Below are 56135 nucleotides of genomic sequence, written 5' to 3' on the forward strand. Positions count from 1 at the left end.
CCCGTTGCGCGCGCCGGCCGCGGAGTTGCCGGTCCTGGTCCTCACCGACGGCCTGGCGAGCTTCTTCCCCGAGCCGGTGGCCCAGGGGCGCCGCGGGGTCGCGCAGGCCCTGCGCCGGCAGCTCGAGCAGGAGGCCATCCCACGCTTTCTGCCCGGCCAGCGGTGGTGCGCGGACCAGGACGCGCCCCCGGGGCCGGTGCGCATCGAGGACCTCGGCGCGTGGTCCACCCGCTCCGGCGAGTGGCTCCTCTGCGTGGTGTCCGTCGAGCGCGCCGGTCGTGCGACCCAGCGTTACATCTTGCCCCTGGCCCTCGCGTGGGACGGCGGCGACGAGGACCGCCTCGTCGCGCTCGGCCCGGTCACGCTGGCCCGAGTGCGCCAGCGGGCGCGCGTGGGGGTCCTCCACGACGCCTTCGCCAACGACGCCTTCTGCAGGGAATTGCTGCGCGCGATCGGCCGGGGCGAGCGCCTGGCGGTGGGCGAGAGTCGGATCGTGTTCACGCCCACCTCGGCCTACGCCACCCTCTCCGCGGGCCTGCCGGCCGAGCCTGCGCTGCGCCGGCTGGCCGAGGCGAGCAACAACGCGATCGTCTTCGGCGAGGGGCTCTTCCTGAAGGGGACGCGGCGCCTGCGCGCCGAGTTCAACCTGGAGCGCGAGATGGGCCAGTTCCTCACCGAGCGGGCGCCGGGGGTGCGCGTCGTGCCCACCGGCGGCTCGGTGGAGCTGCACCAGCCGGACGGGACGGTCACCACGCTCGCGGTGCTCCAGGGCTACGTGGAGAACCAGGGCGATGCCTGGTCCTACACCTCGGCGTACCTGGAGCGCTTCCTCCGGCAGGCGCTGGCGGCGCCGCCGGGGCAGGGCGCTGCGGGCGAGGATGCGCACGCGACCTACTGCCTGCTGATGAGCACCCTCGGGCGGCGCACCGCGGAGCTGCACGCGGCTCTCGCCGCGGCGGAGGGCGACCCTGCCTTCGCGCCCGAGCCCATCGCCCCCGGCGAGCCGGCCGCCTGGGCCGAGGCGGTGGCCGCCGACCTGGACGCGACGCTCCAGCTCCTGCGCCAGCACCTGGAGGGGCTCGCGGGGCCGCCGCTCGCGGCGGCCGGCGCCCTCCTGGGCCGGGTGGGGGACCTGCAGCGCCGGCTGTCCTCGCTCGGCCGCCCGGTCGAGGCGGTCAAGACGCGCCTGCACGGAGACTTCCACCTGGGGCAGGTGTTGATCGCGGGCAGTGACGTGATGCTGATGGGCTTCGGGCGGGGGGCGGGCCGCGAGACCGAGGCGGGAGGCGCCCGGCACTCGGCCCTGAGGGACGTGGCGGGCCTGCTGCGCTCCATCGACCGCGCCGCCGCCAGCGTCGCCCGGCTCACGGCGGAGCGCCCGGAGGATCTCACGGTCGTCGAGCCGCTCCTGGGCGCCTGGCGGGCGGCCGCGCGCGGCGCCTTCCTGGAAGGCTACCGCGAGGGGATCGCCGGGTGTCCGGTCTGGCCCGCCGGTCCCGGGGGCGGTGAGCGCCTCGTCACCCTGTTCTGCCTGGAGAAGGCGGCGCAGGAGCTGCGCGAAGAGCTCGCCAGCCGGCCGGCGCGGATCGGGGTCCCCATCGCGGGGCTCCTCCAGGCGCTGGCGGGCCCCGAGGGTCCTCCGGAGGCCGCCGGCCGCCGCTGACCGGGGCCCCCCGTGAGGGGGAGCCCCGGCCCCGGCGCGTGGACTTATAATTCACCCGCGTGACATCCCACGCGCGACACGCGACCGAGCGGAGAGCCCCGATGCAAGCCGTCTTCGCATTCATGCGCAACAACCTCACCTGGCTCGTCATCGTGGCGATGGGGCTCGGGCTGCTGAAGGGGCACTTCGCGCCGATGGAGTTCTCGCGCCTCATCTGCGCGACGGCGGCCTTCATCATGCTCTATCCGGTGATGGTGAATTTCCGCCTCGAAGAGGGCTTCAAGAACATCGGCGGCGTGGGCCGCATCCTCGCGCTGACGCTCGGCGTGAACTTCGTGATCTCGCCGCTCCTGGCCGCGCTCGTCGCGTGGGCCATGCTCGGCTCCCAGCCGCTCGCCGCCGCGGGGCTCCTCCTCATCGGGGCGGTGCCCTCGAGCGGGATGGCCATCGGTTGGCTGAACCAGTTCAAGGCGAACGTGCACCTGGGGGTCGTGCTCGTGGCGGCGAACATCCTCGCCACCTTCGTCATCGTGCCGCTCCTGATGCCCGTGGCCCTCGAGCACCTGTTCCGCGCGGACATCGAGGTCGGCTCGCTCGTCATCATCGAAAAGCTCGGGTTCGTCATCCTGATCCCGCTCACGCTCGGCTGGCTGACCCGCGTGGTGCTGCAGCGGATGGGCCGCGGCGACCTCCCCGCGAAGAACCGGGAGACCCTGAACGGCGTGGCGAACTTCGGCATCCTGCTCGTGATGTTCCTCATCATGAGCCTGACCGACAGCCAGTCGGTGCTCTCGCACCCCCACGTGGCCCTGCTCTCGGTGCCCGCGGTCGCGGCCTACTACGCGGTGATGTACTTCGTCGTGACTCGTGTCATCCGCCACGCGCTCGCGCCGGGCGAGGCGCTGCCGTTCTTCGTGACGACGTTCCTGCGCTTCCACATCATCAGCCTCGGCATCACGATCGCGGCCTTCGGCGAGATCGAGAACGGGATCTTCGCCTCCGTCCCGATCATCGTCGGTCTCCTGATGCAGCCGGCGCTCGCCTCAGCGCTCGGCCGCCGGCTCGCGCGCCAGGCAACCTAGCCGAGGCGGTTTCGGAAGTCGGCGTAGTCGAAGCGGCGCAGCACCCGCAGCTCGCCGCCGTCCCAGGTCGCGATGCTCGGGTGCCTCACGCCGTTGAACATCGTGGTCTTCACCATCGTGTAGTGGCTCATGTCGGCGAAGACCACGCGGTCGCCCGGGTGGAGCGGCGCGGGGAAGGACCAGTCGCCGAGCACGTCGCCCGCGAGGCAGGTGGGGCCTCCCAGGCGGTAGGTGTGGGGGGTGGTCCCCGGATCGCCGGCGCCGTGGATGGTGGGCCGGTAGGGCATCTCCAGCACGTCGGGCATGTGGCAGGTGGCGGAGACGTCGAGGAGCGCGAGCCGCACCCCCGCGTTCTCGTGGACGTCGAGCACGCTCGCCACCAGCACCCCGGTGTCCACCGCCGCCGCTTCCCCCGGCTCGAGGATGACCTCGAGGTGGGGATGGCGGGCCTTCAGTCCGCGCAGGGTCTGCACCAGGAGGTCCACGTCGTAGTCGGGCTTGGTGATCCAGTGCCCCCCGCCGCAGTTCAGCCACTTCACCTGCGGCAGCCAGTCGCCGAAGCGGGCCTCGAAGGCCTGGAGCACGCGCGCGAACACGTCCGCGCCCTGCTCGCAGAGGGCGTGGAAGTGCAGGCCGTCGACCCCCTCGGGCAGGGCCTCCCCCAGCACCGCGCGGGTGGAGCCCAGGCGCGAGCCGGGGGCGCAGGGGTCGTAGAGCGCGACCTCGATCTCGCTGTACTCGGGGTTGCAGCGCAGGCCCACCTGGACCTTCCGGCCGCAGGCGCGCACCGCGGGCAGGTGGCGCTCGAGCTGGGCGCGCGAGTTGAGCACCAGGTGGTCGGTGTAGCGCAGGGTCTCGGCCAGGTCCTCCGCCGAAAAGGCCGGCGCGTAGGTGTGCACCTCCCGGCCGAACTCCTCGCGCGCGAGACGGGCCTCGTAGGGTCCGCTCGCACAGCACCCGTCGAGGTGCGGGCGAAGGACGTCGAAGGCAGGCCAGAGGGCGAAGCCCTTCAGCGCGAGCAGCACCTTGCAGCCGGCCTCGGCGCGCACCCGCGCGAGGATGCGCCCGTTGCGCTCGAGCAGCCGGCGGTCTACCACGAAGCAGGGGCTCGGGACCCGCCTCCAGTCGAGGTCGGTGATGGGGGTCACGGCGGGCGCGGGGGTGGACATGGAGGGACCGTTTCCTCGCGCGGTCGCCGCTTCCCTGCGGCGGGACCGCGGAAATCTCAGACCGGGAGCGGCCCCTCGGGCGCGGTCTCCACCCAGGGCAGGCCCCACTTGCCCACCTCGTGCATGAACGGGTCGGGGTCGAACTGCTCCACGTTCCACACCCCCGGCTTGCGCCAGCGCCCCTCCACCAGCAGCTTCGCGCCGAGCATCGCCGGCACCCCGGTGGTGTAGGAGATCGCCTGGGAGCGCACCTCGCGGTAGGCCTCCGCGTGGTCGCTCACGTTGTAGACGTAGTAGCGCTTGAATTTCCCGTCCTTGACCCCTTCGATCCAGCAGCCGATGTTGGTCTTGCCGGTGTAGTTCTTGCCGAGCGTCTCGGGCTTCGGCAGCACCGCCTTCAGGAACTGCAGCGGGACGATCTCCTTGCCCTCGAACAGGATGGGCTCGATGGAGGTCATGCCCACGTTCTGCAGCACCTCGAGGTGGGTGAGGTACGGCTTGCCGAAGGTCATCCAGAAGCGGATCCGCTTCAGGCCCTTGAGGTGTTTCACGAGGGACTCGAGCTCCTCGTGGTACATCAGGTACATGTCCTTCTCGCCGCACTCGGGGAAGTCGAAGGGCGTGTGCACGGAGAGCGGGTCGGTGTAGACCCACTTCCCTTCCTCCCAGAACTTGCCGCGCTGGGTGATCTCGCGGATGTTGATCTCGGGGTTGAAGTTGGTCGCGAACGCCTTGCCGTGGCTGCCCGCGTTGCAGTCCATGATGTCGACGGTGTGGATCTCGTCGAAGTGGTGCTTCTGGGCCCAGGCGCAGTAGATGTTGGTCTGGCCCGGGTCGAAGCCGCAGCCGAGGATCGCGGTGATGCCGGCCTGCTCGAATCTCTTGCGGTACGCCCACTGCCACTTGTACTCGAACTTCGCCTTGTCCGGCGGCTCGTAGTTCGCGGTGTCGAGGTAGTGCACGCCGGTGGCGAGGCAGGCCTCCATGATCGCCAGGTCCTGGTAGGGCAGGGCCACGTTGATCACCACCTCCGGCTTGAACGACTCGATGAGCGCAATGGTGTTCTTCGGGTCGTCGGCGTCGAGGCTCGCGGTCCTGACGACGCGGCGCTGCAGCTTCTTCACGTCGCGTGCGATGGCCTCGCACTTGGACTCGGTGCGGCTGGCGAGCAGGATATCGCTGAAGGTGTCCCGGGCCTGGGCGCACTTGTGCGTCACCACGCCGCCCACCCCGCCGGCACCGATGATGAGGACTCGCGACATGTCGATTCTCCTTGCGCAGATGGCGCTTTATAGCACTGTGTCCGCCGCGGGGCGACGCCCGGTCCCCGGGTGTGGCCGGAATGGCTTATCCTTTCCACTCCACCCAGGCGGAAGCGCGAGATAGTCTGATGAATCCATATGAAATTCTGGGGTCCCTGATCCAGAACGGGATGGGCGCGTCGTCGGGACGCCTGAATCACTCCCTCGGTAACGAGGGCCTCGGCGGGGGGGGCGGGTTCCCCGGCGCCGGGTCGGGGGCAGGGTACGGTGGCGGCGGGATGCCGGGTGCGGGCGGTGGGTTGTTCGACATCCTCGGCAAGGTGCTCGGCGGCGCGAGCGCCGCACCCTCCGCGGCGCCCTCGCGCCCGAGCTTTCCTGGCGGTGGGTTCCCGGGCGGCTCCGGGGCATCCAGCGGGGGCGGTGCGGGCCCGACGGCGGAGGTCCTGAAACAGGTGGCCGGGGCCATCCTGGGCGGATCCGGGGGCTCGGGCGCGAACGCGACCGGCGCGGGAGCCATGGCGGTGCTGGCGGGCCTCGCGGCGAAGGCGCTGGCCGCCTCCCGCGCGAGCAGCGCCGCGGCGCCGCGGTCCCCGGCGCCCCAGGCACAGGCCCAGGCCGAGAGCGAGGACAGCCTCGCCGCGGTGCTGGCGGGCCTGCGCAAGGCGGCCAACCCCCAGGAGGAGACGCTGGTCCAGGACATCGCCGCGCTCACCGTGCGGGCGATGCTGAACGCCGCGAAGGCCGACGGGCGCATCGACGAGGGCGAGGCCCAGCGGCTGGTGGGCAAGCTCCAGGAGGACGGACTCACGGCGGAGGACGAGCGCTTCCTGCGGGAAGAGATCCGCAAGCCCATGGAGACCGACGCGATCGTGCGCGCGGCGCGCACCCCCCAGGTGGCCGCGCAGATCTACGCGGCGTCGGTTGTCGCCATCGAGGCCGACACGGACGTGGAGCGCCGTTACCTCCAGGACCTCGCGGCAAGGCTCGGCCTGAACCAGCAGGCCGTGGCGTACGTGCACCGCTCGCTCGGGATGGCCTGAGCGGAGCGCACACACCGCGGCGGCTCGGGCCCCGGGCCGCGCCGCCGCGGCGCCTCTCAGGGCGCCTCTCAGGGCGCCTCGATGGGTGCCTCTCAGGGCGCCTCGATGGGTGCCTCTCAGGGCGCCTCGATGGGTGCCTTAACGCCTCAACGCACGAAGTACCACGCCACCGCCAGGGCCAGCAGCAGCGCGACCCCCACAAAGTAGGCGATGGGGCGCGCGCTGCGGCGGGGTGCGTCGCGACCGGCCGGGTGGGGCGCACCGTCGCCGCCCCGGTCCCTGTCCCCAGCCTCTCCCCTGTCCGGGGCCTGCAGGGGTGCCGCCAGGGCCTCCCGCTGGTCGGCATCGGCCGCCTTCGCTCGGGCCTCCTCGTAGAGCCGGCTCGCCTCTGCGTACACCGGCGCCGACCGGTCTTCCCCCTCCCGTGACTGTCCGAGGAGCCGTTCCAGGAAGTCGCGCGCCGCGCGGGGCCTGCCGTCCTCGAGGGCGAGCTGGGCGAGGCCGAGATAGGTGTCCGGGTACTCGGGGGCGAGCGCGATCGCTTCTTCCCAGAGCCGGTACGCCTCGGCGGGCCGTCGGCGCTTCAACTGCAGCTGCGCGTAGGCGTGGAGGACGGGCCCCTCACGGGAGCCCGCGCGGTACGCCTGGGCGTAGCCCGCCGCCGCCCGCTCCAGATCGCCCTTGCGGGCGAGGACGTCGCCGAGCAGGACCAGCGTCGCAGGGTCGCGCGAGGCCAGCAGCAGCGCATCGCGCGCCTGGGCGTAGGCCGCGTCCACCCGGCCCGTCCCGAGGAAGACCCGCGCGAGCTCCCGGCGCGCCGGGATGTCCGTCGGGTCGAGCGCGAGGACGCGCGTGAGGATCGGGACGGCCTGCGTCGTATCGCCGGCGCGCAGGAGCTCCGCAGCGCGCTCCAGGAGCAGCTGCACAGCCTCGTCGACGGCGGAGGGCGGGGCCGGCGCGTGGACGCGCACCGCCCGTTCCGCGACCACGGCCCGCGCCTGGGGGTGCAGGAAGTGGTACTGCCTCGCGATGGCCGCCTCGAGCTTCTGGCGCGGCAGCTTCTCGAATCCGCCCCACTCGGGCAGCAACGCCGCGAGGTCCACCACCGACACGGTGGTCCGGAAATAGGTGACGGGAGGAGCTCGGGGTCGCATTCGGGGGGTGTTGCCTGGGGCGGTGCGCCGGGGCGCGCACCGCGCCTGCGGCGCCGCTCTTATACCCCAGGAGCGTGGGAAACGGAATCTTGAGGGTGGGGGAGGGGCAGGACCACCGGCAAGACGTCATGTCGACCGGTGGCAGAGCCGCAAGGAATCATCCCGGCAGCCCGTCCGCGAATCGCGGGAGAAGCCAAGTCCTCAGCTTGCCGAAAGTGGTTCATTGAACCACACTTGAGCCATGAATTTCGAGTGGGATGAGCACAAGAGCGATGCTTGTTTGTTGGAGCGTGGATTTGACTTCGCGTATGCGGCGTCAGCCTTCGCCGACCCGGACCGGATCATTCGGCAAGACACCCGATACAGCTATGGGGAAGATCGCTACCAGCTGATCGGTCGCATTGGCAACCGTCTGTTCGTGCTCGTTTATACGCCGCGTCAAGGTGTGGTCCGGGTCATCTCTGCTCGAAAAGCCAACGCTCGAGAGGTGAAGCGCTATGAAAACCGTTCGCATGAAGATTGATGTCCAGGATCCGAAGGCCAAGCCACTCGGCCGAATTGACCCCAAGCGGCTCGATGCAACGACTGAAGCAGACATCGCCAGACACAAAGCAGCCGATGACGCTGAAGCCATGCTGGATGTTGCAAAGTTCGCACGCCGTGTGCGTCGGCGCCTGGGATTCAGTCAGGCAGAGTTTGCTGAGCGCATTGACGTTTCACTGGACACCATCCGCAACTGGGAGCAGGGCAAGCGCAGCCCAACGGGTGCGGCGAAGGCGCTCTTGAAGGTGCTGGACAAGGCGCCGGAGGCGGCGTTGGCTGCTTTGCTCTGACGTCTTGGGCCTTTCGACGCTCGCACGCTGCAGGCGCAGCGTCAGCCGCTGGGCGTGGCGGCGCTCGATCTCCCGGGGCTCAGGTTCCGTGGCGCTTGCGGTAGCGCTGCAGGAAGCGCCCGAAGCGCTCCATGGCGTCGGTGAGGTCGTCCTCGTGGGGCAGGAACACGACCCGTACGTGGTCCGGGTCGGGCCAGTTGAACCCGCTGCCCTGCACCAGGAGCACCCGCTCCTCCGTCAACAGATCCAGCACGAACTGCTGGTCGTCCTTGATGGGGTACATCCGCGGATCGAGGCGCGGGAACATGTACAGCGTGGCCTTCGCCTTCACGCAGCTCACCCCCGGCAGCTCGCTCAGGAGCTCGTGGGCGAGGTCCCGCTGCTTGCCGAGGCGCCCGCTCGGCAGGACCAGGTCGTTGATGCTCTGGTAGCCGCCGAGCGCGGTCTGGATCGCGTGCTGCCCCGGCACGTTGGCGCACAGGCGCATGGAGGCCAGGATGGAGAGGCCCTCGATGTAGTCCTGGGCGTGCGACTTCTCGCCCGACACGATCACCCAGCCGGAGCGATAGCCGCAGGCGCGGTAGTTCTTCGACAGGCCGTTGAAGGTGAGGAACAGCAGGTCGTCGGCCAGCGAGGCGATGGAGGTGTGCCGGTTTCCGTCGTAGAGGATCTTGTCGTAGATCTCGTCGGCGTAGACGATGAGCTGGTGTTCCCGGGCGATGTCGACGATCGCCTGCAGCACCTCGACCGGGTAGAGCGCCCCCGTGGGGTTGTTCGGGTTGATGACGACGATGGCCCGCGTGGCGGGGGTGATCTTGGCGCGGATGTCGTCGAGGTCCGGCAGCCAGTCGGATCCCTCGTCGCAGCGGTAGTGCCGCGGGGTTCCGCCCGAGAGGCTCACCGCGGCAGTCCACAGCGGGTAGTCGGGGGAGGGGACCAGGACCTCGTCGCCGTTGTTCAGCAGGCCCTGCAGGACCATCACGATCAGCTCGGACACGCCGTTGCCGATGTAGATGTCCTCCACCTGCACCCCGCGGATCCCCTTCTGCTGGGTGTAGTGCATCACCGCCTTGCGCGCGGCGAACAGGCCCTTGGAGTCGCTGTAGCCGGAGGAGTCGGGCAGGTTGCGGATCACGTCCTGCACCATCTCGTCCGGGGCGAGGAAGCCGAACGCGGCCGGGTTGCCGATGTTCAGCTTCATGATCCTCTGGCCCTCGTCCTCCATCTGCCGGGCGCGTGCCAGGACCGGTCCGCGGATGTCGTAGCAGACGTTGGCCAGCTTCGCGGACTTCGTGACGGGTTTCATGCTCGCAGTCGCCTCAGTCGAAGACGTCGGTCAGGGGCTTGCCCCCGAGGGGCCGGCGGCGCGTCAAGGCCGGGCTTCTCTCACGGAGGCAGATGCTCAACTATAGCAACTCCTGGCCCGGGGTGGCTGTGCGCTCGCGCCCCGTTCCACGACCCCAAGGCCTGCGGGAAAGCGGGCGGAGAGACACCGCGATGACCCCCTTGATCGAGCCCCGACCCAAGACCGCGCTGGCCTGGCAGGACGAGGAGATCGCCTACCCCGACGTGATCCGCCGCGCCCGGGCCCGGGCGGCCTCCATGCCGGAGGCGGGCGAGCGCGTCGTGCTCTTCGCCGAGAACTGCCCCGACTGGGTCTACTCTGCGTACGGTGCCTGGGTGGCAGGGGCCGTGCTGGTGCCGGTCGACCACCTGTCGACCGCCCCGGAGCTCGCCTACGTCGTCGACGACTGCCGGCCGGTCCTGGTGGTGTGCTCCGAGCACACCCGGGCCACGGTGGAGGGCGCGCTCGCCATCGCCAGCACCCGGCCCCGGGTCGCGACGTTCCAGGAGCTGCAGGCAGAGGCCGCGGCGCGCGAGGGCGCGCCCCACGACGCCCAGGCCACCGCCCCCATCACGGTGGACGAGCCCTCCCTCGCGGCCATCGTCTACACCTCGGGCACCACGGGCTCGCCGAAGGGCGTCATGCTGTCCTTCGGCAACCTCCTCGCGAACATCCGCCCGGTGGCGGACGCGGGCTACTACACCCCCGCGGCGCGGGTGCTCCTGCTCCTGCCGCTGCACCACGTGCTGCCGCTCGCCGGCTGCCTGACCGCGCCCCTGTACGCCGGGTCCACCATCGTGTTCGCCACCTCGCTCGCGGGGCCCGACCTGGTGGGCCTCCTGCGCCGCCACCGCATCACCCTGATCGTCGGCGTGCCGCGCTTCTACGACCTCCTGAACCGCGCCCTGCGCGAGCGCATCGACGCCAACCCCGTCGCCCGGGGCCTGTTCGCGCTGGCGCGCCGGGTGCGCTCACCGAAGTTCTCGAAGCTCCTGTTCGGGTCGGTGCATCGCAAGTTCGGCGGGTCGCTGGAGTACCTGGTGAGCGGCGGCGCCGCGCTCAGCCCGGCCACGGGCGAGACCTTCGACGTGCTGGGGTTCAAGGTGTGCGAGGGGTACGGGATGACCGAGTGCGCCCCGATGATCACCTTTCCGCGGCCCGAGGCGATCAAGCTCGGCTCCTGCGGCCAGGCCCTGACGGGGTGCGAGGTGCGGGTCGACGAGAGCGGCGAGATCCTGGCCCGTGGCCCGAACGTGATGCTGGGCTACTACGGCCACCCGGAGGAGACCCGGGCGATCCTGCGCGACGGCTGGCTGCACACCGGCGACCTGGGGCGGCTCGACGAGGAGGGCTACCTCTACGTCACCGGCAGGCTGAAGGACATCCTGGTCCTGCCGAGCGGCAAGAAGGTCGACCCCGAGGGCGTGGAGACGGTCCTCAGGGCCTCGCCCGGGGTGCGCGAGGTGGGGGTGTTCCTGGACGGGGAGACGCTGCACGCCCTGGTGGTCCCCGACTGGGACAGGCTCGCCATCAGCGACCGGGCGACCGCCGAGGCGACGCTGCGCCGGGACGTGATCGACCCCTACAACGCGGGCGTGTCGCCCTACCGGCGGGTGGCGCGCCTGACCCTCGTCCACGCGGAGCTGCCGCGCACGCGCCTCGGGAAGTTGCGCCGGCACCTGCTGCCGGGCATCGCGGAGGAGGTGGCGCGGACCTCCGCCATCCCCGGGTACCTCGACGCCCCGGCGGACAGCGCGCTCGCCCGCCTCGCGGCCTTCCTCTCCGGTGAGGGCGGCAAGCCCGTGCGGGCCGACAGCCGGCTCGAGGCCGACCTCGGGGTCGACTCCCTGGGTCGGGTGGAGCTGTCGGTCTTCATGGAGCGGGCCTTCGGGGTCTCCATCCCCGAGAACCGCCTGGCCGAGGTGGAGACCGTCGGCGACCTGGCGCGCTTCGTCGCGGAGTACCGCAAGGAGGAAGGGGCGACGCCGCCGGAGGCGGTGTCCTGGGCCGAGATCCTGCACCCGAAGACGCCCCCTGCGCTGCCCGGCAGCGGCCTCGCCCACCGCGCGCTCACCCACCTGCTGCGCTGGGGGGCCCGCACGTTCTTCCGCATCGAGGCACGGGGCCTGGAGCGCCTCCCCGCCGCGCCCTTCGTGCTGGTGCCGAACCACCAGAGCTACCTGGACGGCCTCTTCGTCGCGGCCCACCTCCCGGCCCCCGTGGTGCTGAACACGGTCTTCTACGCCAAGGAGAAGCACGTGCGGTTGGGCTGGCTGCGCTGGCTCGCGGCGCACGCCAACACCATCGTGATGGACGAGAAGGCCGGCTTCCTGCCCTCGCTGCAGCAGCTGGCCGAGGCGCTGCGCCAGGGCAGGAACCTGATGATCTTTCCCGAGGGGACCCGCTCGCGCGACGGCACGCTCGGGGAGTTCAAGGAGAGCTACGCCATCCTCGCCCGGGAGCTGAAGGTCCCGGTGGTGCCCGTGGCCATCGACGGGGCCACCGGCGTGCTGCCCCCGGGGCGGCACTTCCCGCGCCTGTCCTGTCCCATCACCGTCACCTGCCTGGACCCCGTGCGCCCGGAGGAGACGGCCTCGCCCGCGGAGCTCAACGCGACCGTGCGCCAGCGCATCGCCGCCGAGGTCCGGGTGGCCGCGGGGAGCTGCGGGGGCTGAGACCGACCCGGCGGGGTCCCCTCCAGGGACCGCCGTTGCGCCCACTTCTGCGAAGCAGGTCCCGAATCTTCCTCTAAAGGCCCCCCTCGGGGGGCCGATACCCGGAGCACGTGAAGTACCCCGCGCGTCGAAGACACGCGCAGGGCGAGTGCTCGGGGTGCGTGATGAAGCAGAGGAAGTTGCAGGCACTGGCCGTCTCCCTGGGCCTGTGCGGCCTGTGTTCCGCGCTACCGGCCGGGGCGGCGACGGTCGGCCGCGTGGTCGCGGTGGGCGAAGACGGCAACAGCTACTACCAGGTCACCTGTGGCGACGGCGGCGTCGCGAGCGTGGTGGTATCGGGCTCGCGGCAGGAGGTCTGCATCTACGCGGACCACCTGGGCCGCAGTTGCCGGGCCGACTGGACCGTGGACAACGCCGCTGCGTACGCCTGCCGAACCGCGCCGCCGCGGAACCTCGCCCCATGACCTCTCGCACGGACCGGCAGTGTGGATTCACTCTGCTGGAGCTCGTCGTCGTCGTCGCGGTGGCCGGGATCCTGCTGGTCACCGGCGTCCCCGCCCTGCAGGACATGGTGCGCAACAACCGGCTCGTGACCGAGACCAACGACCTGGTGGCTCACTTGAACCTGGCGCGCAGTGAGGCGATCAAGCGCAGGACACGGGTGGCGATCTGCAGTTCGACCGCCGCTGGCGCGGCCGTCCCGGCCTGCGACGGGGGCACCGACTGGGACACCGGCTGGGTGGTCTTCGTGGACGCCGACTCCGACGGGGTGGTGGACAGCGCCGCGGACGTCATTCGCCGCAGCGCAGTCGTCGCGGGCGCGACCCACGTGCGCGCCAGCGGAGGGACTCTCTCCTTCGGCGCGGATGGGAGCGTTGCCGGAGGTGCCGCAACCACCCTGGCCGTGTGCGACGACCGGGGAGAGTCGCGCGGACGCCAGATCAGGGTGGCCGGTGTCGGCCGCCCGCAACGGGTCGGTCCGCAGATACCAGACGCGGGCTGTAACCCGGGAGGGTGAGTGCGGTGAGACAGGGTCGCGGGTGTGGGCGGTGGCCGAGCTCGGGAAGCCAGGGCTTCAGCCTGATGGAGGTCCTGGTCGCGCTCCTCGTCCTGGCCATCGGGCTCCTGGGGCTCGCGGCGCTGCAGGCGCGGGGCGTCAAGTTCAACCACGACGCGTACCTGCGCAGCCAGGCGACTTACCTGGCCTACGAGGTCATTGACCTGATGCGGGCCAACGTGACGAACGCCGGCGACTACGTGGTCGCCACCGACCCGGGTGGCACCTGCGACCCGGGGGCCTCCGGGCACACGAACGACCTGGCGTGCTGGTACGACGCCCTGCAGGCGGCGCTGCCCGCCGGTGACGCCATCATCGCCGCCAACGGGGACCAGTTCGACGTCACCATCCGCTGGCAGGCGCGTGGCGCACGCGAGGCGACCAACCAGGCCGCCTGCTTGGCGGCGCCCTCCCGTGTCTGGGTCGATCCCTTGTGCCTCGTGACGCAATCCTGGACTTTCCGCACATGACCTTGCACGCCACGCGCGCACGCCACACCCGCAGCCGTGGCCTGAGCCTGGTGGAGTTGATGGTGGCGCTCGTCGTCGGCCTCCTCCTGATGGCGGGCACGATCTCGATCTTCCTTTCGAACAAGCGGACCTATGAGATCACGGACGACCTCTCGCGGCTCCAGGAGAACGCGCGCTTCGCGCTGGAGACCATGCTGCGGGACCTGCGGATGGCGGGGAACCTGGGGTGTGGTCAACGGTCCGTCAACCTGACCACCGAGGTGGCGGTTCCCAGTGACGGCATCCTCTGGGACCTGACGACCAACCTCGAGGGTCTCGACGATGGCGCCACCGCATGGAGTCCCAGCGGTCGAGCCACCAGTGCGGACAACAATGTCAGCGGGCTGCGGGACGTGCCGGTCGCGCCGCTGGCAGGAACCGACGCCATCACCCTGCGTTACGGAGCGGGCCCGGGGCTGGTGATGACCGCCGGCCAAAGCGTGTCCGGCGCGACGATACCCGTCGACACCTCCGACGATGCCGGCGACCGCACGGACGACGACGCCGGCGCGGAGCACGCCGCGCTGCAGCAGGCACAGCTCGCCGTGCTGACCGATTGCGGCGGCATGAGCCTCTTCCAGTTGAGCGCCGTCCAGGCGGCTGCCGTCGTCAGCAGCGCGGGCTTCTCTCGCCCGTTCGAGCGGTCCGCCACCGGGCCGATGTACCCGCGGGTCATGCCGGTTCGGGCCGTCCGATACTTCGTGGGCGACGGGGCCATTGCGATTGCAGACGAGGCGACCCGCTGCAGGGACGACCGGGGCCAGCCCGTGCCCGCCCTCTACCGCACGACGTTGACGACGACGCACCCGGAACCCGTGGTCTGCGGCGTCGAGAACATGCAGATCCTGTATGGCGTCGACAACGACGGCGATGAGCAGCCGAACCTGTACGCCCGCGCATCCGCAGTGGGCAACACGGTCCAGTGGCGGAATGTCGTGAGCGTGCGACTCGGCCTGCTGCTCCGGACCCTGGACGAGTACGGTGCCGACCCCGACCCGCGCCCCGTGAAGAACATCCTGAAGGGCGGCGGGTTCGACACGCTCGAGGGTTGCGAGACGGACGCGGGCGGCGCCGATCGCGGTTGTGTGACCGTCGCCGACCCGAATCTTCGCGTCCGCCGCAGGGTCTTCTCCACCACGGTCTTCCTGCGAAACCGCATATGAGTCTCCTGCACCTGCACCATGGTCCTTCCGCGTCTCTGGCCAGGGGGCGCGCAGCGCACCAGCGCGGCGCCGTCCTGATCGTCGGGCTCATCCTGCTCGCCGTGCTCACCCTGCTCGGCCTCACGGGCATGAGTACCACCTCGCTCGAGGAGAAGATGGCGGCCAACGCGCAGGAGGGCACGCGCGCCTTTCAAATCGCGGAGACCGGCCTAGCCAGCGCCTTTGCCGAGGAGCTCGCCTGGGACCTGGATGGCTACGACTCCCCCCTTCAAGCAGTGAAGCTGGCGGACAACACTCAGGTGGGTCAGTTCCAGTACTGGACCCGCTTCAACGGCTGGTCGCCCCCTCGCCAGCCCTACAGCGCCGTGCACTTTCACGCCGCCCACTTCGACTTCCGCAGCGAGGGCACGACCTTCGCCGGCGGCGCCGCGAGTGATATCCAGGCGAGACACCACGGCGGTGTCTACCAGATTGCCCCGAAACAGTAGGGCGTGCCCCGGGCGCCCCGAGGAGACGCAGGCATGAAACGCTCCCGCTTCCTGTCCTTCCTCCTCGCCGTCGCGGCCGGGGGAACTGCCGGTTTGCCCGTTGCCTCCCTGTCGGACGACACCGATGTGTACGTCGGCTCCGAAGAGCTTGCCCAGGTCCAGGGGGTCCGGCCGAACGTACTGATCATTCTCGATACCTCCGGCAGCATGAGCACGACCGTTCCCGGGACGGGCAAGAGCCGGATGACCAACATGAAGGAGGCGCTGCAGTCCATCCTCGACGGGCTGAACAACGTCAACGTCGGCCTGATGCGCTTCAGCAACCCGGGCGGGCCAATCCTCTTCCCCGTCGCCTACATCGACGAAGACGCATCGGAAGCATTCAAGGCCGGCGGTGCGGACATCACGGCCCGGATCGCTGACGGCACCGACGACGTCGAGGAGCTCAAGTCGACCGGTGCGATGAAGTTCACGAGCACCCGCCTCGAGTTGCTCGACACGCCCGCGTTCGGGAGCGAGACCAGCCTCAATGCGGGCCTGGGGGTGGGTGTCAGCGCTGGCGTAGATGACGTCGAGGAGCTGGTGGGCGTTTCGTTGACCACCTCTGGCGGGGAGATGAGACTGGGGAGCGGGGGCGGAGGGACGCGGGTGAACGGCCTCGTCTTCCGCAATCTCGCGATACCGCAGGGTGCCTACGTGCTCGGGGCCGACCTGGTGTTCACGGCCGCTCAGAGCGACTCCGGCGACACCAGCTTGAGGTTCGCCGGTTGGGACATCGACAACGCGGGAACGTTCTCGAACACCCAGAAACCATCGAGCATCCTGGCATCGAGCGTCCTGTCGACGACCTCCACGCTGGTCATGTCCGGTCTCGCGCCCTGGACCAGCGGCCAGACGTATGCGACCGACGACCTGTCCCCGGTCGTGCAGGAGATCCTGGACCGCCCCGGCTGGGCCTCCGGCAATGGCCTGGGCATCCTCGTCTCCGGGACAGGCCAGCGCCGGGCGAAAACGTACGATAGTTGGCCTCGCCAGCCGGCGAAGCTGCGGGTGACCTACGGGACCGGCAGCCCGGGCGAGCAGCGCGTGGGCCTGCGCTTCCGCAACCTCGGCATCCCGCAAGGCGCGACCATCGACAGCGCGGTCCTGGAGCTCTCCCCTTCGCGCACCCTGAACGGCCCCGTGACCTTTCGCATCTACGGCGAGAAAGTGGCCGACGCCGCGCCCTTCGACACCGCCACGGAGTCCATGGCGAACAAGCTCGCCCGCAAGACATCGGCGCAGGTGGATTGGGCCGCAGCCACCGAGTGGGTCGCGCGGAGCGCTGAGGGACAGAGCCAGAGCTCCCCGGACCTCGCACCCATCCTGCAGGAGATCGTGAGCCAGGCCGGGTGGTGTGGCGGCAACGACCTGGCTCTCCTGATCGAGAAGGTCGACGGGGCGGGCTGGCGGGCCGTTCACAGCTACGAGGGGGATCCGGATTTCGCCCCCACGCTCAAGATCAATTACACCTATAACCCCGCCACGGCGCCGGCGGACACGGGCTGCATGGTGCAAACCCTGCAACGCCAGGTCATCGCAGGTACCGACGACGCGGAGCAAAGCTCGACGGGCACCATGCGCCTCGTCGATGCGAGCCTGGACATGCCCTACACCGGAGGGGCGGCACAGACCACCGGGATTCGTTTCCAGGACGTGCGGCTCGACCCTGGGGCCGAGATCCTGGACGCGCGCCTGGTCTTCACGGCCTACGCCACCAATACCGTCTCCGGGGCGTCGATGGTCTTCTTCGGTGAGGCGGCCGATAACTCGGCCGGCTTCAAGGCCACCGCCAACAATCTGTCCGCCTCCGCCCGGCCCACCACCACCGCGTCGGTGACCTGGGGCTCCGCCTCCAGCCCTGCGCTGACCGGATGGAACCGCGACGGCACCTACACTTCACCTGCCCTCACGTCGATCGTGCAGGAGGTCGTCAATCGCTCGGGGTGGCAGTCCGGAAACTCCCTCTCGTTCATCGTCAAGCCCGGCAGCGAACAGCGGCGCGCTCACAGCCACAACAGCAGCCCTGGCAAGGCCCCTGTCCTCAAGATCACCTACAAGGGCAGGCTCACAGCGAGCAGCAACTCGTCCGTCACGGTGCGCCAGCTCCTGAAGCAGACGGTCAACACCCTGGAGCCCGGGGGTTGGACCCCCATCGTGGACACGCTCTATGAGGCGGCCCGGTATTACCGGGGAGAGGGTGTCGTCCACGGAAAGACGCGCGGAACGGACGGTGACACGGTGGAGCGCAACACCAGGGTCAGTCACCCCGCGTCCTACACGGGCGGGACGGTCTATCGCCAATCCGGGTGCACGGACGCCAATCTGAGCGCCGCCGCCTGCGAGAGCGAGCGCATCGACGGCAGCCCGGTCTACGTTTCCCCCGTCGATGAGCTCTGCGGCTCGAACTACGTCATCCTTCTCACCGACGGCGAGGCCAACAACAACCACTCCGCGAGTCTCATCCGCAGTCTCGCCGGCATCGCAAGCTGCCAGGCGAAGCTCTCCAACAACGCCACCGTGCTCACGGGAGAGCAGTGCGGCATCGATCTCGGGCGGTTCCTGTACACCAAGGACCAGTTGAGCGCGCTCGCAGGCAGCCAGACGGTGGTGACCTACACCATCGGATTCAACCTGGACGCGAGCGACCCCGAGCAGGTGCACGCGGTCCAGTTCCTGAAGGACCTGGCCAAGGAGTCCGGGGGGCAATTCCGGCCCGCCACGACGGCGGCGGACCTGGCGGAGACCTTCCAGGCATTCTTCCTGGACATCCTGAACCGAAGCACCTCCTTCGCCGCACCCGCCCTTTCGGTGAACGCCTTCAACAAGCTCTATCACCGGGACGACGTGTACTTCTCGCTGTTTCAGCCGTCGGACCGCATTCGTTGGACCGGGAATGTCAAGAAGTACCGCCTGCGGAGCAAGCCGTCGGAATGCCCGGGCGGGGCGTTTACGGACGATTGCAGTCTCGGTGAGGTACTCAGTCAGGACGGCGAAGAGGCCATCGGTCCGGATGGCCGCATCAAGGATGGCATCAGCAGTTACTGGAGTTTCCAGGACGGCGACAAGATCCAGAAAGGTGGCGCCGGTAACGCGGGTCCCACACCTGCGAACCGCCGGGTGATCACCTTCACCGGGAGCGCCGACCCTGCGGGCGACAACCTGGCCGCTGCCGCTCACGAGGTCAAGGACACCAATTCCTTGCTGACCAACACGATGCTCGGGTTGGAGGGCACGGCGACCGCGGAGGCGCTGAGCGCGCTCATCTCCTGGGTGCGCGGGGTCGACGTCGACGAGGAGAACGACGATGGCGACACCCGCTACAGCTTCAGTGACCCGCTCCACTCCAGCCCGCAGGCGGTGACCTACGGGGGGAGCGATGCAGCCCCTGTCACGAAGCTGTTCGTGGGCACGAACGACGGCGGGCTGCGAATGATTGACGCGGAGACCGGCGAGGAAGAGTGGATCTTCTACCCGCCGGAGACGCTGTCGCTCCAGGCCCGCCTGCGAAGCAATCCCAAAGAGCTGCGGCACGTCTACGGGATGGACGGGACGCCCACGGTCTGGCTCAAAGACAGTGACGGCGATGGCACCATCGGCGACACCTCCGGCGACTTCGTGCGCGTCATCGTCGGGATGCGCCGGGGCGGGAACCACTATTACGCGCTGGACGTGACGCCCGCCACCCCCCTGACCGTGCCCGGGACGATTGCCCCGACCTACCCGAAATACCTCTGGCGGATCGACGGGGGCAGCGCGGATTATCCCCAGCTCGGCCAGAGCTGGTCCCGTCCGACGGTGGCTACGGTGCGCGTGGGGACCAGCACGGCGGGCCTGAGCGAGGTGCGTGACGTACTGATCTTCGCGGGTGGCTACGACGAGTCCCAGGACGGTGCCTTCGGGTCGAGCACCAGCGGCAACGCGATCTACATTGCCGACCCGCTGACGGGTGCGCGCAAGTACTGGATCAGCGGGACGGCCCACTCGGCGGGGGCCGGTGTCCAGGTTCCGGGCATGACCTATCCGATCCCGTCGGACGTCTCCGTCCTGGACGCCAACGGCGACGGTGCCATCGATCGAATCTACGTGGGTGACACGGGTGGCCAGCTCTGGCGCATCGACCTGGCGCCTGCGTCGGGTAGCCCCGGCGGCGTGAAGGCCGTGGTCGGCAAGCTGGCGACGGTCTCCAGCAGCGCGAGCGAGGCCGACAAGCGGAAGTTCTTCTACCCGCCCGACGTCGTCCAGATGTTCGACGGCAAGTACTCGGACGTCTCTCGGTATGACCTGGTCACGCTCGCGAGCGGCGACCGGGAGCACCCGCTCAGCGAGGCGGTGACCGATCGGCTCTACGCTTTTCGTGACATCGATTACGACCCGATGGCGGACGCGAATGGGGACGGGCTCGCCGACAGCTACCCGAGCTCCACCGCGGGGGTGGCGCTGCAAGGAGCTCTGGACGGACCGCCGGACGTTGCCGGTGACCTGTTCGACGCCACCAACGTCCCCCAGATCGACGTTGACGGGGCGAACCTCACGGCCCTGCGGCAGTCGAAAGGGTGGTACCTGCGCTTCGAGGGGACCGGCGAGAAGGGTCTCGCCTCGCCCATCGTCCTCGCCGGCAAGCTCTTCATCACGACGTTCGTGCCCCAGGCCCCGGAGATCGGTGACACCTGCCAGCTCATGGAGGGCGGGGGGCGCCTGTATGGCGTCGACGCGCTGAACGCGGAGCCCAGGTTCAACTGGGACGGTCTCGGCGAGATTGCGAGCAAGGCCGACCGACGCTATCAGTTGGCCGCGGGCATCCCGTCGGGGGCCGTGCCGATCTTCCAGCAGGAGGGCGTGACGCTGCTCGTCGGCGTTGGTGGCGGCGCGGAGACGGTCAATCCCGAGATCGCGTTGCCGCGGGCCCATACGTACTGGTTCCAGGGGCAATGAGCATGAGCACTTTCGCGTCCGTGCGCCGCAGCCATCCTCGGGGCAGGGCGAGGGGGAAGCCCGAGCCGGGTTTCACGCTGATCGAGCTGATGATCGTGGTGGCGATCGTCGGGATCCTCGCGGCCATCGCCTACCCGTCCTACACGGAGTACGTGCGCCGCGCGGCGCGCGCCGACGCCCAGGGGGCGCTCACCAGCCTCGCGGCGGTGATGGAGCGTTGGTTCTCGGACAACAACACCTACGTGGGAGACCCCTTCGCGGCAGGCCTGCACCTTGACTGGTCACCCGTGGACGAGCCGGAGGCGAACCGGCGTTACGACTTGACCATTCCAGCCTCCGGACAGACCGGTTACACCCTGCGCGCGACACCGGTCGCCGGTACCGTGGTGGCCGGCACCGGTATCCTCGAGCTCACCTCCACCGGTTGGCGGGGCTGGGACCGCAACAACGACGGAGACACCGCGGACGCCGGGGAAGACACCTGGGAGCGCTAGCCCGAGCCTCCCAGGCGTCCCCGTATCCACGCGGGGGCGTCCGCGCACCGGCCGCGGGCGCCCGCTCCTCGACCGTCTGTAAACACGCCGTCACTCCCTCGGAGCGCTCACCGCGTAGAAGGCCGCGAGGTGGGCGATCTCGTCGTCACTCCGGGGCGCCGCCAGCGCGCGCATCAGGCCGTGCGTCCGGGTGCCCTCGCGGTAGGCCTGCAAGGCGCTGGTGAGGTAGGTCCCCGACAGCGCGGCGAGCTTCGGGGTCCGCGGCGAGGAGCTCACGCCGCGGTTGCCGTGGCAGCCGGCGCAGGAGTGGGTCTCCGCCGCGTTCCGGTCGCCGGGGAGCTTCTCGGCGTAGCCGACCGGCTTCACCGGCTGCAGGCAGTAGAGTCCCGCCAGCTCCACCACGTCCTGCCCGCCGAGCCCGGACACGAGGGCCTGCATCGGGGCGTGGGTGCGGCGCCCGTCGCGGTAGCTCTCGATGGCGACGATCAGGTACTCGCGGTGCTGCCCGGCGAGCGTGGGGTTGTCCGGGGTGGGGCTGTTGCCGTCCGCCCCGTGGCACCCCGCGCACATCACGGCCTTCGGGTGATCGGCCGCCGCCGGTGCCGTGGCCGCCGCCGGCGCCGTGGCCGTCGCCGGACCTGCGCCCATTGCCGGCGCCGTGGCCGCGGCGTCCGTGGGCGCCGCCAGCGCGGGCGCGACGTGCTGGTAGGTGACGTAGGCGCCGAGCCCCACCACCACCCCGATCCACGCGACGAGCGAGGCGATGGCGAGGTTGCCAAAGGTGCGCATGCCCGTGCCGGAGAGGTCCACCTCGCCCTCCGCGCGTCCGGAGCGGTAGGCGACGGTGAGCAGGTAGCCGATGGCGATGAAGCCCCAGAGGAACGTCAGGAAGAAGAGCGCCGTGCTGCCCCAGTCCAGGTTCACGGGGTAGTCGAAGATGGAGTACCCGAACTGCCCCACGTAGTCCGAGCGCAGGGACTCCCGTGCGGCGGCCATGGCCAGCACGACCACGAGCCCCGCGACGCCCGCCGGGACGGCGTGGCGCAGCGGGTCCTTGCGCACCGCCCACAGATAGCCCACCAGGGCCACGCCGAGGACGATGGCCACCAGGTAGAACGGGTCGGCGTGGAAGCCGAGCTTCCCGGGGATCACGGCGGACCACCAGAGGCCGGTCCCCACGCTGATGACCCCGAATCCGAAGGCCAGGTGCAGGCCGAGCTTCGCGACCCAGGCAAGGTACTCGGGGTCGCGGTCCCCGCGGTTGCGGAAGTACCAGGCCGAGGCCACGAGCAGCAGGCCGGTGAGCACCGGGGAGGCGAGGATCACGTGCAGGTAGCGCGCCCACTGCCAGGCGTGGAGCGTGGTGCCGCGGGTGTCCGCGCCGCCCTCGGTACTGGCCCACCCGAGCCACGCGTCCGGCAGCAGGGCCTGGTAATTGAGCGCGTGGATGACGAAGCCCGCGAGCAGGAAGCCGGCCAGGGCGATGAGCCCCCAGAAGGCGGTGCGCGCCGCCCCGCGGTGGTGGCGCAGGTAGTAGCGGTAGGACGCGGAGTAGGCGGCGATCATCAGGAAGACGAAGCCGACCACCCAGGCTGCGGACAGCAGGTTGGAGGTGTACCAGAAGGGGTCGTAGATCACCTGCACGAAGAGCAGCGGGGCGACCCCGATCAGGACCGCGAAGCTGACGCTGACGGTGGCGATCCGCGCGGTGGTCGCCGACAGGCGTTGCCAGCGCTCCGCCCGCCGAAAGCGCCCCCACAGCGAGATCAAGAGCCCCCCGACCACGAAGTTCACGAACAGGATGTGGAGGGCGAAGGTCAGCACCATCAGGAGCTGGAACACGACGGGGTACAGGGGCACGCCCATGGGGTCGCGCAGGGCGGCGAGGACTTCGTTGACGTGGGATTCCATGTCTGTCTTCCCCCTTCAGTGCTTCGCGGCGAGGGCGGTGGCGCCCTTGCCGAGCTCGACCAGGTAGGCGGCCAGCGCGTGGCGCTCGGCGTCGTTGCCCACGAAGGACGGCATGAAGTCGTAGTGCCCGAGGCCCGTCAGGTAGCCGTCGGTGCGCTCGACGTCGGCGAGGCGCAGGCGCCGTACCATGCGCGCGAGCGGGCGCAGGCCCGTGTCCCCGAGCGCGTGGCAGGCCGAGCACTGCTGCTCGGCGAGGAAGCGCCCCACCGCCACCCGGTTCCCGTCGGAGATGGGCTGCAGCGCCGGCGGCACGAGGGCCACGTGCTTCAGGAACCCGTCCCGGCTCATCGCCTCGACCTCGGGCTCGACTCCGCGGCTGGCGACGCCGTGTGCGATCACCTGGTTGGAGTACATGTACCCGGCGATCACGTAGGGCTTGCGCAGCATCTCGCGGATGCGCTCGCCCCCGAGGATGCCGGTGAAGAGGATGAAGATGGCGAGGACCGCGGTGGCGGTGGTGATCGCCCCCGGCGTGCGCAGGGCCCAGACGAAGTAGACGAGCATCAGCACGGCGACTGCGACCGAGCCGTAGAGCACCGTGCCCGGCACCAGCCCCGCGAGACCGGCCTTGTAGGCGGTGGCCGCAGGGAGGGTCGCCGCCCACGGGACCAGCATCACGCTCCCCACGAGCAGGCCCGCGATGCCCCATTTCGCGGCGAGCCGCGTGATTTCCTCTCGGGTCTCCTCGTCCTTCAGCCGGCTCGCCACCGCCATTGCGAAGGTCGCCGAGATGGCGAACATGAACCCGGTGCGGGTGAAGAGCTGCGGGAAGTAGGTGGGGTTGAAGAACCCGTCGAAGAAGCTGCCCGTCTCGTTGAATTTCCCCGGGGTCAGCATGAAGGCGAGGATGCCGACGATGATGATCATCGTCACCCAGGAGGCGACGGCGAAGACGATGCCGATCCGCAGGTGCGTGCGCCGGTCCACCTTCCCGAAGGTGTAGTAGTAGACGAAGATCCCGATCACCTCGATGACGAAGAACACCCACTCCGTCGCCCAGGCCCAGACGTAGGTGTGGATGAGGCCCGAGATCCCGCGCGGGCTCGCGACGGTGGCCGAGAACCAGATCCCGACGCCGGTGAGGCTGCCGAGGACGTAGGAGAAGATGAGGAGGGTCCTGGTGTACTTCTTGATGTACTCGATGAGCTCCGGGCGGTTCTGGCGGTAGGCCCGGTTCTCCAGGAACACGTTGAACCACATCGCGCTCACGGAAAGGTGCGAAGGCAGGATGTGGAAGGCCGCGATGAGGCCGATGACTCCCCCGGCGGTGAGTGCGGGGACTTCCCAGGTCGGATACATGCCTCTCCCCCTCGGTGTCTCTGTCCGTGCGTGCCGTGCGGGCCGTGCGTGCGGTGCGGGCCGTGCGCGCCGTGTCTGGAGCCCGTGACGCCCCGAGGGCGGACGGGACCGAGGCCGAGGCTACCACCCCGGGAATTTCGTGCAACCCCGTACCTCGTGCAACCCCTTCCCTCGCGCGCCCCGGGGTCACGAGGCGGCACGCTCCCGCGATATACTGAAGGCCGGCATCGGACACAGGCCCCGGCTGCGCGGGAGCCGAAAGGGCGGGCGGACCGCCGGGGTTCTGCATCGTGGCGACCGAATTCCTGATGGGCAACGAGGCGATCGCGCTCGGCGCGATCGCGGCCGGCGTGGGCGTGGTGACGGGCTACCCCGGCACACCCTCGAGCGAGATCCTGCAGACCGTCGCCAAACGGAGCCCCGGCGGGATCCACGTCGAGTGGTCCGTCAACGAGAAGGTCGCCCTCGAGGTGGCGGCGGGCGCGGCCTTCGCCGGCGCGCGGGCCATGGTGACCATGAAGCAGGTCGGTCTGAACGTGGCCTCCGACCCGCTGATGAGCCTCGCCTACCTCGGGGTGAAGGGCGGGATGGTGGTGGTGGTCGCCGACGACCCGGGGCCGATCTCCTCCCAGACCGAGCAGGACACCCGCACCTTCGGGCTCTTCTCCAAGCTGCCGGTCTTCGACCCGGCCTCCCCCGAGGAGGCCTACGAGATGATCGGCGACGCGTTCGAGCTCTCCGAGCGCTACGGCACGCCGGTGCTGTTCCGGCCCACCACCCGCGTGTGTCACGGCAACGCGCCGGTCACGCTGCGCGAGGGGCGCACCGCCGTGGTCCCCGAAGGCTTCGTGAAGGACCCGCGCTGGGTCATCTTCCCGCGCCTGTCCTACGAGAGCCACCTGCGCATCGAGCAGACCCTGCCCGTCATCGGCGAGGCGTTCTCGGGCTACCGCTTCAACACCCTGCGGGGCGAGGGCACGCTCGGTATCGCCACCCAGGGGATCAGCACCGCCTACGTGGGCGAGGCGCTGGCCGCGCTCGGCGCCGGGGTCCCGGCGCACCGCCTGCTGCGCGTCGCGACCCCGCACCCGTTCCCGAAGGCGCTGGCGCTCGAGTTCCTCGCGGGGCTCGACCGCGTGCTGGTGGTCGAGGAGCTGGACCCGGTCATCGAGCGCGAGCTGCAGCGCCTCGCCGGCGAGCGCCACCTGCCGGTGACGGTGCTCGGCAAGGCGAGCGGCGCCGTCGCGTCCGCCGGGGAGAACAGCGTCGAGTCCGTGACCCGGGCGCTCGCCGGCTTCTTCGGGCTCCCGGACCCGGTGCTGGCCGCCGTCACCCCGCCCGGCGAGGCCCCGGCGCTGCCCCTGCGCCCGCCGGTGCTCTGCGCGGGGTGCCCACACCGCTTCTCCTACCTCGCCGTGAAGCACGTCATGCGCAAGCGCAAGGCGGTGTTCGGCGGCGACATCGGCTGCTACACGCTCGCCAACGCCGACCCGCTGAACATGGTGGACACCTGCCTGTGCATGGGCGCGGGCATCACCATGGCCCAGGGGCTGCACGTGGTCCAGCCCGACGTGGTGCACTTCGCCTTCATCGGGGACTCGACCTTCTTCCACACCGGGATCCCGGGCGTCATCAACGCCGTCTACAACCAGACGCCCATCGTGGTGGTCGTGCTCGACAACTCCACCACCGCGATGACCGGGCTGCAGCCGCACCCGGGGACGGGGGCGACCATGATGGGGTCGGTGGCCGAGAAGGTCGACATCGCCACGGTGCTGCGCGCGATCGGCGTGAAGCACGTGGAGCAGTGCGACCCGCGCCAGCTCGAGGAGGCCGAGGCCGCCGTCACGCGCGCCGTGGACGCGGCGGCCGCGGGCGTCTCGGCGGTCATCTTCGAGGCGCCCTGCATCCACCTGGAGCCCGCGGGTCCCATGTACCGGGTCGACCCGGACAAGTGCCAGTGCAACCTCTGCGTGACGCGCCTCGGGTGCCCGGCCATCCTGAGCGTCGCCGGCAAGGCGGTGATCGACGAGTCGCTCTGCTACGGCTGCGACCTCTGCGCCCAGGTCTGCCCCTTCGACGCGATCTCGCCCGTCACGGCGGGGGAGGCGGGGAAGTGAGCCGCACCACCAACATCATGATCGCAGGCGTCGGCGGGCAGGGCACCGTGCTCGCCGCGAAGCTCGTGGCCCGCGCGGCCATGGACGCGGGGCTCGCGGTGCGCAGCTCCGAGACCATCGGCATGGCCCAGCGCGGCGGGTCCGTGGTGAGCCACGTGCGGGTCTCCGACGGCCCCATCGACTCGCCGCTGATGGCCCGGGGCACGGCGGACGTGCTGCTCGGGCTCGAGCCCGGCGAGGCCGTGCGCTGCCTGCCCTACCTGCGCCCCGGCGCCACCGTGATCGCCAACGCCCACCCCGTGCCGCCGGTGTCCGCCGCGCTCAAGCGCGCCTCCTACAGCGGCGAGGCGATGCTGGAGTACCTCGGGCGCACCGGGGCGCGGCTGGTGGTGGTGGACGGCGACGCGGTGTGCACCGAGGTGGGCTCGCCCCGGGTGCTGAACGTGGCGCTCCTCGGCGCGGCGCTCGCCACCGGCGCGCTCGGCTTCACCACCGCGCAGCTCGAGGCCGCCATCCGCGAGTCGGTGCGCAAGAAGTTCGTCGACATGAACATCCAGGCGCTGCACGCGGGCGCCCGCGCGGCGGGCGCGGGACCGGGTGCGGGCGCGTGACCACGACCGCCCGGCAAGCGACGAGGGGGGAGACCCAGTGAGCGAGAACCAGTTCAAGAGGCCGGAGCTGCTCGAGTCCCTCCGGGGCCTCCTCGGGCGCATCACCACCCGGAGCCCCTTCTACCGCAAGAAGTTCGCGGGCATCGACCTCGCCGACGTGCGCACCTGGGAGGACTTCGAGCGGCTGCCCTTCACCGAGAAGGCCGACCTGCGCGAGGCCTACCCGCTCGGGCTCCAGGCCGTGCCCGACGAGGACATCGTGCGCATCCACTCCTCCTCGGGGACCACCGGCACGCCGGTCATCATCCCCTACACGCGCCAGGACGTGGAGGACTGGAGCGAGATGTTCGCCCGCTGCTACGCGATGGCGGGCGTCACCCGCACCGACCGCGTGCACGTGACCCCCGGCTACGGCCTGTGGACCGCGGGCATCGGCTTCCAGGCGGGGGCCGAGCGGCTCGGCGCGATGGTGATCCCCCTCGGCCCCGGCAACACCGACCGCCAGCTGCAGATGATGATGGACCTGAAGAGCACGGTGCTCTGCGCCACCTCCTCCTACGCGCTGCTGCTCGCCGAGGAGATCGAGCGGCGCGGCATCCGCAGCAAGATCCACCTGCGCAAGGGCATCATCGGCTCGGAGCGCTGGGGCGAGAAGATGCGCCGGCGCATCGCCCAGGAGCTGGGGGTGCAGCTCTACGACATCTACGGGCTCACCGAGATCTACGGGCCCGGGATCGGCATCTCGTGCGAGCACGAGTGCGGCATGCACTGCTGGGACGACTTCCTCTACTTCGAGGTCATCGACCACCACACCGGCCAACAGGTCCCGAACGGCGAGCTGGGCGAGCTGGTCATCACGACCCTGCGCAAGCAGGGCGCGCCGCTCATCCGCTACCGCACGCACGACCTGACCCGCCTCATCCCCGGCGAGTGCGCCTGCGGCTCGCCCTATCCGCGCATCGACACCATCATGGGCCGCACCGACGACATGGTGAAGGTGAAGGGTGTCATCATCTACCCCGCGCAGGTGGACGAGGTCCTGAAGGGCGTCGAGGGCGCGAGCAGCGAGTTCCAGGTGATGATCGACCACCTCGAGGGGCGGGACGTGATGACCGTCTTCTTCGAGACCACCGAGGGCGCGCACCGCGAGGGGGTGGAGGCGATGGTGCGCCAGCGCTGCAAGGAGCGCATGGGCATCTCCATCGTGCCCAAGGCGGTCGGCATCGGGGAGCTGCCCCGCAGCGAGAAGAAGACGCCCCGGATCTTCGACAACCGCTACTGACGGCGCCGCTCGCGGACCCAGCTCGCCAGGGCGACGAGCAGCATGGTGATCGTCGCCCCCTCGGCCGCGAGCAGCATGTCCTTGTGCGCGTCCCAGGGGTCGCCCTGGGCGCCGAGGAAGGCCATCCCGGCTCCAGGGTCCACGTGGGCGGCCACCCCCCACTCGACGAGCTCGTACATCGCGGAGAAGGCGAGGGTGAGCTCCACCGGCAGCCAGTAGCCCCAGAACCCTCCCGACTTCGCGACCCGCAGGAACATCTCGCGCATGGGGTAGGCGAGCAGCAGCCCGAAGGCGAAGTGCACGAGCCGGTCGTACATGTTGCGGTCGGCCCCGAACCAGCGCTGCAGCGTGTAGCCGAAGGGCGCCTCGGAATAGGTGTAGTGCGAGCCCACGAGGTGCAGCGCCATGAACAACACGATCAGCGTGTAGGAGGCGTTCGAGAGCCGGAAGTAGCGCCCCGCGAGGACGATGATCGGGACGAAGAGGAAGACCAGCAGGTTCTCGAGCAGCCAGTCCTTGGGGTACTTCGGCTCGACCGCCGCCCACACCCAGACCCCGAGGAACGCGAGGAAGAGGAAGAGGTGGTAGCGCGTGAAGTGGGGCTGTCTCATCCTCACCAGTCTGGACGAGCGTTTGGCCCCTACGCAACTCGCCGGGACGCCAGGCCCGCGGGCCGGGTTTGGCGCGGCGGCTTCCATGCTGCGAAGATATCCCCCGAGCGGGAAGTCATCGCCCGATGCGGGAAGTCCCCCCCGAGCCCGAGGCCGTCATCGCCCGAACCGGGCGGGCTCGGGCCCTCGCCCCACCCGAAGAGGTCCCCATGTCCACGGCAGACCAGACGGAAGTCCAGCGGGCTCCCCAGGCGGCCCCCGCGAGGCCGGGCGAGCCGGCCCCCGGCACCCCAGCCAACCCCCGCTCCCGGGTGATCCTCGCCACCCTCGGGGGCACGACGGTGGAGTTCTACGACTTCTACGTCTACTCCACCGCGGCCGTGCTGGTGTTCCCTCACCTCTTCTTCCCGACCGGCAACGAGACGACCTCGCTCCTGTCCTCTTTCGCGGTCTTCGGCGCCGCGATGATCGCCCGGCCCGTCGGTGCGGTCTTCTTCGGACACCTGGGCGACAAGCACGGGCGCAAGGCGACGCTGGTGGGGGCGCTCCTCACCATGGGCATCGCGACCTTCCTCATCGGGCTGCTGCCGACCTACGCCTCGGTGGGCTGGCTCGCCCCCCTGCTGCTCGTGGTCCTGCGCCTGACCCAGGGCTTCGCCCTCGGGGGTGAGTGGAGCGGGGCGGCGCTGGTGGCCACCGAGAACGCCCCCGTTGGCCAGCGCGCCTGGTTCGGCACCTTCCCCCAGCTCGGCGCCCCCATCGGCTTCGTCATCGCCAACGGACTCTTCCTCCTCATCGCCGCGCTGCTGCCCTCGACGGAGCCGGGAAAGCCCTCGGCGGCGTTCCTCGACTGGGGCTGGCGCGTGCCGTTCCTGTTCTCCTTCGTCATGGTGGCCGTGGGGCTCTGGGTGCGGGTGCACCTGGTGGAGAGCCCGGTGTTCTCGAGAACGGTCCACGCGGGGCGGATCCAGAAGCTCCCGGTCGCCGCGGTGTTCCGGGGGCACTGGCGCGAGCTCGTCCTCGGCACCTTCTTCATGCTGGCCACCTACGTCCTGTTCTACCTGATGACCGCGTTCTCCCTGAGCTACGGGCGCGCCCCCACCGACGCCGAGCTGCCGGGGCTCGGCTACGCCTACAACACCTTCGTGCTCATGATGATCGGCGGCGTGCTCTTCTTCGGACTCTTCACCATGCTCTCCGGGCCCTGGGCCGACCGCTTCGGGCGGCGCAAGACGCTCATCCTGGTGACCCTCGGCATCATCGCGTTCGGTCTCGCCTGGGTGCCCCTCCTGCGCGCGGGCTTCCCCGGGGTCATGGCCTGGCTCGTCATCGGATTCTCGCTGATGGGCATGACCTTCGGCCCCATGGGCGCGCTCCTCCCGGAGCTCTTCCCCACCAACGTGCGCTATACCGGCTCCGGGATCTCCTACAACGTGAGCTCGATCCTCGGCGCGGCGGTCGCCCCGATCATCGCCGTAGCCCTCTGGAAGATCGGCGGGGGCAGCCCGTTCTGGGTCGGCGTCTATCTCTCCTCCATGGCGACGCTGACCCTGATCGCCCTGGTGCTGAGCCGGGAGACCCGCGACGTGGATATCTGCGCGTGAGCCGCCGATGATCGAGCAACCGCTCGTGCAGTTGCTGCTCCTGCTCGGCGCCGCCGTCGGCGCCGTCACCGCGTTCCATCGCCTCAAGATCCCGCCCGTGCTGGGCTACCTGCTCGTCGGGGTGGTGCTCGGGCCCTACACCCCGGGACCGGTGCTCGAGGGGCACCAGCTCCGGCTGCTCGCCGAGTACGGGATCGTGTTCCTGCTCTTCACCATCGGCTTGAGCTACTCGCTGCCCCAGCTGCAGGCGCTGCGCCACACGGTGCTGGTGCTCGGCACGGCGCAGGTGATCCTGACGACCGCCGGCGTCGGACTGCTCGCCTGGCTGGCGGGCCTCTCGCCCGCCGCCTCCTTCGTCGTGGGCGCGGTGTTCGCGCAGTCCTCGACCACGGTCATCAGCCGCCAGCTCGACGACCAGAACGAGGAGCACACCGCGCACGGGCGGCTCGGGCTCGCCATGTCGGTGTTCCAGGACGTCACCACCGTGCCGCTCATCGTCATCATCCCGGTGCTGGGGCAGGCGGCCGACGCGCGGGCGCTGGCGGCGTCCCTCGGGGGGGCCGTCGGCAAGGCCGCGCTCGCGTTCTTCATCGTCTTCTTCGCCGGGCGTGCGCTGCTGCGGCCGTTCTTCCACGCCATCGCGGAGCGGCGCTCCTCGGAGCTCTTCACGCTCGCGGCGATCTTCGTCTCGCTCGCTGCGGCATCCATCACCAGCAACTTCGGGCTCTCGATGGCCTTCGGGGCCTTCCTGGCCGGGATGATGCTCGGCGAGACGGAGTTCCGGCACCAGATCGAATCGGCCATCCGGCCCTTCCGCGACGCCCTCCTCGGCCTCTTCTTCATCGGCATCGGCATGCTCTTCCAGCTCTCCGCGTTGCCGGACATCTGGCACCTGGCGCTCGCGGGGGCGGTCGTCCTGCTGGTGGTGAAGACGTTGATCGTGGCGCCGATCGTGCGCTGGTCGGGGGTCGACCCGGTGACCGCCTGGCGCAGCGCCCTGGTGCTCGCCGTCGGCGGGGAGTTCGGCTTCGCGCTGCTCGCGATCGCCCACACGGGCGGGGTCATCGGCGGGCGCGCCGAGCAGGCGGTGCTGACCGCGGTGCTGCTGTCCATGGTCCTCGCGCCCTTCCTCATCCGCTACAACCGCGCCATCGCGATGTGGGTCACCGGGCGCAAGGAGGAGGGGGACCAGCCGGTCCTCCCGGCGGTGGACCCCGCCGTGGTGACGGCGCTGAAGGACCACGTGATCATCTGTGGCTACGGGCGGGTGGGGCACGCGGTCGCGGCGCTCCTCGCAAACAAGGAGGTCCCGTTCGTCGCCTACGACGGGGACCTCACGCGGGTGGCGCAGGGCCGGGCCGTGGGTCACCTGGTGCTCTACGGGGACGTCTCCGACCCGGGGCTCTTCGCGGCCGCCCACGCCGAGCGGGCGGCGCTCGTGGTGGTCACCATCAACCACACGGCGACCGCGGAGCGCATCGTGTCGCTCCTGCGCAGAGAGTATCCGCACCTGCCCATCATCGCCCGTGCCTGGGACCTGGAAGGCAGCTCCCGGCTCCTGGACGCGGGCGCGACCGAGGCCTACCCGGAGGCGATCGAGGCGAGCCTGCGCCTGGGGGCCGCGGCCCTGCAGATGATCGGCGCCTCCCCGGAGCACGTGGACCGGCTGGTGCAGAGTGTCCGGGAGGTGGATTACGAGCCGGTGCGAGAGGGGAGCCCCGTCGAATGACACGTGCCCTTGCCGTTGCCCTCGCCGTCGCCCTGCCGTTGCTGGCCGCGTGGCCGCCCGGGTCGCCGGCTGCGGCGGCCGGTGAGCGCCCGGAGCCTCCGGAGCCGGTGCACGATCTCCCCACCATCTCCCGGGACTGGACGCCCTTCGGCTGGTTCGGGGACTGGGCCGTATACGACGCGCCGGCGGCCGAGAGCCCCGGGATGTCCCCCGGGCCCGACGAAGAAGACGCGCCGCTCTCCATCGCCTTCACGGGCAGGGCAGTGCCGGGGCTCGGCGCCTACGTGGAGTGCCGGTCGTGGATGTGCGGCACGAGCCTGCGCTTCGGTGTCCTGGTGGGGCACGACGTCCTCCGGGTGCGGGGGCGCGCGGACAGCCAGCCGTCCCGGGCGAGGGCCCGGTTGCTGCTCGAGCCGAACGCCGGCTTCTCCCACGAGACGGAAGCGCTGCTCAGCGTCGCCGACCAGGGCTACCCGCTGCAGCTATCCATGCTGGTCTCCGCGCTCCTTCCCGACGGGCGCCCGTTCCACCGCCTGATGCGGGAGTTCAGCCCGACGCTGCCCCACGACGCCCTGAGCGAGCTGAGGCGCTCGAGCGGCCTGCGGGCCCACGTCCTGCACGGCGACGGTACCAAGCGCGTGCACGAGATCTCCCTCTGGGGATTCTCCCAGGCGATGGACCTCATGGAGCTGAAGTGCCGGCACCTCGCGGAGTCGCGCGGGGCGCTGAGGAAGGATACCTGCCGCCGCCTGCTCGAGAGCGAGCGGCGGCAGTAGCGGGGGCGTCCGTCCCGGCGGGCAACCCTGGTGGCGGGTAGCCCCAGCGCCGGGTAGCCCCGGCGGCGGGGCGGCGGGGCGGCGGGGCGGCAGGGAGCGGGGGGGCTGCGCGGCGTCGAGGCCCCCCCGGGGGGCGCTCAGGGGGCCACGATGGGCTGCGCCTCGATGAAGGCCCGCAGGCTCTGCTCCTCGTCCTTGGTGAGCGAGGTCTGCAGGATCTTGCCCTTGCCCTTGAAGGAGGTCAGCTTCTCCATGAGCTTGTCCGGGGTCGCCTTCTTCACCAGGATGAAGATGGCGGCGCAGCCGGGCTTGAAGTTCTCGGCCAGCTCCTTCATGAACTTGTCGTCGATCCCCATGTCGGTGAGCGCACCGGAGATCGCGCCGGCGCCGGCGCCGAGGGCCGCGCCGAGCAGCGGGTTGAGGAACAGGAACCCGATCAGCATTCCCCAGAAGCTGCCGCCGACCGCACCCATGGCGGTCAGGTTCATGGCCTGGTGAAGCGAGACCTTGCCCTGGTCGTCCTTGGTGACGATGACCACGTCCTCCATCTCGATCAGGTACTCCTTCTGCAGCTTGGAGAGCGCCGCGCGCATCTCGAAGGCCAGTTGCTGCTCGGGGAAAGAGATCACGATCAGGCTGCTCATGGGCGACTCCTCTTCGGGTTGGGGGGCCCGGGCGCCGGAGGGCGGTGCGCCCGGACGGCGGTGCCCCAGGTCCCCGGGGACCCCTATGGTAGCCGACCCCGGGGACGGGGGGTCACGCGGGGGCCGGCACGAGGCTCGAGACGGCGCGGTGCACCCGCTCCATCTCGCCCTGGATGATCCCGAGGAGGGTTGCCAGGTCACCCCCGGTCACGGGTAGCCGCTCCCGGTCGCAGATCAGGGTCGCCAGACAGGCGATGGAGCGGGTGAGCTCGCGCAGCCTGTCGATGATGTCCAGCACGTCCATGGTGAGGCTCCTCTCTTCGCTCAGGGACTGGGAAGAGGATGGGCGAAGGTATCTGAATAGTAAACTGCGACCTTCCGGGTGGCCGTCTATAATGCGTCCAGTATCACCTGGAGATACGATAGGCCCCCGTGAGCCCCGTCCAGAGCCTGGTGGACGCCCTGAAGCGGGCCCTGCGCGCCGGTGGGGTCACCTATGCCGACGTGGCCCGCGACCTCGGCCTGAGCGAGGCGAGCGTCAAGCGGATGTTCTCGCGCGGGGCGTTCACCCTGGAGCGCTTCGAGGCGGTGTGCCGGATGGTCGACCTCGGCATCACGGACCTGGTGCGCCTGCAGGAAGAGGGTGAGCACCGCATCTCCCACCTCACCCGGGCCCAGGAGGAGGAGCTGGTCGCCGACACGCGCCTGCTCCTGGTGGCGCTCTGCGTGCGCAACCGCTGGGGGCTCGAGGACATCGTGCGCGAGTACGAGATCTCGGTGCCCGAGTGCGTGCGCCTGCTCGCTCGTCTCGACCGCCTGCGGCTCATCGCGCTGCAGCCGGACAACCGGGTGCGGGCGCTGGTGGCGCGCGACTTCCGCTGGCTCGCCGGCGGGCCGATCGAGCGTTTCTTCGAGCGCCACGTGCAGGACGAGTTCCTGGACGCGGCGTTCGCCCAACCGGAGGAGCGGCGTCTGTACCTGAGCGGGGCGATCTCCCCGGGCTCCGCCGAGGCCCTCGCGCGCAAGCTCGATCACCTGGCCGCGGAGTTCGCGGAGCTGCAGGCGGCGGACGCCCCGCTGCCGCTCGCCCAGAAGCGCAACGTCGGCCTCGTGCTCGCCACGCGGGCCTGGGAGCTGGCGGTCTTCGCCGCCCTGCGCCGCAGACGCGGGGACGGGGGAACGGTCCAGGACCGCTGAGCCCTGGGGCGGCCGCGGGCCGCGGGCCGCGTTGCCGCTGCGGCCCGCGTTGCCGCTGCGGGTGGCCTCCTCTATGCTCCTTCGCAGCTCCTTCGCGCTCCCCTGCCGGCAGGCCGCTCGCCCCGCAGGGGCCCCGCGGCCTCGCGTCCCGGGCCGCCCCGTCTCCACCCCGTCATCGAGCATCAGGGAGAGCAGCATGCCGGTAAGAATCGTTCCCTCGACGCCCTCCGCCTACCGGTTCCCGCTCCTCATCAAGCACCTGCTGCACACACCGCTCGCCACCGCCCCGGAGCGGGAGATCACCTACCAGGGCAAGGTCCGCTACGACTACCGCACGCTGGCCGAGCGCATCGCCCGGCTCGCGAACGCGCTGCAGTCGCTCGGGGTCGAGGCGGGGCACACGGTGGCGATGATGGACTGGGACAGCCACCGCTATCTCGAGTGCTTCTTCGCGGTGCCGATGATGGGCGCCATCCTGCAGACGGTGAACGTGCGCCTCAGCCCGGAGCAGATCCTCTACACGCTCAATCACGCCGGGGCCGACGTGCTGATCGTGAACAGCGATTTCTTCCCGCTCCTCGAGCAGCTCGCGCCGCGCCTGGAGACGGTGAAGACCTTCGTGCACTTCTCGGACGAGGGCCACGCGCCGCCCGCCTCGCTCCCGATGCACGCCGAGTACGAATCGATGCTGGCCGCCGCGGCGACGGCCTTCGAGTTCCCCGACTTCGACGAGAACGCCCAGGCGACGGCGTTCTACACGACGGGGACGACCGGTGAGCCGAAGGGTGTGTACTTCAGCCACCGCCAGCTCGTGCTGCACACGCTGTCCTGCGCCGCGGTGGTGGGCGGGTCGGACCGGGAGGGCCACGTCCACCGGGAAGACGTCTACATGCCCATCACGCCGATGTTCCACGTGCACGCCTGGGGCTTCCCGTACCTAGCGACGATGCTCGGGATGAAGCAGGTCTACCCGGGCCGCTACCAGCCCGACCTCATCTGCCGGCTCATCGCCGAGGAGGGCGTGACCTTCTCGCACTGCGTGCCGACGATCCTGCACATGATCATGAGCCACCCCCAGGCGAGTCGCACCGACTTCTCCGGCTGGAAGGTGGTGATCGGCGGCTCCGCACTGCCCGAGGCGATGGCCGTCGCGATGCAGAAGCGCGGCATCGACATCTTCACCGGGTACGGCCTGTCGGAGACCTGCCCGGTGCTCACGATCTCTCAGCTCGAGAACGCGGACCTGGCGCTGCCCCTCGAGGGGCAGGCGGTGATCCGGGCGAAGACCGGACGCCCGATGCCGCTGGTGGACCTGCGCATCGTCGACGCCAACCTGCGCGAGGTGGAGCACGACGGGAAGGCGACCGGCGAGGTCGTCGTACGCGCGCCCTGGCTCACGCAGGGCTACATCCGCGCGCCCGAGGCCTCCGAGGCGCTCTGGGTGGGCGGCTATCTGCATACCGGCGACATCGGCCACATCGACCCGGCCGGCTACCTGAAGATCACCGACCGCATCAAGGACGTGATCAAGACGGGCGGCGAGTGGGTCTCCTCCCTGCAGTTGGAGGACATCATTGCGCGCCACGAGGCGGTCAAGGAGGTCGCGGTCATCGGCGTCCCGGACGAGAAGTGGGGCGAGCGTCCCCTCGCGCTGGTGCTGCTCAAGCCCGGGCACGCGGGCGAGGTCACCGAGCACGCCCTGCGCGGCTTCGCCGCCCAGGTGGTCGAGGCGGAGGGCATCTCCCGCTACGGCGTCCTGCTGCAGGTCCGCTTCGTGAAGACCCTGGTCAAGACGAGCGTCGGCAAGATGAACAAGCGCCTGATGCGGGCGGACCCGGAAGCGCTCTGCATGTGACCCCGCTGGGCCCCGGGGCGCGTCCGGGACCCCCTGGCGCGAGCCAGGGCCCCGCGAGCCCGAGCAGGAGCCAGGGGCCTGCAAGCCCCAGGGCGGCCACCAGCCAGAACGCCGCGAGCCGCCGGCTGGCGGGCCGTCCCGCCGGGGCGGACGGCGTCAGGGGGGACAGGGTGCCTCCCCCCCGGCGCAACCGGCACCCGTCCACCGGCCGAGCGACTCCGGCAGCGCGGGCCGCCCGGCGGGCGGCAGGGCAACCTCCGGCACCGCCACCCCCGGGGCGTGGCGCACCTGGGCAACGAGGTCGACCTCGCGCAGAGGGGTCTCGCCGAGGGCTGCCACGCGGTCCGCGCCGGCATAGGCCAGGGTGACCCGGTCGCCGGAGACGGCGACGGTGGGCGGGTCGCCGCGGGCGCCGGGCGCGGTGAAGGTGCCGAGGAGGTACACCCGGCCCAGGGGCTCGAGGGGTGCGAGGGCCTGCACCAGCGCCCGGGCGCCGATGCGGGGGGTCTTCAGCGCGAGGGAGGTGGTCTCTTCCGCATCCCCCGGGACCAGGACGGCCCGCTCCGGGTGCCAGTCGGCGGAGGACGCGGGTCCCACCGAGCGCGGGCCGAGCGGGGTGGCGACCAGGAAGCCGCCCTCGGCGAACGGCCCCAGCACCGGGTAGCAGCCCGAGACGTCGGCGTGGGTGCGCCGGTCGCGCCCGCGCAGGGACAGGGTGAAGGCGCGCGACCCCATCCCCGCGTCGTAGGCGCGCCGGGCGGAGCCGATCTCCCCGAGCCCCGCGCGGATGAGCCCCTTCGCCCCGAGCCCGCTCGCGGCGAGCGGCATCGCGAGCGCGCCGAGGAGCGCCACGACCACGAGGAACGCGAGCTCGCCCCCGCCCCCGGACTCGATGCGGTAGCGGGGGTTCCCCGGGACCACGCAGCGCACGCGGCTCGGCCACAGCCAGGCGACCCCCGCGGGCGTCGTCATGTCGGCGAGGCTGTGGCTCGCCCAGCCGGCGAGGAGCGCGAGGGCGTGGCCCGGCGGCAGGAGGGCCCAGGCGGCGAGGCCGGCGCCTGCCTGCAGGAGCAGGGAGTGGGTCAGCGTGCGGTGGCCGAAGCGGTCCTCCAGCCAGCCGCTCGCGCCCGGCAGCAGCCTGCCGGCCCAGGACTGGCGCAGGTCGAGATCGGGGAGCACCGCGCCCAGCAGGGCGCTGGCCGCCTCGGCGAGCGCGGGCACCCGCCCGGAGACGACGCAGGCGAGGAGGTAGGCGCTCTGGCCGGTGACCAGGTGCGTGGGCGTCATCACCGGGGCCGCCTCCCGCCCGGGCCCCGCCTGCCACTCGGGCCCCGCGCGGGCCCCCTCACCGGAACCGCCCGAGGAGCATGCGCAGGCCCACCAGGAGCGAGGTCACCACGCCGGACAGCACGAACAGCTCCACGTCGTTCGCGCCCCGGGCGATGTAGCGCAGGGCGACGAAGGCGACGAGGGCCACGAGCAGCAGTGGGGTCATGTCGAAGTACCTCGCCCCCGCCTCGTGGCGGTAGGCGCGCACCCCGGCGAGGGTGACCAGAGCGTCGTGGGCGGCGGCGCCGACCATCCCCTCGATCGCCGCCGGCACCCCCCCGCTCTCGTGCTCCACCGCGCGCAGGAAAGCCTCGCGCACCCGCGGGCTGGCGAAGGCGACCGGCCTCTCGGCGAGCCAGCGCTCGGCCAGGGCCCGGGTCGCGGCCCGCGGCAGGGGGCCGAGGTCCACCACCCGGTGGAAGCGCCAGAGGAGCTCCTCCAGGTGGGGGCGGCGCCGGCCGGCGTCACTCGCCGCGGCGAGGGGCGCCACGCTGGCGAGGGCGAGGAGGAGCTCGGCGCGGGCGGGCGGGAGGTCGATGGACTCCACGAACACGACGGCGCCCCGGTCCCGGACGGACTCCACGACGAGTGCCACCACCTCCCGGGACGGGGCCCGGGCCAGGGCGCCGCGCACCCACTCCCAGCGCAGCTTCCCCGCCCGGTAGGCCGCCGCCCGGTGGCGCTGGGGGACCAGATGCTCCGGCACCTGCAGCCCCACGGCCCGGTGCGCCTGCTCGGCCAGCTCGCCGGCCATCGCCCGGGTGTCGGTGTCCCGGACCCAGAGGCAGGGCCGGTCGGCCGAGATCCGCCGGCGGGCCTCGGCGAGCAGCGCCGACTTGCCGATCCCGGGACGCCCCCGCACGAGGACCGAGTGCCCGGCCGCCAGGGCCGCGCACACTTCGGCTACCTCGTGATCGCGGCCAACAAGGCCTGCAGGCGGCTCCACTCGTTTCCCCCGTGCCGGCGCGCGGCGGCGAGCAGGGCGGTTTCGAGATCGGCCCGCGTACGCTGGGCGCGTTGCTCGTCCTCCTGCACCCGCTCGGCGTCCGCCCAGAGGGAGGCCGCCTCCGCCAGACCCTCTGCCACCTGCTGGCGGCGGTAGTCCAGGCGGTCCCGGTGGAAGCGGCGCAGGGTCTCGAGCTCACGGAGCTCCCCGGCGCGGGTGCAGAGGCGCTCGAGGTCGGCGAGGAACGCCTCGGTGGCGGCCCGCTCCTCGCGCCGCCACGCGGTGCGGGCCCGGGTCGCCTCGAGCTCCTGCCTGCGGTCGAAGAGCGGGATGCGCAGGCGCAGGGCGGCGTTGGCGCCCGCGGCGTCGAGGTCGGTCGTCTTCTGGGCGTAGCCGAGCACGAGGTCCGCCGACCAGCCGTGCTGGTGGGCCTGGGCGGCCTGCTCCTCGCGCCCGGCGACGAGCACCGGGTGGGCCGAGAGTACCAGCCGGACCGCCTCCTCGAGCGCGTCCGCGTCCCCGCAAGCCCTTGCAGCGGGAGCGGCAGCCAGAGCCAGGGCGAGCAGGGCCACGGCGGGCAGGACCAGGCCGCCCCTCGGTCGCCCGCTCACAGCGGCAGCGACCCCTGCTCGGGCGTGAAGTCCACGAACACCCGGCCCTGCATCACCGCAAGCAGGTCCCGCACCTTGGCCAGGTCCTCGCCCCGCACCGCCTCGCCGAGCAGCACCACCTGGAGCCGTCCGTCGCCGGTGATCTTCACGAAGTCCACCCGCACGGGGAGGGCGCGTACCTCCCCCGCCTCCTCCGTCCCGAGGGGACCCTCGCGCCCGGCCGCGCCCCCGGTCCGGAACACCCGCTCCGCGCTCTCCAACACGGCCAGCCTGCTGTTCATGCGGTCATCTCCTGTCACGGTTCGCATCGCACGGTTCGCATCGCACGGTTCGCATCGCACGGTTCGCATCGCAACCCCTCACGGCAAGCTTGAGGAGCACTCACCCAAGGCACGCCCGGGCGGCTGCGGCCCGCTCCGGGCCTGCCAGAGGGGAACCGCCGCCAATCGCGCGGCGCAGTCCGTCCACCCGGGCCCGCGCCTCCCCGGGCGCGAGCCGGGGCGGCGCCACCGCACGCAACCCCTGTCTCGCCCCCGGCTCGCGCAGACGCTCCATGGCCTCGAGCGCCCGGGCCCTCTGGCGGGCCTCGGCGACCCGCAGCCCCGGTGTCGGGTCGAAGGTCCCCGCCTGCCAGCGGCGCACCAGCGCCGCCAGCACCGCGAGCGGGGACTTGCGCACCTGACCGGCCTGGATGGCCGCAGCCACCACGTCCAGCAGCGCCTGGTCCTCGGCGCCGACCGGAGCCACGAGCTCGGTGGCCTGCCGGCGCTCACCGTCGCTGAGGGAGCGGTGAAAGGCGAGATCGGGACGACCACCACCACGCAGGGGGACCGGCAGGCGAACCACGTGCGCGCCCGATCCCCGTGGTGGTGGTATTTCTTGTCTTTCTCCTGATCCAGGGACTACCTCCTGGGATCCAGGAGGTACTCCTCCGCGCGCGTGGGGAGCCGTCCCGCAACAGGGACAGCGGGCGTCCCGATTCGGGGACGGGGGACGCCCCGTTTCGGGACGGGTGTCCCGTTGCGGTACGCCGCAGGGCTCGAGGTCGACCGCAAGCAGCTTGCCCCGGGCCCCGGGGCGCGAGCGCAGGACGCCGAGGTGCTCGAGCTCCAGCACCGTCTCGCGGCAGTGCGCGGGGGTGATGCCGGTGAGCCGGGAGAGCTCGGTGGAGGAGACCTCGACGGCGGCGAGGGCCGTGCCGGGGAGGCCGCCGGGGAGGGCGCCGCCGAGGGAGAGGGAGAGGACGGCGAGGAGGACCTTGTACTGGCGCTTGCCGAAGGGCTGGCGGGCGAGCGCGGCGAGGAGGGTGTCGAGGGCGGTCATGAGGCATCTCCATGAGCAAATGACATTACACAAATGAGAGTAGATGCCATATACGCATTGCGCAAGGCGTCCTCATGACGCCTTCACATGAGCTCGTGAGCATGATCTGTTGGCATAGGGCCTGCTATGCTTGATGCCATGGAGACATTTTCGGCCCAGCTCGGCGCCCGCATGCGGGCCGCACGCAAGGCGGCGCGGCTCAGTCAACACCAGTTGGGCGAGGAGGTGGGGCTCGACCAGGCCTTCATCAGCCGGCTCGAGACCGGCGTTGCGGAGGGCACCCCCGCGCAGATGATGGCGATCGCCCGGGCCCTCGGCGTCTCCGTCTCCGGGCTGATGGGGGTGGAGCCGGTCCTGGAGCCGGTCCGGCCCCGGGCCGTGCGCAGCCGGAAGGACGTCCTCGACGACCCCGGCGCCCCGGCCGGTCTGCGGGCACTCGCGGAGGACCGGGCGCTCACGACGAGCCTGCGCGTCGGGGAGCTGGAGTGGCGGGCGCTCGCGTCCATCGAGCTGCCCGCCCCGGCCACCAAGGAGGGGTACGTCGCGGTGCTGATGGCGGTGCGGGGGGCCTCGGGCGCGGCCGGCCCGGGCGCGGCCGATCCGGAGGAAAAAGGCTAGGGCCGGGAGCAGCCCGCCGCGACACGACATGGATCACTTGTTGGCCCACGCGCGCGTCCGGTATGTTGCGGGTGGGCGAGACCGTAGTCGCCCCCAGGAAAGGAGGCAGCATGGCAGAACAACCCCAGGGATGCGCCCGGGTGTCGGGGTCGGTCGAAGGGGCCCTGCCGGACACGCAACCCCCCCAGGAACTCATGAAGCCACAGGAGTCGAATCGAATGGTCGCACGCGTCGGGCAGAAAGCCCCTGACTTCACCGCTCCCGCGTATTACCGGGGCGGTTTCACCAGCGTCAAGCTGTCGGATTTCGCCGGCAAGTGGGTGCTGCTCTGTTTCTACCCAGGCGATTTCACGTTCGTTTGAGCGACGGAAGTGTCGGCGGTCGCCGCACAATACCGTAAGCTGCAGGAGCTCGGTGCCGAAGTCATTTCTTTCAGCGTGGACAGCCACTTCGTCCACAAGATGTGGAACGACCACGAGCTGAGCAAGATGGTGGACGGCGGCGTGCCGTTCCACATGGCCTCGGACCAGGCAGGAAACGTCGGCCGGGCGTACGGTGTCTACGACGAGAGTCAGGGCATCGAGCTGCGCGGCCGTTTCATCATCGACCCGGACGGCGTGATCCAGGCGATGGAGGTGCTCACGCCTCCCGTCGGCCGCAAGTTCGCCGAGTCGATCCGCCAGATCCAGGCCTTCCAGCTGGTGCGTGCCTCGGGCGGCAAAGAGGCGACCCCCGCGGGCTGGGAGCCCGGCAAGATCACCCTGAAGCCGGGTCCCGGCCTGGTGGGTAAGGTCTGGGAGGTCTGGAAGCCGTCGATGGAGTAGACGAACCGGGGATCTGCGGGTCCCCGGCCTTGCGAAGGGCCTCACCGGCTGGCGCGTCAGGGACCGACGCGCCAGCCTTCACCCGACCCCTGTCAGTCCAGAAGCTCCTGCGGGATGTTGCCGCCGTTTTCGGCGAGCCTGCGCAGGACCGTCTTGTGCAGCCACACGTTCATGCTGGCGGAATCGCCCATCAGGTTCGCGGGGCATCCGAGCTCCGTGGCGAGCTCCTTGCGGGCCGCGAGGCTGCTGTCGAGCTCCAGGAGCTTCAGCAGGTCCACGATGGAGGTCTTCCAGTTCAGTTTCTGCGGGTTGGCCTTGGCGAGACCTTCCAGCCTGGCGACCACGTCCACGGTGGAGATCGGGGCGGGCGAGGCCTTGGCCGGGGCCGCTGGCGCAGCCGCAGCCGCTGGAGCAGCCGCCGGGGCCACCGCCGCAGGTGCACTTGCGGGGGCCGCCGCGAGTCCGGCCTGACTCCCGGCCGGGGCGGCCTGGGTCACGGGTGCAGCGCCAGCCGGCGCCGCCGCCTCGCTCGCGGGCTCTGCCCGGGCGCCGGAGAGCCCGACCTTTTCCAGTAGCTTGCTGAAGAAGCCCATGTGCGTATCCTCCTCCTTTGATTTGGTGGTTTGGCCGGGAGATGGTAACACCGGGGGATCCGCGGGTGGGCCGGGCCCCGGCCGTGATGCCGCCAGCGGGTGACGGGGCCGGGAGGCCGTTCCGGCCCTCGGGGGCGGCGACGCAACGAGGGAGGGCACGCACCGTGAAGCGCTTTCGCCGGGTCTACTACGACCTGTTTTCCCGCTGGTACGACCGCGTCATCGCGATGCACTCGGGCGACGCGAGTGCGCGGGCGCGGGATTTCCTGGTGGAGCGTGCGGGGGTCAGCGCGGGCGGCCGCGTCCTCGACCTGTGCACCGGCACGGGCGCCGTGGCCCTGCGGGCGAGGCGCGCGACGGGGCCCGGCGGGCTCGTGGTGGGGCTCGACTTCTCCACCGGGATGATCGGCAGGGCGCGGGCGAAGGCGGGGGCTGGGCAGCCGCCGGCCTCACCGGAGGCGGAAGAGAATCGGGCGCCAGTCCCCCCGGGGCTCGGGTTCGTCGTGGGCGACGCCTCCCGGCTGCCCTTCGGCGACGGCAGTTTCGACGTGGTCACCTGCTCGCACGCGATGTACGAGCTCAGCCCCGAGGTGCGCGACGGCGCCCTCGCGGAGGCGCGCCGGGTGCTTCGCCCGGGCGGCCGTTTCGTGATGATGGAGCACACCGAGCCGAGCCACCCGGTGACGCGCTTCCTCTACGGCGTGCGCCTCGCGGCGATGGGCTCCGCGAAGAACCGGGACTTCGCACGGGACGAGAGGCCGTTCCTCGGCCGGCACTTCGCCGACGTCACGCTCGAGCTCTCGTCCACGGCCCGCTCGAAGCTCGTGCGCGGGGTGAAGAGGGTGTGAAGGCGGGCGAGAAGGCGGCGTGAACAGGGCGCGAAGGGGGTAGAGAGAGGGGAGGGCAGGGCAGGGCAGGGGGGATGGGAGCGGGTGCCCGCCGGATGGTCTCCGCCCCCCCCGGTCCGGTAAGCTCAGGGCTACAGTCTCGTTTCCTCACGTTCCCAAGGAGAACTGCCCATGCCTGTCTGGTCTCTGCTCGTCTGGATCCTGGTCGGCGCCGTCGCCGGCTTCGTGGCCCGCAAGCTCGTCGGCGGTACGCCGCCCTTCGGCACGATCGGCGACGTCATCCTGGGGATGGCCGGTGGCGTGGTCGGCGGCTTCCTGCTCGCGGTCGCGGGCATCCAGGGCACCGTCGGCGGCCTGCTCGGCACGGTCGTCACGTCCATCATCGGCGCGGTGGTGCTCGTCTGGCTGTCCAACCGCATCAAGATCAAGTCCAGCTAGACCGGTCTCCCCTCTGCCGCAGGCCCGGCGCAGGCCGGGCCGCCACCGCACGCCCCTTCGCAAACTGGAGCTACACCATGGCCGAAACCGACGACAAGGGACTCCTGGACCGCCTGGGCGAGATCCTGAACGCCCCCCTGCCGGGGACCCGCAAGCCCGGTGAGGGCAGCGCCCCCGCCGAACCGTCCGGGTCTCCGGAGGATGACGAGGGCCGCAGCCTGGTCGACCGTATCCGCGACATCCTGAGCGCCCCGCTGCCCGGAACCGAGACCGCCGAGGCGCCCGCGGGGTCGGCCCCCGCCGCGGCGCCCTCCGCTCCGGCGGGTGCGCCCGCTGCCGGCGCCGGGGCCCCTGCGGCTGCGGGCCCTGCCGGGACCCCGGCCCCGACACCCGCGGGCCTCGCCGAGGACACCCTGGCCGAGGACTGGTGGCGGCGCGACTGGCAGGCCTTCCGATCGCACCAGGACCAGGAGAACCGGGGGCTCGGGATGAAGCAAGAGCAGGACCGGGCGAAGCTCACGGCGGTGCAGGAGCAGGAGCGCCAGCGCTTCGCCGCTCACCAGCAGCTGGAGGCGGCCCAGTTCTACCAGTACCAGCAGTGGAAGCTCGACACCTGGCGGCAGTACCAGGCGGCCGTCCAGGCAGGGCGGCAGGTGCCCCCGCCGGCGTTCGCGCTGCCCCCGGGTGCGGGCATGCCTCCGGGGATGCCCACCGGGCCGGGGATGCCCCCCGGAATGATGCCGCCGGGTGGCCCGATGGGCGGTCCGCCCGGAATGATGCCACCCCCGTGGATGATGGGCCCCCGGGGCCGCGGGCCCAGGTGATCGGCCTCGCGTGACGGCGGAGGGCCCTGCGCGCCTCCGCCGCGCGCTCCGGGCCTAGAATCCCCCGCCCGTGCGGAAGCCCCCGCTGCGGCCCCCGCCTCCGAGGCCTCCGAGGCCGCCGAGACCGCCTCCGCCGCCCCAGGTCCATCCCCCTCCGCGTGTGGTGCCGCGCCCCCAGACCGAGCCCCGGCCGAAGGCCCCGGACCCGAACGTCGGGTCGGCGCGCTGGGGACGGTAGCGCTGCTGCTGCTCGAACACCCGCCAGAGACTGTCGCGGTCCAGGAGCCCGTTCAGGAAGCTGCTCAGCATGACACCGAGCAGCGACCCGTCGGAGAACACCGAGTCCCCCCGGTCGTACTGGCGGCGTTTGAAGTCCACTCGCAGCGACTCGATCTGCTGGAGCCGCGCCAGGTGCTGCTGGGTCGCCTGCTTCAGCTCGGCGAGCGTCGCCCGCAGCGCCTCTTCCTGGCGCTCGCGGTCGAGCAGGCGGGCGATGACCACGTCGTCCTCGGGGAAGGGCGTTGCCTGGGCGTCCCGCCGGAGCTCCTGGAGGTCCTCGCGCTGGAGCTCCGAGGCGAGGTACTCCACTGCCTTGCGGTAGGCCGGGTCCTCGCCGGCGGCGAACGCCGCCTGCTCGTCCAGCAGCCGCCGGTGGTCGGCGGCCGCCTGCTCGATGCGGGAGTCGAGGGTCTCGAGCACGGCCCGCTCCTGCTCCCGTACCCGCACCAGCGCGGGGATGCCGTCGGCCTTGCGGCCCGCCTCGTCGAGCCCCCGGAGGGCCTCGATCTCCACGTCCGCACGCTGGCGAGTGGCGTTGGCGTGCTCGCGCAGGCGCACCGGGATCTCCTGGAGGCGCGCGAAGTTGGCGCGCGCCCCGGCGTACCCGATGAGACTTGCCACCTTGCCGTCGAGCCAGCGTACGAGCGGTGAGGCCTGGTAGGCCGCCAGCCCGTAGCCACGCTCCCAGAGATAGGAGAAGAGGGGGTCGTCCCGGTAGGACCGGCCCTTCTGGTCGAGCTCCTGCTCGCTGTACCTCGCCTTGTCTTCCGCGTGCTGCGCGATCCGCTCGGCGTCGCGCGTGCGGTTCTGCTGCGCCTGGTAGTCGGGCTGCGCCGCCAGGCGGGCCTGGGTCCTCGCCTCGGCGGCGTCCACCGCGTCCGAGGCGGCCTCCAGCGCGTCGGCCTGGGTCCGACGCTCGGCCTCGAGCGCAGACTGCTGGTGCTGGTTGGCGCGGATGCGCTCCGCGAGCGCCGCCTGGGCGGCGGGCCGCGAGGCGAGCAGGGCCGCGACCTGCCGGTCGGCCTCGTCGAGCCCCGAGACCAGGCCCCCCGCGGCGATCAGCCCCACGCGCAGCCGGGCCAGGTCCCGGAGGTCCTCCACCCGCGCCCTGCCGAGCTGCAGCAGCTGGCCGCTCACCTCCTCGATGCGCCGGTGGACCTCCTCCATCCGGTGCTGCTCTTCGCCGAGGGCGTCGTCGATCCGGGTCAGCGCGTCCCTACCGGTCAGCATGGGCATGAGGTCACCACTCGGTCAGGGCGCCGCCGGCGGTCGGGACCTCGTACTCCGGGTCGAGGAAGCCGCGACGCTTCACGCCGAAACGGTTGTTCTGGATGATCCCGTCGTCCTGCTTGTCGGCGGCCACCCGGCGGAAGTCCGCCTCGGAGACCCGCAAGCCCCATTGGGACACCCGCTTGCGCTTGCCGGTTTCCTCGCTCGTGACCTCCACGGGGACGGCGTTCCCGCGGGCGTCCACGGCCTCGACGATGAGGTAGTAGTTCTTCGCGTCGGGATTGTCGTCGGGCACTCGCCACACGCCCGAGTGCTCGCCCGGGCGCGAGACGATGCGCAGGGTATATTCCTGTTCCAGGGTCTCGCGCAGGGCCTTCATGGCCACGAGCATCTCCCGGGCGGCCTTCTCGTTGCCCCCCTTCAGGGCGCTCTCGGCCGCGGCGCGGTAGCTGCCGGCGAGCCCGCGCGCGGGATCGGACTCGGCCAGCGCCAGGACCTGACCGTGCAGCGCGTTGACCTCGTTGGGAAGGGCGGAGCGCGGGGCGACGACGGTCGCGTAGTAGGCGCTAACGGCGAGGACGAGTGCGGCGACGCCGCCGACCAGCCAGCGGCCCCAGACGCGCCGGCGGACGTAGAGGTGGGCGAGCCGGGTCGCGAGGCTCGGCTCCGGCGGCCGGTAGACGAAGCGGTCCTCGCGCAGCGCGGCCACTCCCTCCTCGAGGACGTGGTCCGGGACCGCGATGCCCTGGGCCGCGTAGATCTTGCGCAGCCGCTCCTTCAGGTCGAGCGCCCGCCCTTCCTCGTCGAGCTCGCGCTCCACGAGCTGCTGGCGCCGGCGCAGCGTGTCGACGACGTCCATGGCCAGCATGACGTCGTCGAGCGGCGGCCGCTCGGCCGCCGCTGCCTGGGGCATCCCCGCGCTCACGAGGCCGGAGCCGCCAGGGCCTTACCCTCCTGGGCGAGGTGGGCCATGCGCCGCTTGGCGTCCTCGACGGCGTTGCGGATCTCCTGGGCGTTGGCGGTGCTCTGCCGGCGCATCTCCTCGATGATCTCGCGCGAGCGCGTCTGCCAGGTCACCACCGACTCCACCAGCTTCTTCACCGCGTCGGCGCGGATGGTCGGGCCGTAGCCGGCCTTGACCGCTGCCTCCTGGACCTTGCCGCCGATCTCGGCCAGGTCCTCGAGGGAGCGGCTCACGCCCTCCTTCATGGCCTCGACCGTCTGGGTGCTCTCGTGCAGGCCGAACATCCCGGTGTAGGAGGCGGAGAGCGCGGTCAGCACCACCTCGTTGGTGCCGAAGAAGCTCACCGCCTGGGAGTACACGCGCTCCTTGGCGTTGGTGGTCTGGAGCAGGCGCGCCATGACCACCTCGGAGGTGTTGTAGCTCACGGTCAGGTTGTCGGAGAGGTCTTTCGCCACCTGGTAGCGCTTCTCCGTGTCCTGCAGCGAGCGCACCTTCTCGTCGCGCGCGAGCTCGAGGCGGGCCCGCTCGGCCCCGGCCTCCCCCTGGAACGCGGCGAGGGCCTGCATCGCGGACTGCACCTCGGCGCGGGCCGCCTCCACCTTGCCCTCGGCCTTCTTCAGCACTTCGAGGGCCAGCACCTCGGACTGCTTCAGCGCGCCGCGGAAGTCCTGGTAGGCGTCGAGGATGGTCTGCTCGCGCCCGATCTGGTCCCGGGTCGCGCGGGTGACGTCGAGGTAGGTGTCCTTGATCTTGTCGAAGCGCTGGGCGATGTCGCCGCGGGTGACCTTCATCCAGACGTTGCTCAGCCGCTCGAAGGTGTCCAGGCGCCCGTCCTCGATCTGCTTCACCATCGACTTGGCGTCGTCGCGGATGCTGTTGAAGGCCTCGACGATGGTCTCGTAGCGCTCCCCGACCTCCATGGCCTGGACCTGCTCGCGCACCACCTCGTTGAAGAGGGAGGCCTGACTCAGCGTCCGGGCGATGGCGACGACCCGCTCCTCGTCGAGGCCCGTGATCTGGTTGAGGAGGGCGACGACCGGCGCCTCCTCCGGCTTGCCTTCCGGGACGAGGCCGAGGCTGTGCAGTCCGCTCATGGCCTTTTCGAGGTATTTCATGGGAGAGGCGGTGACGTTCATCGGAGGTCCTCCATGCGGGGCTTGTGGGCGACGGTCTCGCCTCGGGCCCGAGGGCCGGTCGGCGCGTCGCGCGATTTGTTCTGTGGATCCTGAAAGCAAAATTGACCCGTGCGCGCCCGGATGTCAACGCGGTGGGGCACGGCGGGCCAGGCCGGGGTGGCCGAGGAGCAGCGAGCCGAGGGCGCCGAGGAGCGCGACGCCGGTGGCCAGCAGCATCGCGGGGGCGAGCGAGCCGGCCGCGTCCGCGATGAGGCCGGCGGCGCTGGGGGCGAGCGCCTGGCCGACGCCGAAGAACAGGGTGATGAAGCCGAGGCCCGCGGGGGCGAGGCGCGGGCCGAGGAGGTCGCCGCAGACCGCAGCCATGATGGCCGGGATGCTCCACGCCGAGAGTCCGAAGAGGACGGCGGACAGCAGGAGGCCCGGGGGCGCCGGCCAGAGCGCGAAGAGTCCGAAGGCGAGGGTGTGGATGAGGTAGACGATGACCAGGGCCGGCTTGCGGCCGATGTGGTCCGAGACCCACCCCCAGAGCAGGCCGCACGCGAGGCTCAGCCAGCCCAGGGTCATGAAGAGCCCGCCCGCCTCGGCCTGGGTGTAGCCGCCCTCGGCGATCAGGTACTTGGTGAAGAAGGTCACGTAGATGATGTAGGAGAAGCCGAAGGCGACGTAGATGAGGCCCACGTGCCAGACGACGGGCGAGCGGTAGACGCTCGACCAGTGGGGCAGGGTGCCGCCCTCGGGTGCGGGGCCCTGCGGGGCTGAGGTCGGCGCCTCCTCGGGCCCGGCCGCCAGGGGGGCCAGGCCGAGCTCGGCCGGCCGGTCCCGGAGCAGGGCGAGGGCCAGGACCGCGAGGAGGAGCGTCACGCCCCCGAACCCGAGCCAGCAGGCCCGCCACCCGTCGGCGCCGTACGCCTCCAGCAGGCGCGGCACCAGGGGCCCCAGCAGGATGACCGCGAACGAGGACCCGGTGACCGCGACGCCGGCGGCGAGCCCCCGGCGCCGGCGCCCGAACCAGGCCGAGAGGAGCGCCATGACCGGGACGTTGCTCGCGCCGCTGCCGAGGCCCGTGAGTGCGCGCCAGCCCATGGCCGCGGTGAAGCCCCCGGCGAGCCCGGTGAGCAGCATCCCGAGGGCCGCCAGGGCCAGCCCGGCGGCGATCACGACACGGGGCCCGAAGTGCGAGGCGAGTGCCCCGCCGAGCACCGCCAGGGCGAGGTAGCCCGCGAGATTCGCTGTCGCGAGGGCCCCGGCCTGGGCGTTGTCGAGCCCCAGGTCCGCCTGCATCGAGGGCAGCAGCATCGTGTAGCCGAAGCGGGCGAGCCCGAGGGAGGCGAAGACCACCAGCGTGGCCACCGCGAGCACCACCCACGCGTAGTGCACGCGGGAGGGTGCAGCGCCCTGGGCGGAGGCGGTGAGTGGGGGCACGGGCTCGAATGATACGCGCCTGCGCCCGGCGGGGGCGGCCACCGCTCGAGGGGTGGGACGGCGGGGCCGGCCCTGGGGCGGCCCCGCCGAGTCGACCGAGGCCGGCTTACTTCGCGAAGATCTTCTTGACCAGGCCGATGATGGCCATCAGCACGCCGCCGCCCACACCGCCGCTGGCGATGCTGCCGATGATGCCCGCGAGGTCCATCCCGCCGCCCGTGGCGAGCCCAGCCATGCTCTGCAGCTGTCCACCGAGACCGCCGCCCAGGATGCCGGCGATGGAATTCCCGACGCTGCCGAGAGACAGGTTCTTGAACAGCGAGCCGGTGATGTTGCCGCCGACGGCGCCACTGATGAGCTGAATGATCAACGGAATCAAGCTTTCCATGGGATCCTCTCCTCCTGATGGTGAATGACGCGCGGCCTTCGGCCGCGTGACCCGGCGGCGACCTGGTCATGCGGCCCAGCCGCCGCCCTGCGGGTAGCGCTACTTCTGGATCACGACGTCCACGCGGCGGTTCTCCGCGCGGCCCTGGGGGGTGTCGTTCGATGCGGCGGGCTTCGCCTCGCCGACGCTCGCCGCGGTGAGCCGGTCCGCAGCGATGCCGCGGCCCACGAGGTAGTCCCGCACCGCGGCCGCACGCCGCTGGCCGAGGGCCTGGTTGTAGGCGTCACCGCCCCGCGCGTCGGTGCTGCCCACCAGCGAGAACTTGTAGCTCGGGTTGTCCTTCAGCACCTTCGCCGCCTGCTCCAGGGTGGCCTGGGCCTTCGGGCCGAGCGTCGCCTGGGCGGTGTCGAAGTAGACCGGATGGACGCCCACCGACGAGCCCGCGCACTTCTCGGCGGCTGCCGCCGTATCGCGCGCCTCGCTCGCCAGCTTCTCGGCCTCACCGTCGCGGCAGGACCAGTAGACCTCGACCGCCTTCTTGCCCAGGTCCTTCGCCTTCGCGACCTTATCCGGGCAGGCGCGGGCGCCCGCCGAGGCCTCGGCCCTGGCGACGGCGGCCTCGGTGTCCAGGACCCACTGGGGCACGCGCTCCGCCTTGTTCGGGACGTTGAAGTGAGTGCCCGCGGCGCAGCCGGCCAGCACCTACGGAGAGACCAGCAACAACCCCCACAGCTTCTTCATGAGCTTCCACCTCCCACCAATCGCTGCGGGGACGTCCGCCCGGGATTGGGACCGGCCGCCTGCGCAGCAGAAAACCAGGGCTACCTCCGCGTCCTCGACCGGCTCTCCGTGGCCCGCAGGATCCCCCTCAGCAGGGCCTCGGGGGTCGGGGGGCAGCCGGGCACGGTGACGTCGACGGGGATGACGTTCGCGACGGCACCGCAACTCGCGTACGACACCCCGAACTCCCCCCCGTCGCAGGCGCAGGTACCGGCCGCGATCACGAGACGGGGGGCGGGCGTGGCCTCATAGGTGCGGCGCAGGGCGGCCTCCATGTGCCGGGACACCGGACCGGTGACGAGCAGGGCGTCCGCGTGCCGGGGCGAGGCCACGAAGTGGACCCCGAAGCGCTCCACGTCGTAGAAGGCGTTGTTGAGCGCGTGGATCTCGAGCTCGCAGGCGTTGCAGGAGCCGGCGTCCACCTGGCGGATCGCCAGGGCGCCGGCGAAGCGCTCGGTGAGCACCCGCCGCACCCGGATGCCGAGGGCCTCGACGACGGTGTCGTCGCAGCGAGGCGGGGCCTCGGTGACGAGGCCGACGCGCAGGGAGCGGGTGAGGATGCGGAGCATGGCGGCGGGCTACAGGTCCTGTCCGGAGTATGAGCCGTTGACGGATTTGTTGCACACCGGGAAGTCCGGGACGATGTTGCCGAGGATGAGCTGCTCCAGGGCCGGCCAGGTGAGCCAGGAGGGGTCGCGCGGGAAGAAGCGCGCGACCCGCCCCGTCGCGTCGAGGCGCACGTAGGTCAGGACCTCGCCGCGCCAGCCCTCGACGACGCCGAGGCCTTCCCCGCCCGCGCCGACCGGCCAGGGCGCCCGGGTGGCGCCCGGGGGCAGGGTCTCGAGGAGCTCGTCCATCAGGTCGAGGGAGACCCGGACCTCCTCCATGCGCACCCGCATCCGCGCCGCCACGTCGCCCTCGGAGAAGACGGGCACGCGGACCTGGAGCCCGTCGTAGGGCGGGTAGGGGCTGTCCCGGCGCGCGTCGAAGGCCTGACCCGAGGCCCGGCCGACGTACCCCACCGCCCCCATCCGGCCCGCCGTCTCCGGGTCGAGCCGCCCGGTGGTCACCAGGCGGTCCATGAGGGAGGGGTTGTCCTCCAGCAGGTCGAAGAGGACCTCGACCTCCTCGCGCAGGCTCCGGTGGTCGGCCCGCAGGTTCCCCTGGCCGCCGACGCCGATGTCGCCCCTTACGCCGCCGGGGACGACCACGTCCATCAACATCCGGTGGCCGAAGCACTGATGGTTGCGCCGCTGCCAGACCTCGCGCAGGCGCCCGAGTTGGGCGAGCGCGAAGGCGAAGGCGACGTCGTTGCAGATGGCGCCGATGTCCCCGAGGTGGTTCGCGACTCGCTCGCGCTCGGCGAGGAGCGCGCGCAGGTGCAGCGCCCGGGGCGGGACCGCGCAGCCCACCGCCCGCTCGAGCGCCTGGCAGGCCGCCCAGGTGTGGGCGACGGTGGAATCCCCGGAGACGCGGCCGGCGAGCCGGGCGAGTCCCTCGGCGTCGCGGCCGACCGCCAGCTTCTCGATGCCCTTGTGGACGTAGCCGAGGCGCTCCTCGAGCCGCAGGACCTCCTCGCCGACCGCGTGGAAGCGGAAGTGCCCGGGCTCGATGATGCCGGCGTGCACCGGCCCCACGGGGATCTCGAAGACCCCGCTGCCGTCCACCCGCGCGAAGGGGTAGTCGGGGTCGGGGGGCGTGGCGCCAGGGGGCTTCTCGCTCGGCGGGAAGTCGTCGGGGCGCAGGGGATAGCGGGTCTCGGGCCAGGCCTGGTGGCGCGTCCAGCGGTGGGGCTGGGGGTGGTCCACGAGCTCGAGACCGAGCAGGTCGTGGGCGTGGCGCTCGGGGCGGTCCGCGGCCGGGAACTGCGGGGTGAGGGAGGCCAGGCGAGGGCTGGTGAGGGGCACCCGGGTCTCGAGCACCAGGTGGCAGCCGCCCTTCTCGAGGGCGCTGCGCACGAGCAGCGTGTCCCCCTGGAGGTCGGCCCAGAAGGCGGCCCACCGGCAGCCGAAGGCCGCGGCGACGGCCCCCGCCCGCGCCCAGTCCTCCGGGTCGACCGCGAGCACCTGGGCGGGGGCGAGCACGCTCGCCGAGCGCCGCCGGACCCCCACCAGCTCCTCGCGTAGCCGCGCCGAATACTCCTCGACCCACGCGAGGCGCCGGTCCGCGGCCGGTGCGGCGGCTGCTGCGGCGGTGGACGCGGACTCGCTCACAGCAGCCGGCTGCCCGTGATGAGGTGCGTCGCCTGGTCGAGCCAGCCCGCCAGGAAGCTCGGGATCGCGAGGCCGAGCCAGAGCACGAGAAGGAGGTGCAGGGCCACCGGGGCCATGTTCGCGGGCACCGGCTGCTGGCCCTCGGGCGCGACCCCGAAGACCATGGGGTGCAGGTGCCGGAAGAGCCCCGCGAAGGCGATGACGAGGCCGGTGAGCAGCGTCAAGGTGAGCCAGGGCCAGCTCTCCATGGTCGCGGTGAGGAGCAGGAACTCGCTCGTGAACACCCCGAAGGGCGGGAACCCCGCGATGGCGAGCACGCCCACGGTGAGGCCCCAGCCGACCACGGGCTGGGTGCGGATGAGCCCGCGGATATGGTCGATGGTCTGGGTCCCGGCGATGTGCGCCGCGTGGCCCACGGTGACGAAGATCGCCGACTTGGTCAGGGAGTGCACCAGCATGTGCAGCAGCCCGCCGAAGGTCGCGAGCGGTCCGCCGATGCCGAAGGCGAAGGTCATCAGGCCCATGTGCTCGATGGACGAGTAGCTGAACATGCGCTTCACGTCGCGCTGGCGGTGCAGGAAGAGTCCGGCCACCAGGAACGAGACGAGCCCGAAGGCCATCAGCAGGTGGCCTGCGGTGTGGGGCTCGGCGGTCCCCGCGAGGGCGCCGTCGGTCAGCATCTTCAGGCGGACGAGGGCGTACAGGGCCACGTTGAGGAGGAGCCCCGAGAGCACCGCCGACATGGGCGTCGGGCCCTCCGAGTGGGCGTCGGGCAGCCAGCTGTGCAGGGGGACCAGCCCCACCTTCGTGCCGTAGCCGACCAGCAGGAACACGAAGGCGATGCTCATCACCGTCGGGTCGAGCTGGTCGGAGATCGCGTAGAGCACGGTCCAGCTCAGGCCGCGGGTGGGGTCGGTGAGCGCGAGTTGGGCGGCGAAGTACACGAGGATGGTGCCGAACAGGGCCTGGGCGAGGCCGACGCCGCAGAGGATGAAGTACTTCCAGGCCGCCTCCACCGCCTCGGGGGTGCGGTACAGCGAGACCAGCAGCACCGTCGCGAGGGTGGCCCCCTCCACCGAGACCCACAGGATACCCAGGTTGTCGGTGGTGAGCGCGAGCAGCATGGTGAACATGAAGCCCTGGAACATGGCGTGGTAGAGGCGCATGTGCCGACGGGGCAGGTGGCGGGAGTCGCAGACGTAGCGCATGTAGGGGCGCGAGAAGATGCTCGTCGTGAAGCCGACGAAGGCGGTGAGCACCACCAGGTAGACGTTGAAGGCGTCCACGTGGAAGCCGCTGCCGTTGAGGGGCCCGTCCGCGAGGACCTGCCAGGCGAGGGTGACGGCCCCGGCGAGGCTCACCGACGAGAGCCCCACGTTCAGCCAGCCCGCGAGGGCGAGGCTGGGCACGAGCCCCAGGAGGAGCAGGCCGACGGCCGGCGTGAACACCGCGACGAGGAGGGCGTTCATTCCTGCTCCATGCCCTCGGCCAGCCGGTTCAACCGGTCCACGTCGAGCGAGTCGATGGCGTCGCGGATCTGCAGGAAGAACACGCCGAAGAGCACCGCGGCCACCAGCACGTCGAAGGCGACGCCGAGCTCCACCACCAGGGGCATCCCGCTGGTGGCGGTCACGGCGGCGAGGAACAGGCCGTTCTCCATCGCCATGAAGCCCACCACCTGGCTCACCGCCTGGCGCCGGGTCACCATCATCAGCAGGCCGAGCACCACCACCGCCAGACTTACCGCGATGACGTTGCGGGTGGCCGCGAGCTCCATGCGCTCGATGGGCAGCACGACCCAGTAGCAGAAGATCACCAGGCCGACGCCGGCGAGCGTGACCGCGGGCGGCGAGGCGAGGCTCTCCACGTGGCGGTCGAGGCCGAGGCGCCGGACCCAGCGGTGCAGCATCCAGGGGATCACGCCCGCCTTCAGGACGAGGGTCAGCGCGGCCGTGACGTAGAGGTGCGGCTCGCGGTGCGCCGCGGCCATCAGCGCGGTCACCGCGGCCACCAGCCCGCCCTGCCAGGCGAAGGTGCGCAGGGTGGCGACCAGCCGGGCCTGGGTGAGCAGCGCGAAGCAGGTGAAGAGCACCACCGCCGCGAGGACGAAGACCGCCTGGTCGAGGAGCGTGAGATGGGTCACGGGCTAGGCCCCCACCTCGAGGATCACGTGGCTGAACATGCCGAGCAGGGCCAGCAGGAAGGCGAGGTTGAGGAACAGCGGGGCGCGGAAGAGCCGCATCTTGGCGAGCGTGGTCTCGGCGAGGGCGAGCAGGGCCCCGAGGACGGCGAGCTTGCCGGCGAGGGCCAGCGCCGCGAAGGCGAGCGTGGAGGGCTTCAGCGCGGTGGCGACGCCCCAGGGGAAGAAGACGTTCGCGATCAGGGTGCCGTAGAGCAGGAGCTTCAGCTGGGCGGCCCACTCCATGAGCGCCAGGTGGCGCCCGCTGTACTCGAGGATCATGGCCTCGTGGACCATCGTGAGCTCGAGGTGGGTCGCGGGGTTGTCGATGGGGATGCGGCCGGTCTCCGCGATGGCCACCAGCGCGAGCGCCCCGAGGGCGAAGAGGATCGAGGGCCGCAGGGCGAGCGGCGCGCCGAGCAGCTGCTCCATGACCCCCGAGAGGTTGGTCGTGTGCGCCGTCATGGTGATGGTGAAGACGGCGGTCAGCATGGCGGGCTCGGCGAGCGCCGCGATCATCATCTCCCGCGAGGAGCCCATGCCGCCGAAGGCGGTGCCCACGTCGAGCCCCGCGAGCGCCAGG

At 71.2% G+C, this 56135-nt stretch carries 51 protein-coding genes and 1 pseudogene (2 of these 52 running past the window's edge); 27 read left to right on the plus strand and 25 right to left on the minus strand.

From position 1 onward, the window contains the following. Together treS and KA217_04535 are read left to right on the plus strand one after the other, a co-directional pair. Positions 1–1663: the end of a maltose alpha-D-glucosyltransferase gene (gene treS / locus KA217_04530; protein ID MBP7711715.1), read on the plus strand. 1682 nt of this gene lie to the left of the window's left edge; the window shows 1663 of its 3345 coding nt (coding positions 1683–3345); its start codon lies off the left edge, out of view; it ends in the stop codon at positions 1661–1663. A 101-nt stretch (positions 1664–1764) separates the two neighbouring features. Continuing rightward, on the plus strand, positions 1765–2745 hold the full coding sequence (locus tag KA217_04535; GenBank protein ID MBP7711716.1) for an arsenic resistance protein: 981 nt from the start codon (positions 1765–1767) through the stop codon (positions 2743–2745). Here the strand turns inward: KA217_04535 and nspC are convergent. Continuing rightward, positions 2742–3914 (minus strand): carboxynorspermidine decarboxylase, encoded by a 1173-nt coding sequence (gene nspC / locus KA217_04540; protein ID MBP7711717.1) that lies wholly within the window; start codon positions 3912–3914, stop codon positions 2742–2744. The two genes, KA217_04535 and nspC, sit on opposite strands and share 4 nt — an antisense overlap. A 56-nt stretch (positions 3915–3970) precedes the next feature. Beyond that, entirely contained in the window at positions 3971–5176 is a 1206-nt protein-coding gene (locus tag KA217_04545; GenBank protein MBP7711718.1) for a saccharopine dehydrogenase family protein, read from the minus strand. 128 nt (positions 5177–5304) lie between these two features. Here KA217_04545 and KA217_04550 point away from each other — a divergent pair, with 128 nt between their 5' ends. Continuing rightward, positions 5305–6216 carry a tellurite resistance TerB family protein gene (locus KA217_04550; GenBank protein ID MBP7711719.1) on the plus strand — a complete coding sequence of 304 codons (912 nt, stop codon included), beginning with the start codon at positions 5305–5307 and terminating at the stop codon, positions 6214–6216. 146 nt (positions 6217–6362) lie between these two features. On the opposite strand, the gene KA217_04555 is transcribed toward KA217_04550, so the two are convergent. Beyond that, entirely contained in the window at positions 6363–7370 is a 1008-nt protein-coding gene (locus KA217_04555; protein MBP7711720.1) for a tetratricopeptide repeat protein, read from the minus strand. 241 nt (positions 7371–7611) lie between these two features. Here KA217_04555 and KA217_04560 point away from each other — a divergent pair, with 241 nt between their 5' ends. Next, a complete protein-coding gene (locus KA217_04560) occupies positions 7612–7893 on the plus strand; it encodes a BrnT family toxin (GenBank protein MBP7711721.1) in 282 nt (93 codons plus the stop codon). After that, complete coding sequence (locus KA217_04565; protein MBP7711722.1) at positions 7868–8203, plus strand: helix-turn-helix domain-containing protein; 336 nt, start codon at positions 7868–7870, stop codon at positions 8201–8203. Before KA217_04560 ends, KA217_04565 begins: the two co-directional genes overlap by 26 nt. A gap of 79 nt (positions 8204–8282) precedes the next feature. Here the strand turns inward: KA217_04565 and KA217_04570 are convergent, their stop codons facing one another. Then, positions 8283–9509: a pyridoxal phosphate-dependent aminotransferase gene (locus tag KA217_04570; protein ID MBP7711723.1), complete on the minus strand. Its 1227-nt coding sequence runs from the start codon at positions 9507–9509 to the stop codon at positions 8283–8285. 191 nt (positions 9510–9700) lie between these two features. Between KA217_04570 and KA217_04575 the strand changes: the two genes are divergently transcribed. The 8 genes from KA217_04575 (at position 9701) to KA217_04610 (ending at position 20908) form a co-directional block, all read left to right on the plus strand. Beyond that, complete coding sequence (locus tag KA217_04575; GenBank protein MBP7711724.1) at positions 9701–12223, plus strand: AMP-binding protein; 2523 nt, start codon at positions 9701–9703, stop codon at positions 12221–12223. A 164-nt stretch (positions 12224–12387) separates the two neighbouring features. Next, complete coding sequence (locus tag KA217_04580; protein ID MBP7711725.1) at positions 12388–12687, plus strand: hypothetical protein; 300 nt, start codon at positions 12388–12390, stop codon at positions 12685–12687. Continuing rightward, positions 12684–13241: a GspH/FimT family pseudopilin gene (locus KA217_04585; protein ID MBP7711726.1), complete on the plus strand. Its 558-nt coding sequence runs from the start codon at positions 12684–12686 to the stop codon at positions 13239–13241. The genes KA217_04580 and KA217_04585 overlap by 4 nt, the downstream gene beginning before the upstream one ends. 5 nt (positions 13242–13246) lie before the next feature. After that, complete coding sequence (gene pilV, locus KA217_04590; protein ID MBP7711727.1) at positions 13247–13750, plus strand: type IV pilus modification protein PilV; 504 nt, start codon at positions 13247–13249, stop codon at positions 13748–13750. Continuing rightward, a complete protein-coding gene (locus KA217_04595) occupies positions 13747–14952 on the plus strand; it encodes a PilW family protein (protein MBP7711728.1) in 1206 nt (401 codons plus the stop codon). Before pilV ends, KA217_04595 begins: the two co-directional genes overlap by 4 nt. Further along, on the plus strand, positions 14949–15440 hold the full coding sequence (locus KA217_04600; GenBank protein ID MBP7711729.1) for a hypothetical protein: 492 nt from the start codon (positions 14949–14951) through the stop codon (positions 15438–15440). Before KA217_04595 ends, KA217_04600 begins: the two co-directional genes overlap by 4 nt. A 33-nt stretch (positions 15441–15473) precedes the next feature. After that, a complete protein-coding gene (locus tag KA217_04605; GenBank protein ID MBP7711730.1) occupies positions 15474–20414 on the plus strand; it encodes a VWA domain-containing protein in 4941 nt (1646 codons plus the stop codon). Next, the gene (locus KA217_04610) at positions 20411–20908 is read left to right on the plus strand and encodes a type IV pilin protein (protein MBP7711731.1); all 498 of its coding nucleotides are present in this window, start codon (positions 20411–20413) and stop codon (positions 20906–20908) included. Before KA217_04605 ends, KA217_04610 begins: the two co-directional genes overlap by 4 nt. 90 nt (positions 20909–20998) lie before the next feature. Here KA217_04610 and KA217_04615 read toward each other — a convergent pair whose 3' ends face one another. Together KA217_04615 and KA217_04620 are read right to left on the minus strand one after the other, a co-directional pair. Further along, on the minus strand, positions 20999–22819 hold the full coding sequence (locus tag KA217_04615) for a hypothetical protein (protein ID MBP7711732.1): 1821 nt from the start codon (positions 22817–22819) through the stop codon (positions 20999–21001). 15 nt (positions 22820–22834) lie between these two features. Beyond that, positions 22835–24178: a cytochrome ubiquinol oxidase subunit I gene (locus KA217_04620; GenBank protein ID MBP7711733.1), complete on the minus strand. Its 1344-nt coding sequence runs from the start codon at positions 24176–24178 to the stop codon at positions 22835–22837. Positions 24179–24468: 290 nt separating this feature from the next. Here KA217_04620 and iorA point away from each other — a divergent pair, with 290 nt between their 5' ends. Genes iorA through KA217_04635 form a run of 3 tightly spaced genes read left to right on the plus strand, consistent with a single transcriptional unit; the run spans position 24469 to position 28191 of the window. Next, positions 24469–26298 (plus strand): indolepyruvate ferredoxin oxidoreductase subunit alpha, encoded by a 1830-nt coding sequence (iorA, locus tag KA217_04625; protein MBP7711734.1) that lies wholly within the window; start codon positions 24469–24471, stop codon positions 26296–26298. Positions 26299–26315: 17 nt separating this feature from the next. After that, a complete protein-coding gene (locus KA217_04630; protein ID MBP7711735.1) occupies positions 26316–26909 on the plus strand; it encodes an indolepyruvate oxidoreductase subunit beta in 594 nt (197 codons plus the stop codon). Positions 26910–26946: 37 nt separating this feature from the next. Then, on the plus strand, positions 26947–28191 hold the full coding sequence (locus KA217_04635; protein ID MBP7711736.1) for a phenylacetate--CoA ligase: 1245 nt from the start codon (positions 26947–26949) through the stop codon (positions 28189–28191). Here the strand turns inward: KA217_04635 and KA217_04640 are convergent. Then, positions 28185–28802, minus strand: a complete 618-nt coding sequence (locus KA217_04640) for a DUF2238 domain-containing protein (protein ID MBP7711737.1) — start codon at positions 28800–28802, stop codon at positions 28185–28187. The genes KA217_04635 and KA217_04640 overlap by 7 nt on opposite strands. Before the next feature lie 209 nt (positions 28803–29011). Here KA217_04640 and KA217_04645 point away from each other — a divergent pair, with 209 nt between their 5' ends. The 3 genes from KA217_04645 to KA217_04655 are packed head-to-tail and all read left to right on the plus strand — an operon-like array spanning position 29012 to position 32911. Then, positions 29012–30406, plus strand: coding sequence for an MHS family MFS transporter (locus KA217_04645; GenBank protein MBP7711738.1), 1395 nt, complete (start codon positions 29012–29014; stop codon positions 30404–30406). A 7-nt stretch (positions 30407–30413) separates the two neighbouring features. Beyond that, positions 30414–32135, plus strand: coding sequence for a cation:proton antiporter (locus KA217_04650; GenBank protein MBP7711739.1), 1722 nt, complete (start codon positions 30414–30416; stop codon positions 32133–32135). Next, a complete protein-coding gene (locus tag KA217_04655) occupies positions 32132–32911 on the plus strand; it encodes a hypothetical protein (GenBank protein MBP7711740.1) in 780 nt (259 codons plus the stop codon). Before KA217_04650 ends, KA217_04655 begins: the two co-directional genes overlap by 4 nt. A 137-nt stretch (positions 32912–33048) precedes the next feature. Here KA217_04655 and KA217_04660 read toward each other — a convergent pair whose 3' ends face one another. Both KA217_04660 and KA217_04665 read right to left on the minus strand, forming a co-directional pair. Continuing rightward, positions 33049–33555, minus strand: a complete 507-nt coding sequence (locus KA217_04660; protein MBP7711741.1) for a DUF1269 domain-containing protein — start codon at positions 33553–33555, stop codon at positions 33049–33051. 112 nt (positions 33556–33667) lie between these two features. Continuing rightward, on the minus strand, positions 33668–33859 hold the full coding sequence (locus KA217_04665) for a hypothetical protein (GenBank protein ID MBP7711742.1): 192 nt from the start codon (positions 33857–33859) through the stop codon (positions 33668–33670). Positions 33860–33987: 128 nt separating this feature from the next. Between KA217_04665 and KA217_04670 the strand changes: the two genes are divergently transcribed. Both KA217_04670 and KA217_04675 read left to right on the plus strand, forming a co-directional pair. Continuing rightward, entirely contained in the window at positions 33988–34752 is a 765-nt protein-coding gene (locus KA217_04670) for a helix-turn-helix transcriptional regulator (GenBank protein ID MBP7711743.1), read from the plus strand. Between the two features lie 196 nt (positions 34753–34948). Further along, positions 34949–36607 carry a fatty acid--CoA ligase gene (locus KA217_04675; protein MBP7711744.1) on the plus strand — a complete coding sequence of 553 codons (1659 nt, stop codon included), beginning with the start codon at positions 34949–34951 and terminating at the stop codon, positions 36605–36607. A 156-nt stretch (positions 36608–36763) separates the two neighbouring features. Here the strand turns inward: KA217_04675 and KA217_04680 are convergent, their stop codons facing one another. The 4 genes and pseudogenes from KA217_04680 to KA217_04695 form a co-directional block, all read right to left on the minus strand. Then, a complete protein-coding gene (locus KA217_04680; protein MBP7711745.1) occupies positions 36764–37894 on the minus strand; it encodes a metal-dependent hydrolase in 1131 nt (376 codons plus the stop codon). 850 nt (positions 37895–38744) lie between these two features. Continuing rightward, a pseudogene (locus tag KA217_04685) lies at positions 38745–38990 on the minus strand (ATP-binding protein). Positions 38991–39489: 499 nt separating this feature from the next. Continuing rightward, entirely contained in the window at positions 39490–39774 is a 285-nt protein-coding gene (locus KA217_04690) for a hypothetical protein (GenBank protein ID MBP7711746.1), read from the minus strand. A gap of 100 nt (positions 39775–39874) precedes the next feature. Continuing rightward, complete coding sequence (locus KA217_04695) at positions 39875–40816, minus strand: hypothetical protein (protein ID MBP7711747.1); 942 nt, start codon at positions 40814–40816, stop codon at positions 39875–39877. A 126-nt stretch (positions 40817–40942) separates the two neighbouring features. On the opposite strand from KA217_04695, the gene KA217_04700 reads away from it, so the two are divergent. The 3 genes from KA217_04700 to KA217_04710 all read left to right on the plus strand — a co-directional run bounded on the left by KA217_04700 (position 40943) and on the right by KA217_04710 (position 42258). Continuing rightward, positions 40943–41434, plus strand: coding sequence for a helix-turn-helix transcriptional regulator (locus tag KA217_04700; protein ID MBP7711748.1), 492 nt, complete (start codon positions 40943–40945; stop codon positions 41432–41434). Positions 41435–41544: 110 nt separating this feature from the next. Next, complete coding sequence (locus KA217_04705) at positions 41545–41796, plus strand: redoxin domain-containing protein (GenBank protein ID MBP7711749.1); 252 nt, start codon at positions 41545–41547, stop codon at positions 41794–41796. Positions 41797–41805: 9 nt separating this feature from the next. After that, complete coding sequence (locus KA217_04710; GenBank protein MBP7711750.1) at positions 41806–42258, plus strand: redoxin domain-containing protein; 453 nt, start codon at positions 41806–41808, stop codon at positions 42256–42258. A 92-nt stretch (positions 42259–42350) separates the two neighbouring features. Here KA217_04710 and KA217_04715 read toward each other — a convergent pair whose 3' ends face one another. Then, complete coding sequence (locus KA217_04715) at positions 42351–42851, minus strand: DUF3597 domain-containing protein (protein ID MBP7711751.1); 501 nt, start codon at positions 42849–42851, stop codon at positions 42351–42353. 164 nt (positions 42852–43015) lie between these two features. On the opposite strand from KA217_04715, the gene KA217_04720 reads away from it, so the two are divergent. From KA217_04720 to KA217_04730, 3 genes are all read left to right on the plus strand, one after another. Beyond that, on the plus strand, positions 43016–43699 hold the full coding sequence (locus tag KA217_04720; protein ID MBP7711752.1) for a class I SAM-dependent methyltransferase: 684 nt from the start codon (positions 43016–43018) through the stop codon (positions 43697–43699). 171 nt (positions 43700–43870) lie between these two features. Further along, entirely contained in the window at positions 43871–44137 is a 267-nt protein-coding gene (locus KA217_04725) for a GlsB/YeaQ/YmgE family stress response membrane protein (protein MBP7711753.1), read from the plus strand. Between the two features lie 77 nt (positions 44138–44214). Beyond that, on the plus strand, positions 44215–44961 hold the full coding sequence (locus tag KA217_04730) for a hypothetical protein (protein ID MBP7711754.1): 747 nt from the start codon (positions 44215–44217) through the stop codon (positions 44959–44961). Positions 44962–45015: 54 nt separating this feature from the next. Here the strand turns inward: KA217_04730 and KA217_04735 are convergent, their stop codons facing one another. The 11 genes from KA217_04735 to KA217_04785 form a co-directional block, all read right to left on the minus strand. Next, the gene (locus tag KA217_04735) at positions 45016–46470 is read right to left on the minus strand and encodes a hypothetical protein (protein MBP7711755.1); all 1455 of its coding nucleotides are present in this window, start codon (positions 46468–46470) and stop codon (positions 45016–45018) included. A 10-nt stretch (positions 46471–46480) separates the two neighbouring features. Further along, complete coding sequence (locus KA217_04740; GenBank protein MBP7711756.1) at positions 46481–47383, minus strand: hypothetical protein; 903 nt, start codon at positions 47381–47383, stop codon at positions 46481–46483. A gap of 8 nt (positions 47384–47391) precedes the next feature. Then, entirely contained in the window at positions 47392–48570 is a 1179-nt protein-coding gene (locus KA217_04745) for a cell surface protein (protein ID MBP7711757.1), read from the minus strand. A gap of 123 nt (positions 48571–48693) precedes the next feature. Continuing rightward, complete coding sequence (locus tag KA217_04750) at positions 48694–49992, minus strand: MFS transporter (protein MBP7711758.1); 1299 nt, start codon at positions 49990–49992, stop codon at positions 48694–48696. A gap of 106 nt (positions 49993–50098) precedes the next feature. Beyond that, positions 50099–50380 carry a hypothetical protein gene (locus KA217_04755; protein ID MBP7711759.1) on the minus strand — a complete coding sequence of 94 codons (282 nt, stop codon included), beginning with the start codon at positions 50378–50380 and terminating at the stop codon, positions 50099–50101. A gap of 99 nt (positions 50381–50479) precedes the next feature. After that, positions 50480–51082, minus strand: coding sequence for an OmpA family protein (locus tag KA217_04760; protein MBP7711760.1), 603 nt, complete (start codon positions 51080–51082; stop codon positions 50480–50482). A gap of 119 nt (positions 51083–51201) precedes the next feature. Then, complete coding sequence (gene nuoB, locus KA217_04765; protein MBP7711761.1) at positions 51202–51729, minus strand: NADH-quinone oxidoreductase subunit NuoB; 528 nt, start codon at positions 51727–51729, stop codon at positions 51202–51204. A 9-nt stretch (positions 51730–51738) separates the two neighbouring features. Continuing rightward, positions 51739–53373, minus strand: a complete 1635-nt coding sequence (locus KA217_04770) for an NADH-quinone oxidoreductase subunit C (GenBank protein MBP7711762.1) — start codon at positions 53371–53373, stop codon at positions 51739–51741. Further along, positions 53370–54842, minus strand: a complete 1473-nt coding sequence (locus KA217_04775) for a hydrogenase 4 subunit F (GenBank protein MBP7711763.1) — start codon at positions 54840–54842, stop codon at positions 53370–53372. Before KA217_04775 ends, KA217_04770 begins: the two co-directional genes overlap by 4 nt. Continuing rightward, the gene (locus KA217_04780; GenBank protein MBP7711764.1) at positions 54839–55516 is read right to left on the minus strand and encodes a formate hydrogenlyase; all 678 of its coding nucleotides are present in this window, start codon (positions 55514–55516) and stop codon (positions 54839–54841) included. The genes KA217_04775 and KA217_04780 overlap by 4 nt, the downstream gene beginning before the upstream one ends. A gap of 3 nt (positions 55517–55519) precedes the next feature. Beyond that, positions 55520–56135: the 3' portion of an NADH-quinone oxidoreductase subunit H gene (locus KA217_04785; GenBank protein MBP7711765.1), read on the minus strand. 350 nt of this gene lie beyond the right edge of the window; 616 of the gene's 966 nt are visible here — the last part of the coding sequence; its start codon lies beyond the right edge, outside the window — the gene reads right to left on this strand; it ends in the stop codon at positions 55520–55522.

Source organism: Gammaproteobacteria bacterium (genome assembly GCA_017999615.1).
GTDB lineage: Bacteria > Pseudomonadota > Gammaproteobacteria > JAABTG01 > JAABTG01 > JAGNLM01.

Excerpts from the sequence above, each read along its gene's own strand:
- KA217_04640 (MBP7711737.1), bottom strand. The coding sequence starts at position 28,802 with ATGAGACAGCCCCACTTCACGCGCTACCACCTCTTCCTCTTCCTCGCG.
- KA217_04660 (MBP7711741.1), bottom strand. The coding sequence starts at position 33,555 with ATGAGCAGCCTGATCGTGATCTCTTTCCCCGAGCAGCAACTGGCCTTC.
- KA217_04725 (MBP7711753.1), top strand. The coding sequence starts at position 43,871 with ATGCCTGTCTGGTCTCTGCTCGTCTGGATCCTGGTCGGCGCCGTCGCC.
- KA217_04740 (MBP7711756.1), bottom strand. The coding sequence starts at position 47,383 with ATGCCCCAGGCAGCGGCGGCCGAGCGGCCGCCGCTCGACGACGTCATG.
- KA217_04680 (MBP7711745.1), bottom strand. The coding sequence starts at position 37,894 with ATGACGCCCACGCACCTGGTCACCGGCCAGAGCGCCTACCTCCTCGCC.
- KA217_04555 (MBP7711720.1), bottom strand. The coding sequence starts at position 7,370 with ATGCGACCCCGAGCTCCTCCCGTCACCTATTTCCGGACCACCGTGTCG.
- KA217_04620 (MBP7711733.1), bottom strand. The coding sequence starts at position 24,178 with ATGTATCCGACCTGGGAAGTCCCCGCACTCACCGCCGGGGGAGTCATC.
- KA217_04650 (MBP7711739.1), top strand. The coding sequence starts at position 30,414 with ATGATCGAGCAACCGCTCGTGCAGTTGCTGCTCCTGCTCGGCGCCGCC.
- KA217_04665 (MBP7711742.1), bottom strand. The coding sequence starts at position 33,859 with ATGGACGTGCTGGACATCATCGACAGGCTGCGCGAGCTCACCCGCTCC.
- KA217_04605 (MBP7711730.1), top strand. The coding sequence starts at position 15,474 with ATGAAACGCTCCCGCTTCCTGTCCTTCCTCCTCGCCGTCGCGGCCGGG.
- KA217_04775 (MBP7711763.1), bottom strand. The coding sequence starts at position 54,842 with ATGAACGCCCTCCTCGTCGCGGTGTTCACGCCGGCCGTCGGCCTGCTC.
- KA217_04630 (MBP7711735.1), top strand. The coding sequence starts at position 26,316 with ATGATCGCAGGCGTCGGCGGGCAGGGCACCGTGCTCGCCGCGAAGCTC.
- KA217_04745 (MBP7711757.1), bottom strand. The coding sequence starts at position 48,570 with ATGAACGTCACCGCCTCTCCCATGAAATACCTCGAAAAGGCCATGAGC.
- KA217_04575 (MBP7711724.1), top strand. The coding sequence starts at position 9,701 with ATGACCCCCTTGATCGAGCCCCGACCCAAGACCGCGCTGGCCTGGCAG.
- KA217_04535 (MBP7711716.1), top strand. The coding sequence starts at position 1,765 with ATGCAAGCCGTCTTCGCATTCATGCGCAACAACCTCACCTGGCTCGTC.
- KA217_04695 (MBP7711747.1), bottom strand. The coding sequence starts at position 40,816 with ATGACCGCCCTCGACACCCTCCTCGCCGCGCTCGCCCGCCAGCCCTTC.
- KA217_04705 (MBP7711749.1), top strand. The coding sequence starts at position 41,545 with ATGGCAGAACAACCCCAGGGATGCGCCCGGGTGTCGGGGTCGGTCGAA.
- KA217_04580 (MBP7711725.1), top strand. The coding sequence starts at position 12,388 with ATGAAGCAGAGGAAGTTGCAGGCACTGGCCGTCTCCCTGGGCCTGTGC.
- KA217_04560 (MBP7711721.1), top strand. The coding sequence starts at position 7,612 with ATGAATTTCGAGTGGGATGAGCACAAGAGCGATGCTTGTTTGTTGGAG.
- KA217_04610 (MBP7711731.1), top strand. The coding sequence starts at position 20,411 with ATGAGCATGAGCACTTTCGCGTCCGTGCGCCGCAGCCATCCTCGGGGC.
- KA217_04715 (MBP7711751.1), bottom strand. The coding sequence starts at position 42,851 with ATGGGCTTCTTCAGCAAGCTACTGGAAAAGGTCGGGCTCTCCGGCGCC.
- nspC (MBP7711717.1), bottom strand. The coding sequence starts at position 3,914 with ATGTCCACCCCCGCGCCCGCCGTGACCCCCATCACCGACCTCGACTGG.
- KA217_04645 (MBP7711738.1), top strand. The coding sequence starts at position 29,012 with ATGTCCACGGCAGACCAGACGGAAGTCCAGCGGGCTCCCCAGGCGGCC.
- KA217_04595 (MBP7711728.1), top strand. The coding sequence starts at position 13,747 with ATGACCTTGCACGCCACGCGCGCACGCCACACCCGCAGCCGTGGCCTG.
- KA217_04550 (MBP7711719.1), top strand. The coding sequence starts at position 5,305 with ATGAATCCATATGAAATTCTGGGGTCCCTGATCCAGAACGGGATGGGC.
- nuoB (MBP7711761.1), bottom strand. The coding sequence starts at position 51,729 with ATGCTCCGCATCCTCACCCGCTCCCTGCGCGTCGGCCTCGTCACCGAG.
- KA217_04690 (MBP7711746.1), bottom strand. The coding sequence starts at position 39,774 with ATGAACAGCAGGCTGGCCGTGTTGGAGAGCGCGGAGCGGGTGTTCCGG.
- KA217_04600 (MBP7711729.1), top strand. The coding sequence starts at position 14,949 with ATGAGTCTCCTGCACCTGCACCATGGTCCTTCCGCGTCTCTGGCCAGG.
- KA217_04700 (MBP7711748.1), top strand. The coding sequence starts at position 40,943 with ATGCTTGATGCCATGGAGACATTTTCGGCCCAGCTCGGCGCCCGCATG.
- KA217_04615 (MBP7711732.1), bottom strand. The coding sequence starts at position 22,819 with ATGGAATCCCACGTCAACGAAGTCCTCGCCGCCCTGCGCGACCCCATG.
- KA217_04565 (MBP7711722.1), top strand. The coding sequence starts at position 7,868 with ATGAAAACCGTTCGCATGAAGATTGATGTCCAGGATCCGAAGGCCAAG.
- KA217_04735 (MBP7711755.1), bottom strand. The coding sequence starts at position 46,470 with ATGCTGACCGGTAGGGACGCGCTGACCCGGATCGACGACGCCCTCGGC.
- KA217_04730 (MBP7711754.1), top strand. The coding sequence starts at position 44,215 with ATGGCCGAAACCGACGACAAGGGACTCCTGGACCGCCTGGGCGAGATC.
- KA217_04585 (MBP7711726.1), top strand. The coding sequence starts at position 12,684 with ATGACCTCTCGCACGGACCGGCAGTGTGGATTCACTCTGCTGGAGCTC.
- KA217_04755 (MBP7711759.1), bottom strand. The coding sequence starts at position 50,380 with ATGGAAAGCTTGATTCCGTTGATCATTCAGCTCATCAGTGGCGCCGTC.
- KA217_04570 (MBP7711723.1), bottom strand. The coding sequence starts at position 9,509 with ATGAAACCCGTCACGAAGTCCGCGAAGCTGGCCAACGTCTGCTACGAC.
- KA217_04545 (MBP7711718.1), bottom strand. The coding sequence starts at position 5,176 with ATGTCGCGAGTCCTCATCATCGGTGCCGGCGGGGTGGGCGGCGTGGTG.
- KA217_04675 (MBP7711744.1), top strand. The coding sequence starts at position 34,949 with ATGCCGGTAAGAATCGTTCCCTCGACGCCCTCCGCCTACCGGTTCCCG.
- KA217_04655 (MBP7711740.1), top strand. The coding sequence starts at position 32,132 with ATGACACGTGCCCTTGCCGTTGCCCTCGCCGTCGCCCTGCCGTTGCTG.